The organism is Streptomyces sp. NPDC021096, from assembly GCF_040641275.1.
Lineage (GTDB): Bacteria > Actinomycetota > Actinomycetes > Streptomycetales > Streptomycetaceae > Streptomyces.
Genome location: NZ_JBFADG010000010.1, coordinates 56637 through 112229, shown reverse-complemented (window position 1 = coordinate 112229; position 55593 = coordinate 56637). Strand labels below are relative to the sequence as shown.

General features: G+C 72.6%; 52 protein-coding genes (2 of these 52 running past the window's edge). 27 read left to right on the top strand and 25 right to left on the bottom strand.

Annotated features, from left to right (window positions below):
* From AB0G59_RS16425 to AB0G59_RS16400, 6 genes are all read left to right on the top strand, one after another.
* Positions 1-573, top strand: partial view of an NCS2 family permease gene (locus tag AB0G59_RS16425; RefSeq protein ID WP_360912069.1) — the final stretch only. 903 nt of this gene lie to the left of the window's left edge; 573 of the gene's 1476 nt are visible here — the last part of the coding sequence; its start codon lies beyond the left edge, outside the window; its stop codon occupies positions 571-573.
* Positions 574-694: 121 nt separating this feature from the next.
* Complete coding sequence (locus AB0G59_RS16420; RefSeq protein WP_071965477.1) at positions 695-1141, top strand: MarR family transcriptional regulator; 447 nt, start codon at positions 695-697, stop codon at positions 1139-1141.
* Positions 1142-1261: 120 nt separating this feature from the next.
* Positions 1262-2653 carry an MFS transporter gene (locus tag AB0G59_RS16415; protein WP_360912067.1) on the top strand — a complete coding sequence of 464 codons (1392 nt, stop codon included), beginning with the start codon at positions 1262-1264 and terminating at the stop codon, positions 2651-2653.
* Between the two features lie 86 nt (positions 2654-2739).
* A complete protein-coding gene (gene thpR, locus AB0G59_RS16410; protein WP_071965472.1) occupies positions 2740-3321 on the top strand; it encodes an RNA 2',3'-cyclic phosphodiesterase in 582 nt (193 codons plus the stop codon).
* A 172-nt stretch (positions 3322-3493) separates the two neighbouring features.
* The gene (locus tag AB0G59_RS16405) at positions 3494-4483 is read left to right on the top strand and encodes an aldo/keto reductase (protein ID WP_360912064.1); all 990 of its coding nucleotides are present in this window, start codon (positions 3494-3496) and stop codon (positions 4481-4483) included.
* A gap of 63 nt (positions 4484-4546) precedes the next feature.
* Positions 4547-6814: an MMPL family transporter gene (locus AB0G59_RS16400; protein WP_360912062.1), complete on the top strand. Its 2268-nt coding sequence runs from the start codon at positions 4547-4549 to the stop codon at positions 6812-6814.
* A 24-nt stretch (positions 6815-6838) separates the two neighbouring features.
* Here the strand turns inward: AB0G59_RS16400 and AB0G59_RS16395 are convergent, their stop codons facing one another.
* Positions 6839-7519 (bottom strand): GDSL-type esterase/lipase family protein, encoded by a 681-nt coding sequence (locus tag AB0G59_RS16395; protein WP_360912060.1) that lies wholly within the window; start codon positions 7517-7519, stop codon positions 6839-6841.
* A gap of 174 nt (positions 7520-7693) precedes the next feature.
* On the opposite strand from AB0G59_RS16395, the gene AB0G59_RS16390 reads away from it, so the two are divergent.
* Together AB0G59_RS16390 and AB0G59_RS16385 are read left to right on the top strand one after the other, a co-directional pair.
* Entirely contained in the window at positions 7694-8236 is a 543-nt protein-coding gene (locus tag AB0G59_RS16390; protein ID WP_360912058.1) for a dihydrofolate reductase family protein, read from the top strand.
* Between the two features lie 326 nt (positions 8237-8562).
* On the top strand, positions 8563-9156 hold the full coding sequence (locus tag AB0G59_RS16385) for a hypothetical protein (protein ID WP_360912055.1): 594 nt from the start codon (positions 8563-8565) through the stop codon (positions 9154-9156).
* 37 nt (positions 9157-9193) lie between these two features.
* Here the strand turns inward: AB0G59_RS16385 and AB0G59_RS16380 are convergent, their stop codons facing one another.
* Complete coding sequence (locus AB0G59_RS16380) at positions 9194-10015, bottom strand: lipase family protein (protein WP_360912053.1); 822 nt, start codon at positions 10013-10015, stop codon at positions 9194-9196.
* A gap of 216 nt (positions 10016-10231) precedes the next feature.
* Between AB0G59_RS16380 and AB0G59_RS16375 the strand changes: the two genes are divergently transcribed.
* Positions 10232-10738 (top strand): carboxymuconolactone decarboxylase family protein, encoded by a 507-nt coding sequence (locus tag AB0G59_RS16375; protein ID WP_360912051.1) that lies wholly within the window; start codon positions 10232-10234, stop codon positions 10736-10738.
* Positions 10739-10761: 23 nt separating this feature from the next.
* Here AB0G59_RS16375 and AB0G59_RS16370 read toward each other — a convergent pair whose 3' ends face one another.
* Positions 10762-10977, bottom strand: coding sequence for a hypothetical protein (locus AB0G59_RS16370; RefSeq protein WP_360912049.1), 216 nt, complete (start codon positions 10975-10977; stop codon positions 10762-10764).
* A 551-nt stretch (positions 10978-11528) separates the two neighbouring features.
* On the opposite strand from AB0G59_RS16370, the gene AB0G59_RS16365 reads away from it, so the two are divergent.
* Positions 11529-11753, top strand: a complete 225-nt coding sequence (locus AB0G59_RS16365; protein WP_360912209.1) for a GntR family transcriptional regulator — start codon at positions 11529-11531, stop codon at positions 11751-11753.
* Here AB0G59_RS16365 and AB0G59_RS16360 read toward each other — a convergent pair.
* Together AB0G59_RS16360 and AB0G59_RS16355 are read right to left on the bottom strand one after the other, a co-directional pair.
* Complete coding sequence (locus AB0G59_RS16360; protein WP_360912047.1) at positions 11750-11935, bottom strand: hypothetical protein; 186 nt, start codon at positions 11933-11935, stop codon at positions 11750-11752. The genes AB0G59_RS16365 and AB0G59_RS16360 overlap by 4 nt on opposite strands.
* The gene (locus tag AB0G59_RS16355) at positions 11932-12078 is read right to left on the bottom strand and encodes a hypothetical protein (RefSeq protein WP_360912044.1); all 147 of its coding nucleotides are present in this window, start codon (positions 12076-12078) and stop codon (positions 11932-11934) included. Before AB0G59_RS16355 ends, AB0G59_RS16360 begins: the two co-directional genes overlap by 4 nt.
* Positions 12079-12275: 197 nt before the next feature.
* Between AB0G59_RS16355 and AB0G59_RS16350 the strand changes: the two genes are divergently transcribed.
* The 4 genes from AB0G59_RS16350 to AB0G59_RS16335 all read left to right on the top strand — a co-directional run bounded on the left by AB0G59_RS16350 (position 12276) and on the right by AB0G59_RS16335 (position 15967).
* Entirely contained in the window at positions 12276-12518 is a 243-nt protein-coding gene (locus AB0G59_RS16350; protein WP_360912041.1) for a hypothetical protein, read from the top strand.
* A complete protein-coding gene (locus tag AB0G59_RS16345; protein WP_360912039.1) occupies positions 12490-13017 on the top strand; it encodes a DUF6879 family protein in 528 nt (175 codons plus the stop codon). Before AB0G59_RS16350 ends, AB0G59_RS16345 begins: the two co-directional genes overlap by 29 nt.
* Positions 13018-13044: 27 nt before the next feature.
* Positions 13045-13893: a helix-turn-helix transcriptional regulator gene (locus AB0G59_RS16340; protein ID WP_360912037.1), complete on the top strand. Its 849-nt coding sequence runs from the start codon at positions 13045-13047 to the stop codon at positions 13891-13893.
* Positions 13894-14008: 115 nt separating this feature from the next.
* A complete protein-coding gene (locus AB0G59_RS16335; protein WP_360912035.1) occupies positions 14009-15967 on the top strand; it encodes a hypothetical protein in 1959 nt (652 codons plus the stop codon).
* On the opposite strand, the gene AB0G59_RS16330 is transcribed toward AB0G59_RS16335, so the two are convergent.
* Positions 15894-16685, bottom strand: a complete 792-nt coding sequence (locus tag AB0G59_RS16330; RefSeq protein WP_360912033.1) for a MerR family transcriptional regulator — start codon at positions 16683-16685, stop codon at positions 15894-15896. The two genes, AB0G59_RS16335 and AB0G59_RS16330, sit on opposite strands and share 74 nt — an antisense overlap.
* A gap of 40 nt (positions 16686-16725) precedes the next feature.
* A complete protein-coding gene (locus AB0G59_RS16325; protein WP_360912031.1) occupies positions 16726-17640 on the bottom strand; it encodes an alpha/beta hydrolase in 915 nt (304 codons plus the stop codon).
* Between the two features lie 295 nt (positions 17641-17935).
* Between AB0G59_RS16325 and abc-f the strand changes: the two genes are divergently transcribed.
* On the top strand, positions 17936-19570 hold the full coding sequence (gene abc-f, locus AB0G59_RS16320; protein WP_360912029.1) for a ribosomal protection-like ABC-F family protein: 1635 nt from the start codon (positions 17936-17938) through the stop codon (positions 19568-19570).
* Positions 19571-19650: 80 nt separating this feature from the next.
* The gene (locus AB0G59_RS16315; protein ID WP_360912027.1) at positions 19651-21204 is read left to right on the top strand and encodes an alpha/beta hydrolase; all 1554 of its coding nucleotides are present in this window, start codon (positions 19651-19653) and stop codon (positions 21202-21204) included.
* A gap of 31 nt (positions 21205-21235) precedes the next feature.
* Here AB0G59_RS16315 and AB0G59_RS16310 read toward each other — a convergent pair whose 3' ends face one another.
* Both AB0G59_RS16310 and AB0G59_RS16305 read right to left on the bottom strand, forming a co-directional pair.
* A complete protein-coding gene (locus AB0G59_RS16310; protein ID WP_360912025.1) occupies positions 21236-21820 on the bottom strand; it encodes a hypothetical protein in 585 nt (194 codons plus the stop codon).
* 113 nt (positions 21821-21933) lie between these two features.
* A complete protein-coding gene (locus tag AB0G59_RS16305) occupies positions 21934-22455 on the bottom strand; it encodes a hypothetical protein (protein WP_360912023.1) in 522 nt (173 codons plus the stop codon).
* Positions 22456-22672: 217 nt separating this feature from the next.
* Here AB0G59_RS16305 and AB0G59_RS16300 point away from each other — a divergent pair, with 217 nt between their 5' ends.
* A complete protein-coding gene (locus AB0G59_RS16300; protein WP_360912021.1) occupies positions 22673-23437 on the top strand; it encodes an alpha/beta hydrolase in 765 nt (254 codons plus the stop codon).
* A 3-nt stretch (positions 23438-23440) separates the two neighbouring features.
* On the opposite strand, the gene AB0G59_RS16295 is transcribed toward AB0G59_RS16300, so the two are convergent.
* On the bottom strand, positions 23441-23836 hold the full coding sequence (locus tag AB0G59_RS16295; RefSeq protein ID WP_360912019.1) for a VOC family protein: 396 nt from the start codon (positions 23834-23836) through the stop codon (positions 23441-23443).
* Between the two features lie 86 nt (positions 23837-23922).
* Between AB0G59_RS16295 and AB0G59_RS16290 the strand changes: the two genes are divergently transcribed.
* Positions 23923-24291, top strand: coding sequence for a VOC family protein (locus AB0G59_RS16290; protein WP_071962573.1), 369 nt, complete (start codon positions 23923-23925; stop codon positions 24289-24291).
* A gap of 104 nt (positions 24292-24395) precedes the next feature.
* Here the strand turns inward: AB0G59_RS16290 and AB0G59_RS16285 are convergent, their stop codons facing one another.
* The 8 genes from AB0G59_RS16285 to AB0G59_RS16250 form a co-directional block, all read right to left on the bottom strand.
* Positions 24396-24950 (bottom strand): hypothetical protein, encoded by a 555-nt coding sequence (locus AB0G59_RS16285; protein WP_360912017.1) that lies wholly within the window; start codon positions 24948-24950, stop codon positions 24396-24398.
* Between the two features lie 134 nt (positions 24951-25084).
* Positions 25085-25729 carry a TetR/AcrR family transcriptional regulator gene (locus tag AB0G59_RS16280; RefSeq protein ID WP_360912015.1) on the bottom strand — a complete coding sequence of 215 codons (645 nt, stop codon included), beginning with the start codon at positions 25727-25729 and terminating at the stop codon, positions 25085-25087.
* Positions 25717-26460, bottom strand: a complete 744-nt coding sequence (locus tag AB0G59_RS16275; RefSeq protein ID WP_360912012.1) for an enoyl-CoA hydratase family protein — start codon at positions 26458-26460, stop codon at positions 25717-25719. Before AB0G59_RS16275 ends, AB0G59_RS16280 begins: the two co-directional genes overlap by 13 nt.
* A gap of 17 nt (positions 26461-26477) precedes the next feature.
* Positions 26478-27650 (bottom strand): acyl-CoA dehydrogenase family protein, encoded by a 1173-nt coding sequence (locus tag AB0G59_RS16270; RefSeq protein ID WP_360912009.1) that lies wholly within the window; start codon positions 27648-27650, stop codon positions 26478-26480.
* Positions 27647-29602: a biotin carboxylase N-terminal domain-containing protein gene (locus AB0G59_RS16265; RefSeq protein ID WP_360912007.1), complete on the bottom strand. Its 1956-nt coding sequence runs from the start codon at positions 29600-29602 to the stop codon at positions 27647-27649. The genes AB0G59_RS16270 and AB0G59_RS16265 overlap by 4 nt, the downstream gene beginning before the upstream one ends.
* 7 nt (positions 29603-29609) lie before the next feature.
* Positions 29610-31208, bottom strand: coding sequence for a carboxyl transferase domain-containing protein (locus tag AB0G59_RS16260; protein ID WP_360912005.1), 1599 nt, complete (start codon positions 31206-31208; stop codon positions 29610-29612).
* The gene (locus AB0G59_RS16255; protein WP_360912003.1) at positions 31205-32896 is read right to left on the bottom strand and encodes an acyclic terpene utilization AtuA family protein; all 1692 of its coding nucleotides are present in this window, start codon (positions 32894-32896) and stop codon (positions 31205-31207) included. Before AB0G59_RS16255 ends, AB0G59_RS16260 begins: the two co-directional genes overlap by 4 nt.
* 46 nt (positions 32897-32942) lie before the next feature.
* Positions 32943-35942: an FAD-binding and (Fe-S)-binding domain-containing protein gene (locus AB0G59_RS16250; protein WP_360912001.1), complete on the bottom strand. Its 3000-nt coding sequence runs from the start codon at positions 35940-35942 to the stop codon at positions 32943-32945.
* A gap of 121 nt (positions 35943-36063) precedes the next feature.
* Here AB0G59_RS16250 and serC point away from each other — a divergent pair, with 121 nt between their 5' ends.
* Positions 36064-37182, top strand: a complete 1119-nt coding sequence (gene serC / locus AB0G59_RS16245; RefSeq protein WP_360911998.1) for a phosphoserine transaminase — start codon at positions 36064-36066, stop codon at positions 37180-37182.
* Positions 37183-37228: 46 nt separating this feature from the next.
* Here the strand turns inward: serC and AB0G59_RS16240 are convergent, their stop codons facing one another.
* Together AB0G59_RS16240 and AB0G59_RS16235 are read right to left on the bottom strand one after the other, a co-directional pair.
* Positions 37229-38248, bottom strand: a complete 1020-nt coding sequence (locus AB0G59_RS16240; RefSeq protein WP_360911997.1) for a hypothetical protein — start codon at positions 38246-38248, stop codon at positions 37229-37231.
* A 74-nt stretch (positions 38249-38322) separates the two neighbouring features.
* Positions 38323-39423 carry a citrate synthase 2 gene (locus AB0G59_RS16235; protein WP_360911995.1) on the bottom strand — a complete coding sequence of 367 codons (1101 nt, stop codon included), beginning with the start codon at positions 39421-39423 and terminating at the stop codon, positions 38323-38325.
* Positions 39424-39880: 457 nt separating this feature from the next.
* Here AB0G59_RS16235 and pdxH point away from each other — a divergent pair, with 457 nt between their 5' ends.
* Together pdxH and AB0G59_RS16225 are read left to right on the top strand one after the other, a co-directional pair.
* Positions 39881-40549 carry a pyridoxamine 5'-phosphate oxidase gene (gene pdxH, locus AB0G59_RS16230; protein ID WP_360911993.1) on the top strand — a complete coding sequence of 223 codons (669 nt, stop codon included), beginning with the start codon at positions 39881-39883 and terminating at the stop codon, positions 40547-40549.
* Positions 40550-41001: 452 nt separating this feature from the next.
* Positions 41002-42369, top strand: coding sequence for a PAS domain-containing protein (locus tag AB0G59_RS16225; protein ID WP_071962579.1), 1368 nt, complete (start codon positions 41002-41004; stop codon positions 42367-42369).
* A 24-nt stretch (positions 42370-42393) separates the two neighbouring features.
* Here AB0G59_RS16225 and AB0G59_RS16220 read toward each other — a convergent pair whose 3' ends face one another.
* The gene (locus tag AB0G59_RS16220; protein ID WP_360911991.1) at positions 42394-43149 is read right to left on the bottom strand and encodes an SIS domain-containing protein; all 756 of its coding nucleotides are present in this window, start codon (positions 43147-43149) and stop codon (positions 42394-42396) included.
* A 198-nt stretch (positions 43150-43347) separates the two neighbouring features.
* Here AB0G59_RS16220 and AB0G59_RS16215 point away from each other — a divergent pair, with 198 nt between their 5' ends.
* From AB0G59_RS16215 to AB0G59_RS16205, 3 genes are all read left to right on the top strand, one after another.
* Entirely contained in the window at positions 43348-44040 is a 693-nt protein-coding gene (locus AB0G59_RS16215; RefSeq protein ID WP_071962581.1) for a metal-dependent transcriptional regulator, read from the top strand.
* Between the two features lie 576 nt (positions 44041-44616).
* Complete coding sequence (locus AB0G59_RS16210) at positions 44617-45570, top strand: alpha/beta hydrolase (protein ID WP_360911989.1); 954 nt, start codon at positions 44617-44619, stop codon at positions 45568-45570.
* A 167-nt stretch (positions 45571-45737) separates the two neighbouring features.
* Entirely contained in the window at positions 45738-47162 is a 1425-nt protein-coding gene (locus AB0G59_RS16205; protein ID WP_360911987.1) for an FAD-dependent monooxygenase, read from the top strand.
* Here the strand turns inward: AB0G59_RS16205 and AB0G59_RS16200 are convergent.
* From AB0G59_RS16200 to AB0G59_RS16190, 3 genes are all read right to left on the bottom strand, one after another.
* Positions 47159-48772 carry a transporter gene (locus AB0G59_RS16200; protein ID WP_360911985.1) on the bottom strand — a complete coding sequence of 538 codons (1614 nt, stop codon included), beginning with the start codon at positions 48770-48772 and terminating at the stop codon, positions 47159-47161. The two genes, AB0G59_RS16205 and AB0G59_RS16200, sit on opposite strands and share 4 nt — an antisense overlap.
* A complete protein-coding gene (locus AB0G59_RS16195; protein ID WP_079273718.1) occupies positions 48769-49536 on the bottom strand; it encodes an ABC transporter ATP-binding protein in 768 nt (255 codons plus the stop codon). Before AB0G59_RS16195 ends, AB0G59_RS16200 begins: the two co-directional genes overlap by 4 nt.
* Positions 49537-49684: 148 nt before the next feature.
* Positions 49685-50353 carry a bifunctional DNA primase/polymerase gene (locus tag AB0G59_RS16190; RefSeq protein WP_071962584.1) on the bottom strand — a complete coding sequence of 223 codons (669 nt, stop codon included), beginning with the start codon at positions 50351-50353 and terminating at the stop codon, positions 49685-49687.
* 316 nt (positions 50354-50669) lie between these two features.
* Here AB0G59_RS16190 and AB0G59_RS16185 point away from each other — a divergent pair, with 316 nt between their 5' ends.
* Positions 50670-52058 (top strand): transcriptional regulator, encoded by a 1389-nt coding sequence (locus AB0G59_RS16185; RefSeq protein WP_071962585.1) that lies wholly within the window; start codon positions 50670-50672, stop codon positions 52056-52058.
* 174 nt (positions 52059-52232) lie between these two features.
* Positions 52233-54038: a hypothetical protein gene (locus AB0G59_RS16180; protein WP_360911983.1), complete on the top strand. Its 1806-nt coding sequence runs from the start codon at positions 52233-52235 to the stop codon at positions 54036-54038.
* A gap of 15 nt (positions 54039-54053) precedes the next feature.
* Here the strand turns inward: AB0G59_RS16180 and AB0G59_RS16175 are convergent, their stop codons facing one another.
* On the bottom strand, positions 54054-55340 hold the full coding sequence (locus tag AB0G59_RS16175; RefSeq protein ID WP_360911981.1) for an ABC transporter substrate-binding protein: 1287 nt from the start codon (positions 55338-55340) through the stop codon (positions 54054-54056).
* A 180-nt stretch (positions 55341-55520) separates the two neighbouring features.
* On the opposite strand from AB0G59_RS16175, the gene AB0G59_RS16170 reads away from it, so the two are divergent.
* Positions 55521-55593: the 5' end (the start) of a hypothetical protein gene (locus AB0G59_RS16170; RefSeq protein ID WP_360912207.1), read on the top strand. 371 nt of this gene lie beyond the right edge of the window; 73 of the gene's 444 nt are visible here — the first part of the coding sequence; it begins with the start codon at positions 55521-55523; the stop codon falls past the right edge of the window.

The window sequence follows — 55593 nt, the reverse complement described above, 5'->3', positions numbered from 1 at the left end:
TCCGGCTTCTTCGACGCGATGGGCACGATCATCGGCGTCGGCGAGGAGGCGGGGCTGACGGACAAGAACGGCCAGCTGCCGAACATGGGCCGGATCCTGATGATCGACGGCGTGGCCGTCGCCGCCGGCGGCGCGGGCTCCGCCTCCGCCAACACCTGCTTCGTGGAGTCCACGGCCGGCGTCGGCGAGGGCGCCCGCACGGGCCTGGCCAACCTGATGACCGGCGGGCTCTTCCTGCTCGCCCTGGTCTTCACCCCGCTGGCCACCGTCGTGCCGGCCCAGGCCGCCACCCCCGCGCTGGTCGTCGTCGGCTTCCTGATCATGGCGTCGAACGTCAAGGAGATCGACTGGAGCGACTTCACGATCGCGATCCCGGCGTTCCTGACGATCATCTCGATGCCGTTCACGTACTCGATCACCAACGGCATCGGCATCGGCGTCCTGGCCTTCATCCTGCTGCGCATCGCGGACAGGCGGGCCCGGGAGATCCCCTGGCTGCTGAACGTGGTGGGGCTGTGCTTCCTGGTGTACTTCCTGCTCGACCCGATCGAGCGGGCGCTGGGCGTGAAGTAGGCGCGAAGCAGCAATGACCGCGAAGGGCGGCCGGGCGCGTGATGCCCGGCCGCCCTCGTGTGCTTCCGTCCGCCCCACTGCCCACTTTTATTAGTTCAGGTAATGAGTTAATCTAATGAACATGCCGGATCAGTCCCGCACCTCCCACCCAGACGACGACGCCGCGGTGAACGCTCTGCGCTCGGCCGTGATGCGCCTGTCGCGCAGGCTCAAGCACCAGCGGGTCGACGAGTCGCTCAGCCCCGCCGAGATGTCGGTGCTCGGCACGCTCGCGCGCTGCGGTGAGGCCACCCCGGGCGAGCTCGCCCGCAAGGAGCATGTGCAGCCCCCGTCGATGACCCGCATCGTCGCGCTGCTGGAGGCGAAGGACCTGGTCAGGCTGGAGCCGCACCCCGAGGACCGCCGCCAGAAGGTGGTCCGGCAGACCGAGCGGGCCGAGGCGATGCTCGAGGAGAGCCGCCGCAAGCGCAACGTCTGGCTCGCCGAACTGGCCGGGCAGCTCGACGAGGACGAGTGGGCGACGCTGCGCGCCGCCGCGCCCGTTCTCGAAAAACTCGCGCATCTGTAGCGGCGCCACGCCTCCGACACGGCCGTACGCGGCCGGTGGACGGGGCGAGCGCTGCCGCGAGCGCACCTGAACGCCCCGCCGGCGCCCCGGCGGGGAGCACCAGAAGGAGGCGAACGCACCTTGAGTACGGGACACGGAGCAGACTCCGCACCCGCACCGAACCGCCACGACGACGACACCCGCACCACCTCCCTGCCGCGCGTGAAGCGCACCTCCAAGGGGGGCACCTTCAGCTCGCTCCGGGTCCGCAACTACCGGCTCTTCGCCACCGGACAGGTGGTCTCCAACACCGGCACCTGGATGCAGCGCATCGCCCAGGACTGGCTGGTCCTCGGTCTCACCGGCTCCTCGGCCGCCGTGGGCATCACCACGGCACTGCAGTTCCTGCCCATGCTGCTGCTCGGCCTGTACGGCGGCGTCATCGCCGACCGCTGCCCCAAGCGGCCGCTGCTGCTGATCACCCAGGGCGCGATGGGCGTCACCGGCCTCGCGCTCGGTGTGCTCACCCTCACCGGACACGTCCAGGTCTGGCACGTCTATCTGACCGCGCTCGCGCTCGGCCTCGTCACCGTCGTCGACAACCCCGCCCGGCAGGCGTTCGTGGTGGAGATGGTCGGCCCGGACGACCTGCGCAACGCCGTCAGCCTCAACTCCGCCAACTTCCAGTCCGCCCGCCTCGTCGGCCCGGCCGTCGCCGGCGCGCTGATCACCGCGGTCGGCAGCGGCTGGGCGTTCCTCCTCAACGGGCTGTCCTTCCTCGCGCCCATTGCCGCGCTGCTGCTGATGCGCACCGCCGAGCTGCACAAGGTCGACCGCGCCCCGCGCGGCAAGGGCCAGCTGCGGGAGGGCCTGCGCCATGTGGGCGAGCGCCCCGAGCTGATCTGGCCGATCGTCCTGGTCGGCTTCATCGGCACCTTCGGGTTCAACTTCCCCATCTGGCTCACGGCATTCGTGGGCGACGTCTTCCACGGCGGCGCCAGCACCTACGGCCTGCTCAACACCCTGATGGCGGCCGGCTCGCTGGTGGGCGCGCTGCTCGCGGCGCGCCGGGGCACCTCACGGCTGCGGATGCTGGTCGGCGCGGCCGCCGCCTTCGGGGCGCTGGAGATCGCGGCGGCGCTGGCCCCGTCCTTCTGGGTCTTCGCGGCGCTGCTGGTGCCCATCGGCATGTGCGGCCTGACGATCAACGTCACCGCCAACTCCGGCATCCAGCTGGCCTCGGACCCCGCCCTGCGGGGACGGGTGATGAGCCTGTTCATGATGGTCTTCATGGGCGGTACGCCGCTGGGCGCACCGCTGGTCGGCTGGATCACCGACGTCTACGGGCCCCGGGTCGGCTTCCTCGCCGGCGGCGTCGTCTCGCTCCTCGCCGCGACCGCGATAGGCCTCGTGCTGGCCCGCGCGGGCGGGCTGCGCCTGAAGATAGACCTGCGGCGCGGGCGCCGGCACGTGGCGTTCGTACCGCGCGAGCCGGCGGCCGCCGAAGCCGAGCGGCTGACGGCCGCGGCATGAGGACCGGCCGTAGGGGACGACGGTCCGCGGCGGACCACGGGCCCGGGGTGAGGGAGGAAACCCCGGGCCCGCGCCACACTGGTCCCATGCGACTGTTCGCCGCAGTGATCCCGCCGCAGGAAGCCGTCGACGAACTGGCGGCCGAAGTGGCGCAATTGCGCTCCGCCCTCCCGGAGCGGCACGGCCGGCTGCGCTGGACCGAGCCCGCCATGTGGCACTTCACGCTCGCCTTCCTCGGCGAGGTCGACGAGGCCCTCCTGCCGGAGCTGGGCGAGCGCCTGTCCCGCGCCGCCCACCGGCATCCGGCGCACCAGATCCGGTTCGCCGGGGGCGGCCGGTTCGGCGACCGGATCCTGTGGGTCGGGGCGACCGGCTCGGTGGAGACCCTGCGCGGCCTCGCCCGCTCCGCCGCGGCCGGCGCCGGGCGGGCCGGGGTGCGCATGGACGACGCCAAGCCCTTCCGCGCCCACCTCACCCTCGCCCGGGCCGCCGGGCACGTGAACCTGCGGCCGTACGCGGAGGAGCTGGCGGAGTTCCGGGGCCGCCGCTGGCAGGTCGAGCGCCTGGAGCTCGTACGCAGCCGGCTGCCCGTCTCCGGGGTCGCCGGGGAGCGCCCCCGCTACGAGACCGTGGCCGCCTGGCCCCTGGGCACCCGGCGGGCCGAATGAGCGGGGCGGTTACGCTCAAGGGGTGGACCCGAAGACCAGGAACCGGATCATGTCCGGTGCACTCGCCGTGATTCTCGTCGTCGTCGCCGTGGTGGCCGCGATGAAGTAGCGGGCCGGCCGCCCGCGGGGCGCCCTTGCCTCGAGCGCGCTCGAAGGCGTTGGCTAGGTCGGCATGGAGTACACGCAGCTCGGACGCACGGGCCTCAAGGTCAGCCGACTCGTCCTCGGCACCATGAACTTCGGCCCGCAGACCGAAGAAGCCGACAGCCACGCCATCATGGACGCCGCGCTGGACGCGGGCCTGAACTTCTTCGACACCGCCAACGTCTACGGCTGGGGCGAGAACAAGGGCCGTACCGAGGAGATCATCGGCAACTGGTTCGCCAAGGGCGGCGACCGCCGTGACAAGGTCGTCATCGCCACCAAGGTGTTCGGCGGCATGGACGGCGACCGGGAGCCGTGGCCGAACCACGACCGGCTCTCCGCCGTCAACATCCGACGGGCCGTCGAGGCCAGCCTCAAGCGGCTGCGGACGGACCACATCGACCTCTACCAGTTCCACCACATCGACCGCCTGACCCCCTTCGAGGAGATCTGGCAGGCCATCGACGTCCTCGTCCAGCAGGGCAAGATCCTCTACGCCGGTTCCTCGAACTTCCCCGGCTACAAGATCGCCCAGGCGAACGAGCTCGCCGCCCGGCGCGGCACCGTCGGGCTCGTCAGCGAGCAGTGCCTGTACAACCTCGCCGAGCGGCGCGCCGAGATGGAGGTCATCCCGGCCGCGCAGGAGTACGGCCTCGGCGTCATCCCCTGGTCGCCGCTGCACGGCGGCCTGCTCGGCGGCGTGATCAAGAAGGAGACCGAGGGCGGCCGCCGCGCCTCCGGCCGCTCGGCGGAGGCCCTCGCCAACACCGCCGTCCGCGCGCAGGTCCAGGCGTACGAGGACCTGCTCGACAAGCACGGCATCGAACCCGGCGAGGCGGCGCTGGCCTGGCTGCTCGCCCAGCCCGGCGTCACCGGCCCCATCGTCGGCCCGCGCACGCCGGCGCAGCTGGAGAGCGCGCTGCGGGCGGTGAAGCTGGAGCTGAGCGAGGACGTGCTGACCGGGCTCGACGAGATCTTCCCCGGCCCGGGGCCGTCGCCGGAGGCGTTCGCCTGGTGACGGCGTTCACCCGTTCCCCCGCGGGGGCGTGCCGAGGCGGGGCGTCCGGCATCCAATGACGGTGTGACACCCCAGCGCCCTGTCCCGCCGGACGCCGGACCGCGCCGCTCACCGGCGCCCCCGGCGGGACTGCTGGGGCGGACGGGGCACTGGTGTGCCCGGCACTTCGTCGTCGTCATCGTGCTGTGGCTCGTCGCCCTGGGCGGCGCGCAGGCTCTCGAGCGGGCGTTCGGCGGAAAGTACTCCGACAACTTCGCGCTGCCTTCCACCCCGTCGCAGGAAGGCGCCGACGTCCTCAAGGCCCACGATCCGGCGGCCGGCGGCTACAGCGGGCAAGTGGTCCTCCACGACGCCTCCAAGCCGCTGACTGGCTTCGGCGGCCAGGTCGGCCAGACGGTCACCGACCTGCGGAAGCTGCCGCACGTACTGTCCGCCCAGAACCCCCTGCCGCCGCCCGGCACGCCCGTGAAGCCCACGGGCGGCCCGAACACCGGACCGCTGTCCGACGACGGGAAGACCGCCTACATCACCGTGCGGTTCGACACCCCGCCCTCGACGCTCGGGGCCTCGTACCTCGACGGCGTCGACCGCGCCGTACAGCCGCTGCGTACGGCGGGGGTGCAGGTGGAGTACGGCGGGCCGCTGGGCGAGCTCGCCCGGCCCAAGCCGGACGACCGCCTCAGCGAGCTCATCGGCTTCGGGGTGGCGATCCTGGTCCTGCTGATCGGTTTCGGCAGCGTCATCGCCGCCGCCCTGCCGCTGGTGACCGCGCTCGCCGGCGTCGCCATCGGCCTGAGCGTCCTGGCCCTCCTCGCCGCGGCCTTCACCTTCGCCACCGTCTCGCCGACGCTGGCCACGATGATCGGGCTGGGCGTGGGCATCGACTACGCCCTGTTCCTGCTGACCCGGCACCGCCAGCACGTCATGGACGGCATGGACCCGGCGCAGAGCGCGGGCCGCGCCATGGCCACCAGCGGCCGTGCCGTCCTGGTCTCCGGATGCACCGTCATCGTCGCCCTGATGGGGCTGTGGGTCTCCGGCGTCTCGTTCATCGGCAAGCTGGGCGTGGCGGCCGCCACGACGGTCGTCTCCGCCGTTCTGGCCGCGCTCACGCTCGTACCCGCCCTGCTCGGCCTCGTCGGCTCACGCATCGACGCGCTGCGCGTCCGCACCCCCGTCGCGGAAGGCGACGGCGGCTCCGCGGAAGGCGGGGGCGGCTCCGCGCAGGGCACCTGGCACCGCTACGCGCGCCGGGTCGAGCGCCGGCCCTGGTGGTTCCTGGCCGCCGGCGTCGTCACGATCGCCGTTCTCACCGTCCCGCTGCTGTCCATCCGGCTCGGCCACATCGGGGACGGCGCCGACCCCGAGAGCTTCACCGACCGCCGTGCGTACGACCTGGTCTCGCAGGCCTTCGGCCCGGGCGCCAACGGACCGCTGACCGTCGTCGTCGACCAGAGCCGGGTGCCTGCCGCCGACCGGCCCGCGCTGGCCGACAAGGTCACCAAGGCCCTGACGAACGTGCCCGGGGCCGCCACCGTCACCCCGCCCAAGCCGACGCCGGACGGCGACGTGCTCGTCGCCACCGCGTTCTCCGCGGCCGCGCCGCAGGACGCGTCGACGACCGACCTGGTGAACCGCCTGAAGGACGACACGCTGCCCCAGGCCGTGTCCGGCACCGCCGCCCACGGCTACGTGACCGGCACGACCGCCACCCAGGTCGACTTCGTCGACATCCTCGCCGCGCGCCTCCCCCTGATCATCGCCGCCGTCGTCGCCCTGGCCTTCCTCATCGTCCTCGTCGTCTTCCACGGCATCCTGGTGGCCCTCAAGGCGGCGGCCCTCAACGTGCTGTCCATCGGCGCCTCCTACGGCGTGGTCGTCGCCGTCTTCCAGTGGGGCTGGGGCGGCCCGGCCCTGGGCGTGGCGGGCACCGTCCCGATCGAGAGCTATGTGCCGATGATGATGTTCGCCATCGTCTTCGGGCTGAGCATGGACTACGAGATCTTCCTGCTCTCCCGCATCCACGAGGCGTGGCTGCGCACGGGGAACGCGAAGGACAGCGTCGCGCACGCCCTGGAGATCACGGCCCGGGTCATCACCTGCGCGGCCCTCATCATGGTCAGCGTCTTCGCCGCCTTCATCGTCAGCGACAACATCGTGGTGAAGATGCTCGCCGTGGGCCTGGCCGTGAGCGTGCTCGTCGACGCCACGGTCGTACGGCTGCTGCTGGTGCCGGCGGTGATGACGCTGCTCGGCCGGTCCGCCTGGTGGACGCCGGCCTGGCTGGAACGGCTGCTGCCGAACGTGGACGCCGAGGGGACGCGGGAGTGAGGGGCGGGGGCGGCGGGGGCGGGCTCAGGGGGTGTACGGGGCGCCCACGTCCCACGCCTGATGCATCGCGTCGGCGAAGGCGGCGGCGATGCGGTGCTCGCCCTCCGGGCTGGGGTGCGTGCCGTCGTAGGTGTCGCGGTCGATGTCCCAGTCCTCCGGGTGGGAGGCGAGCAGCAGCGGCGAGGCGGGTTCGTCGAGGTCGGCCACGGCCTTGCCCAGCAGCTCGTTGAAGCGCTCGCACTCGGCGGCGAAGGAGGGCTCGGTGAAGGCGCGGATGTTGGGGATCACCGGCATCAGCACGGCCCGCAGCCGGGGATTGGCCTCGCGGGCCTCCGCGAAGAAGAGCCGGACGTTGGCGGCCGTCTGCTCCGCGTCGGTGTAGAAGCCGAGGTCTATGAGGCCGAGGGAGATCAGCAGCGTGTCCGCCTTGCCCTGGCGCACGGCGTCCCCGATGAGCGGCGCCATGTGCAGCCACCCCTCGCCCCAGCCGGCCAGGTGCCCGCGGGAGCGCTCGGGGAAGCCCGGGTCGCCGTAGTCGAGCGACCCGGCGGCGCCGGCGGCGGGGTCGTAGAGCTCCCGGCGCGGCCCGACGATCTTGTAGGGCCCGCCGTAGGAGGCGTTGAGGTGCTGCCACATGCGGTAGCGCCATGTGTAGTCGCCTGCGCTACCGACAGTCATCGAGTCGCCGACGAACATGATCCGCATACCCCCATCTTCCCAGGTCGTGTCGGCGTCGGGGTACGTGACGGTGGCCACGTGGAGTGAGGGGCGGGGGCGTTGTCAGTGGGGTGCCCTAGGTTGATCAACAGGTCGCGGGAACGCCGCTCATGGGGCGTCTGCCGTTGTGCCGTCATGTCCTTGTGCCTTGGGGGGTTCGTAATGAGCAAGATCGTCGCACTGGTCTATCTGTCGCTGGACGGGGTCATGGAGAACCCGGCCTGGACCGGCCCGTATTTCACGGAGGAGCACGGCGCGTACCAGCACGAGCGGCTGTTCGCCTCCGACGCGCTGCTGCTGGGCCGCGAGACGTACGAGGGCTTCGTCCAGGCGTGGCCGGGCATGACGGACGAGGACGGCTTCGCCGACCGGATGAACTCGATGCCCAAGCACGTCGTCAGCACCACGCTGGAGACGACGGAGTGGAACGCGACCCTGGTCAAGGGGGACCTGGCCGAGGAGGTCGCGGCCCTCAAGGAGCGGTACGAGCGCGACATCCTCGTCTACGGCAGCGGCGCCCTGATCCGCTCGCTCGTGACCGAGGGCCTCGTGGACGAGCTGAAGCTGTGGATCCACCCGGTCGTGGTCGGCGAGGGCAAGCGGCTCTTCCCGGAGGGCACGCAGATGTCGCGGTGGACGCTGGCGGGGACGAAGACGTTCGACTCCGGCGCGCTGATACTCGACTACCGCCCGAGCGGCGAGTAGTCGGGGCCCGAGGGGGGCCGGCCGAGGGGGAACGGCCGGGGGCCGAGGGGGGCTGGGGGCGGCTGGGGGGCCGCCCCCAGGGGACCGAGGGGGGAGAGCGGGGGAGCCGGGCCGGGGGGACCGGCACTCCCGCGGGAGGGGGCGGTGCCTGGGACTGGGGCCGGTACCCGCGCGGGGGAGGCGGGGTACGACCGGAGGGGGGCAGGGCGGGCCGTCGGAACCGGCCGGACGGCGGGCGGTTTTCGTGCGGGCGGGGGACGCCCGGGGGCCGGTCCGGTGGCCATGATCGTGGAGCAGACCACGCCGCTTCCGATCGGAGAACAGCCGTGCAGAAGAAGTCGCTTCGCGTCGCCGCCGTCATAGCCGTCGCGACCGCGCTGACGATCCCGGCGGGTGTCGCGGTGGCGGACACCACCACGCCGCCGCCCCCTCCCGCCGCGGAGAGGACGACCCAGTCATCCATCCAGGGCAAGGCCAGAATGGACTACCCCAGGGCCGACGAGGACGTCAGGGTCTCGGTCGATGCCCACAGCACCTTCGCCCGGGGCAACAAGCCCCTCAAGTCCTGGGGAACGTTCCGCATCTCCCACAAGCAGGCCGGCCCGGACGGCAAAGTCCGCGACTACTGGGGCGACTTCAAGGTCGACTGCCTCACCACCGGCGGCCCCACGGCAACGGTGACCGGCACCCTGGAGCGGACCAGTCCCGGCCACCCCTGGGTGACCATGCTCGACGAGCACGTCCGCATGGGCGTCAGCTTCTACGTCCCGGAGCCGGGCAAGGGCGGCGGGCCGGCACGCATCGGGCTGTCGGGGGCCGCCCTGAAGGAGGAGAAGAAGCCGCCGCTCACCCCGTGCATGGCACCGGCTGCCGACTCGGCGGTCATCGCGGGCGGTTACACCCTCAAGGACAGGCGCTGAGGCCTGTCCTTGAGTCACCCTCGGCGTGGCGGGCCGGTCAGGCGAGGTTCTTCTCCAGCGCGGCGATGTATTTGCGGATGAAGTGGTCCTTCATGCCATCGCTGGCAGGGGCGAACGCGTCGGCCGTGAGGCCCTTCGCCCGGTCCACCAGGCCGGCGGAGAACGACATCGACTCGCGGATCTTGCCGGCGGAGTCGATGTACCGCAGGGCCTCGACGTGGGTGAAGGCCGGCTCCGGTGGCATCTGGGGCACGATGTCGTTGTTGTTCACGAAGCGGACCATCCGCTGTTTGAAGCCCTTGTCGTAGGCGGCGGCGAGCAGCCGGTCGCAGGTGCGGGGCTGGCCGAAAGTGTAGATACCATCCGCGAGTTGGCGCGGGTCCTCCAGATAGAGGCGGGCCCCGGCGAGCATGGCCAGCGCGCCGCCCAGGCTGTGACCGGTGAACCACAGGCTCTGCCCGTTCGTCCGGAATTCCTCCAGCGTGTCCTTCACCGTCGGGAAGATCGACTCCAGGGCCTGCGCGAAGCCGTAGTGGACGTAGCCCGTCTTCGCCGGGCCCGGCCAGGGCGGGGTGGTGGCGTCCGAGAGCCAGTCCCGGATCTGGGCCGGCTCGGTGCCGCGGAAGGCCGTGATGACCATCCGGTCGCTGGCCATCGTGTACGCCTGGGTGTCTTCCAGGGGGAACGGCGGGGTGAACCGCGTCCGGTGGTGCCGTACCCGGTCGAACCCCCAGTCGTGGGCCTGCTTCTCGATGGTGGCCTCGTCCTTGTAGGCCAGGTCGGAGGCCCGGGCCAGCCAGTAGGCGTGGGCCAGGCTGTAGGTGCGGACGCTGTGGTCGATCGTGGCGGGTACGGGCACGGCAGGACTCCCTCTCGCTGGCGGGTGACACGGGTACGCACCACAGACTTAGCCGGAAGACGCCCGGCCCAAAGAACTCATTAACCCGCGCGGGTGACCGGGCCGCCAGTACACCCGGGCCGTCCCCGCGAAACTCGCGTCGCCCATCGGTCACATTCCTTCGACGCCATCCGTCAGGGCAGTGAAAGCAACGTGAGAGCCCGATGGGAGACGACGATGGAAGCACGTTCGATCACTGCAGAGGTTGCGATGGGTCCGCGGATGGTGGAGGACCCCGCGCAGCTCGTCCCCGAGGTGGCGGAGGTGTCGGCGGCGCTGTTCAAGGCGACCGGCAACCACTCGGTGCCGCGGACCACGATCAGCCTGCTGCAGCTGCGCGCCGGCCAGATCGTGGGCAACACCTACCTGACCGTTCTGCACACCGGTTTCCTGCGCAAGGCTGGGGAGTCGGAGGAGCGGATCACGGCGGTGTCGTCCTGGCAGGACGCGCCGTACTTCACCGGCGCCGAGCGCGCCGCGCTGGCTCTGGTGGAGGCCGTGCTCCAGCCGTCCGCCCACGGCGAGAGGGTCTCCGATGCGCTCTACGCCGAGGTGGCCGAGCACTACGACCCCAAGGCGCTCGCCACGCTGATGATCGCGATCGGGCAGGTCAACTTCTTCATCCCGATCGCCCTCATCGCCAAGCCCGTCCCCGGGCGGTCGTTCACCGAGCCGTGGAACTGACACCGCCCGGGTAAGGCTCGACGTCAGGGGGTCAGGGGCCCGTAGGTACGTTCAGCGGTGGCGAACCGGCGCCGTTCCACCGGCTCGGGCGGCCGGAGGTTGGTGGCATACGCCTGCCAGCTGAAGCCGTTGGGGTGCTGGAGCCGGACCAGGCCGTCGACCGATTCGGTCACGGTGCCGACGCCACCGCTGAACGTATCCACGGCGACGGTCCCGGGCTCGACGTGCGGCACGCTCATTTGCCCCACCTGCCACGCGCGTTGACCGCCCGCACCTTGGCGCTGAGCCGCTCCGCATCGGTGGCGACCCGCACGGTGTCGGCTTCGGCCGCCCATGGCGGGCCGCCGGCGGGCGGCCGGAGCTCAAGCTTTGGGCCTCCGTGGCCGACGACTTGGCCGAGTCGGTCGAGTCGCATGTCGACGACGTAGGTGCCGGGTGGGGCGGGGCAGGTGCATTGCGGTGGGGGGAGTTGGGAGGACGACGCCCAAATGGCCCCGCTGTGCGGCAGGGAGATGACGGCGGGTTGGGGTGGACGCAGTGGCGTGGGCCGGGGAGGGGGCGCGGTCTTCACGAACCGCGCTCTCGTCCACGCGAGGAGTCGGGCGATACGCTCGTTCACGTCATCAGCTCCTTGGCTGGGCTGGTGGCCATGCCCCCGGACCGGTCGGACGGTCGCGGGGGTCTTGTGGTGAGCGCCACAATAGAGCCGTTCAGATACAGATGTCTATAGGTGAATGGTGAGGTCAGCTACTATGTTCGAGTAGCTATCGATACTTACAGTCACCATGTGATGGATTTCGACCCGACGCGCCCCAAGTGGACACAGATTGCCGACGTCATCAGGCAACGCATCGCCACGGGTGAGTACCCGCCGAACCACCTGATCTCCGAGACGCGCTTGGAGCAGGAGTTCGGTGTCGCACGCGTAACCGTGCGCAAGGTGACCGCAGCCCTGCGCGAAGAGGGCCTGATCGTCACCACGCATGGCATGGGCTCGTTCGTCGCCCGGCGCTAGACGAGGCGGATTCCGGCCTGAGCCTTGATGACGTCCACTGCTTCGTCGTTGAGCCACCGGAGGGGGACGACCGTCCACTTGTCCTGCTTGCGCATGACCACCGCCTTACCGTCCGGCGTGGTCTCGCAACGCATGAAGCCCTTCTCCTTGAGATCCTGGATCAGGTCCTCGCCACGCTTCATTTGCCTTCGCGGTCCTTGTCGTCAGCCTCGGAGCTGTACATGTCACCGTTCTGGGAGACGCGAGTGTCGGGGTCGGTCGCCTGTTCCTGGTTGGCGTTCGGATCCCAGGGCTCCCCGGCGTTCTCGAAGTCCTTCTTACCCATTTTCGCTCCGGTGTGTGCTCGACGTGCTCGATGGTTGTCGATCGAGTTCCATGACGGTCCCAGCTCCCGAAGGCGGGGGTCCAGCCGATTGCAATGGATTGCAGACCAATTCCCCTGTAGGTACACGGCCTTGACGTCGGGGCCCGACCAGGGAAGCCTGTGCAACCAGCCGCAATCCGCTGACATGGGAGATCGCCATGGCGCTACGGTTCATCGGCATCGACCCGAACACCGGCCACAACGAGTGCCCCACCGTCTGGTACGACGATGATCGCGAAGAGTTCGTGTTCCAGGGACGGAAGGCTGGGGAGGAGCTCCTCGAGAAGTGCCTGGAGACAGGGTCGATTCCTGACACGGAGGCAGTCGTCCGGCTGCCCGCACGCATGGCGCAAATGATCAAGGAGGCCGTGGATGCCGCAGAACGCGCCCCGCTTCGCTGAGCTACTCGCAGCGGCGCAGGAGTCCGCTTTCCACCTGGAAATGAGGGACTCGTACGGCGTGACGAGCGAGGCATCGGACTTCGAACGTTGGCGGGCGACAGGTGAGCGGGACGTCGACCCTGCGTCGGACTACTGGGCGCCATGGGTCGATCTGATCAAGCAGACCGTTGCCCGCGGCGTCATCGTACGCAGGGCACGCGTCGTCTCCGAGCCGGTCTCCGAGTACATCCGGTATGAGCATGCGGGTACCGCTGTGAACGTCCTCGCAGGCGAACAAGTCCGGTGGCTTCCTCGTCGCAACGCCTCCGAGCTGGCCTTGCCCGGGAACGATTACTGGATCTTCGACGGACGCGTGGTGCAGTTCAACCACTTCACCGGAGACGGTGCCTCCGCCGGCGCCTGGACGACCTACGCCCCAGCCGTTGCGCGGATGTGCGCAGACGCCTTCGAGGCGGTCTGGGACCGCGCCGTACCCCACGAAAAGTACACGGCGGCCTAAGACCAGCCGCACAGAGCCACCGAAGTCATGCCCTCGCCGTCCTCAAGCGCCCAGGCCGCCCGTGAAGCTCTCGCTGCGCGGCTCAGGGACCTTCGACTGGACGCCGGCCTGCACGGGCGCGACCTGGCGGCGCTGTGTGGCTGGCACCCGGCCAAGACATCCCGTATCGAGAACTCGAAAACCGCCCCCTCGGACGCGGACATCCGGGCCTGGTGTGCGGCCTGCAAGGCTGACGACCAGGCGCCCGATCTCATCGCAGCCAGTCGAGCAGCCGGGTCCTTGTACATCCAGTGGAAACGACTGCACCGCACCGGCCTTCGGCGGCTGCAAGAGAGCTATGTGCCGCTGTACGAGCGCACCCGGTCATTCCAGGTCTACTGCAACACCGTCGTGCCTGGCTTTCTCCAGACCGAGGGCTATGCGACAGCCCTCCTCAAGACTGTCGCGACATTCCGTGAGACACCCGACGATGTATCCGAAGCCGTGGCTGCCCGACTGGCCAGGTCGCACGTAATAAGAGGCGGCGATCGGCGCTTCTCCATGCTGGTCGAGGAGTCAGTGCTGCGGTTCCGGATCGGCAACGCCGAAGTCATGGCCGGCCAACTCGGGCATCTCCTCGCGGTCATGTCCTTGCCCTCCGTATCCCTGGGCGTCATCCCATTCGCTGCCCCGCGCACGCTGTGGCCGTTGGAGACGTTCAACATCTTCGATGCCGAGGAGGCCGCAGTGGAGACCCTGAGTGCGCAGGTCACGGTAACGGCGCCAGGAGAGGTGGCTCTCTACGTGAAAGCTTTCTCAGAGCTGCAGAAGATGGCCGTGCACGGGGCCCGAGCGAGGGGGCTCATGACTGGGGCCATCGACGCACTCAACTGCTGAGGGCACCCGTTTGACATGCGGCACCGGGGGACTCAGTGTCGAAAGGGGGCGACGTGGTCGCGACGATCCACCCGGCTGGCACTGGCAGGCGGTCCCTATGCGACGTGCGCGAAATGTGCGCTACGGAAATCTTGAGATCGAGCTGCCCGGCGATACCGGCGGTCGGATCAGCAGGGTGCCGCCCACGACGCCTGCCCCGGAATTCGTTCCGCGCAGCGGCCTCGCAGTGCGCCCGCCGCCCTTGCTTCTGGGGCGTGAGGAACAGTTTCAGGACGCGCGCAGCGCGGTGGTGGCCCGGCGTCCCATTGAGTTCCACGCGCCTTGCGGATTCGGCAAAACGACCTTCCTGCAGGGCGTAGCCGCTGATCCTGGCGGGCCGGGTCTCCCGGCTGTCTTCCTGCGTGCCGGTGATGACGATGCGAGGGACCTGCTCCGACGCGTTTTCGCCGTGTTCTACGCATGCGACCGTCCCGTGGTGCCCACCCCGGAGCAGTGGGCCGGGGCGCTCGCCGGGGTGAAGGCCGTGGTGTTGCTCGACGACGCGACAGGTGGCTTCGAGCAAGTGGGGCCGCTGATCGACGATCTTCCCGGCTGTGCGTTCGTGCTCGGTACCCCCCACCCGGTTCTCGGGCGCCACGGGGGGTCGCGGAGCCTGCCCGGCCTGTCCGACGCTGCGGCCTGGGACCTGGTGGCGCGCGAACTGGGCAAGCCCTTGGCCGAACTCACCGGGCCCGAACAGTGGGCCGTGTCCCGGTTCGTGGAGGCTGTGGAAGGGCGGCCCCTGCGGCTCAGACAGGGCGCTGCCCTCGTCCGCGAGGGTGAATGCACGTTCGCTGAGCTCACCGAGTACGTCCGGCGTGACCCGCGAACCCTGGACCGGCTCGCCCTCGACGCGCTCGCCGAACACGAACGCCGCGTGCTGGCTGTTCTGGCACTTACGGCAGGCGCGTTGGTTCCCGGTGATCTCCTGACGGTGATGAGCGATGTCGACGGTGCCGTCGAGGCTCTGCGGAAGATGCGCCGACGTGGTCTCGCCGAGCAGCGCGACGACCGGTTCGGATTGCCGGTGTGCCGGGCTGACAGCTACCGGCCGACCCTGTTCGCGTACCTCGACCTGTCTCATGCCGTCCGCGAACTCGGCAGTTGGCTGGTCGCCTGCGACCCGGACAGCGAGGAGGCCGAGGACGTCGTCACGGCGACCCTGTCCGTGATCGCCTTCGTGGCCGAGCGCCGCGAGTGGAGGGGTGTGATCAGCCTGGTGCGTGCAATCCAGCCGATTCTGGCCCTGAAGGGCCGTTGGGAAGCCTGGAACCACGTTCTCACCGAGGGGTTCGAGGCGGCCAGGGAGGTCGGCGACCAGGCGTCCGAAGCGCTCTTCACCAATCAGCAAGGGCTGTTCGCCTTCTGCGACGACCGACTCGACGCCGCGCGGGACTGCTTCGAAAGGGCCCGCGACCTGTGGGACAGCATCGGCGACGAGGCCGGATCGGCGGTCGCCCGGCACAACCTCGCACAACTGTGGCCTGCGGCCGCCCAACCCCCGCCCCCGCCCACACAGCGACGTGTGCCACCACGCCGTACGCGGGCGTGGGTCGTTGCCGCGGCATGTGCCGCTGCCGCTCTCGCCGCGGCTATCGGTATCGGCACTCTCCTCTCGGGCGGAGACGGCTCATCCGGTGGTACGTCCGGAGGTGGAGATACGTCCTCCTCTCCTCCTGCGTCGGTCGCCGGTACCTATGCCCAAGGCGAGGGCCGCGTACAAAGGCGTCTGCTCCTGGAACCCGCCGGTTCGGATGAGTACCGGGCGACCGGGACGCAGGAGGGAAGCCACGGCATCGACGCCGGGACATGCGAGCAGGAGCTTGGGAACGAGCCGAAGACGGATCCTACGGAAGCCGTCATCAGGGGCAACGGATCCACTTACACGGGCCTGCTCGTCCAGGTGGTCCCGGGGACGGGTGGCACATGCCGCTACCTGGTGTACAACGTGACCCTCGAGGTCATCGATCAGGACACGGTGCAGATGTGTTCTGAGAGATTCGATCGGTGCCTGACCTACCAGCGCTTGGACTAGGTTTGCGCTGCCTGGCCCGGTGGTCGAGCGCGTCGACGATGCGTTGCCAGGCCGGAGAGGCCTCGGCGATCCGGGAAGAGACCAGTTTCAGGTATCCCGGCCGGTCGCCGTCCCGTTCGTGTTCGATCTCCCACGCGTCCAGGTCGGCGATGAGCCGGTCCAGGCGTGGATCGTCCGGGTCCCAGTCGACTGATTGATCGCAGGCGAGATAAAGGCGCGTCGTCTCCGGGTCGTCGAGGCCGGCGTTCTTGTCCCGTATCCGCTGCGGCATGACCTGCGGGTCCAGTGCCTGCATCAGGATCCACGCGTCGCGCTCGAGTCGTACCCTCCGCTCGCTGACCCCGAGACCGCGCATCCGGTTCAGGATGGCGACCACCTCGGGAGGCAGGAAAAGACCTTCACCGCCCGCCAGTTCGGCAACCCTCCTGCGGTATTCGGCGAGCTGGTCGATCTTGCGCTGCAACTCGGCGTCGATGTCGGTGATGGCCGCGGCGAATTCCGTCGGCTGTGCGTGCAGCAGCGCGTCGATACGGGCCAGTGGCACCCCGGCGTCGGCGAGGGTCCGGATCCGGATGAGGTCCACCGCCGCCTGCGCACCGTAGCGGCGGTAGCCGGAGGCGTCGCGCTCCGGCTCGGGCAGCAGGCCGACGTGGTGGTAGTGGCGGACGGTGCGCACGGTCACGCCGGCGGTTGCCGCCAGCTGGCCGATCGTGAGCACCGTGCTCCTCGGGTCTTCGGGCAACGTGGTCGTGCCGAGTCTAGGGGCGGGCCGCACGGTCGATGACGTCGCGGATCGCCCGGACCACGGCGTCGGGGCGGTCGAAGCAGAGACGGTGATGGGCGGTGTCGGAGAGGATGCGTTGTTCCCCGTGCGAGACCGCGCCCACCAGGGCCGCGTCCAGTCTCGTCCTGCCGTCGTGCATCTCCTGCAACGTCCGCTCCGACGTCAACGCCTTCTGGCCGGGGTCGGTGCCCACCACGGTGAGGGCGACCACCGGGACATCGGGAATGGCAGGCCCGGCCCGCAGTTCGGTGGCGAGCTCGGCCAATCCGGTGCGCTCGGCGATGCCGACGTCGGTCCATTCGTCGCTCACCTTGGCGTCTGTCAACGCCTGCCGCACGTGCTCGGGGTAGTCCGCCAGCAACTCGGCGAACATCTCGCGCAGGGCCTGGCGCATCTGCTCCAACTGCTCCCGGCCAGGCGCCATCCGCTCGACCGCGGCCAGGTGCGCCTCGGGCGGCATGAAGTCGTCCCAGTCGCGGTGGAAGGCGTCCAACCAGACCAGCCCCGCCACGTCCTGCGGGTACAGCTGCGCGAACCGGTGCGCGTAGAAGCCGCCGAGCGAGTGCGGCACCAGAACGTACGGGCCGGGGATGCCCTGGGCGCGCAGCAGCTCGCGCAGTTCCGTGGCGACCGCGGTGGCGGTGCGCGGCAGCGGGAGGGGATCGCTGTAGCCCGTGCCGCCTCGGTCGTACACGACGGCGGTGGTGAACCGCGAAACCTCCTGCTGGACACCGAAATAGTCCAGGCCCACCGCGCTCGCGCCCGGCAGGAACACGACGGCCGGTCCGCCGCTGCCCGCCCGGTGCACGAAAACGCGGCGGCCGTCGATCTCCTGGAACCCTCCGACCGGAGGAATGCGCCTTGCCGTGGAAGTGTCGTTCTTCGTCATGCGACGAGGCTCCAACCCTGACGTAGGGTCAAGGTCAACCCCTACCAGCCTCTTCCGACCCCTTCCGCCCCCCTGTGCGCGTTGTTAAAATGCTGCGGATATTGATCATGTGTTGAGGAGACGCCAGACATGGCGATGGACGACGACATCTCCGGGTGATTGCCCAGCCCCGACAGGCCGCCGGCCGGTGCGCGGAAGCACCGCCGTCGTGGCCTCGTTGTCGTTCCTCTTTTCCCCTTGTCTGCCGCCGAGGCAGAGGTCTCTTTCCTGCCTCCCTCCTCACGAGGTCACCTCCATGTCCGACGTTTCCGTCGTCTGCTCGAACCTGTCCTTCGCCTGGCCCGACGACACGCCCGTCTTCCAGGGCCTGTCCTTCACCCTCGGCTCCGGCCGCACCGGTCTCGTCGCACCCAACGGCACCGGCAAGAGCACCCTGCTCAAGCTCATCGCCGGTGAGCTGAGCCCCCGCAGCGGGGCGGTCACAGTGCTCGGCGCCCTCGGCTACCTCCCGCAGAGCCTGCCCCTGACCGGCGATCTCACCGTGGCCGAGGTGCTGGGCGTCGCCGCGATCATCCGGGCCATCGACGCCGTGGAGTCCGGGGACGTCGAGGAGAAGCACTTCACCACCATCGGCGACGACTGGGACATCGAGGACCGCACCCGCGCCCAGCTGGACCGCCTCGGCCTGGCCGACCTCACGCTGGACCGCACTCTGCACACCCTCAGCGGCGGCCAGGTCGTCTCCCTCGGTCTTGCCGCCCAACTGCTGAAGCGGCCCGACGTGCTGCTGCTCGACGAGCCCACCAACAACCTCGACCTCGGCGCCCGGCACAAGCTCTACGACGCGCTGGAGGACTTCAACGGCTGCCTGCTCCTGGTCAGCCACGACCGCGCCCTCCTCGACCGCATGGAACGCATTGTCGAACTCGACCGCGGCGAACTCCGCGTCTTCGGCGGCAACTTCACCGCGTACGAGGAGTCCGTCCGGGCCGAGCAGGAGGTCGCCGAGAAGAACGTCCGCAACGCCGAACAGGAGCTGAAGCGGGAGAAGCGGGAGATGCAGCAGGCCCGCGAACGCGCCGAGCGCCGACAGAGCAACGCCGCCCGCAACCTGAAGAACGCCGGACTGCCGCGCATCTTCGCCGGCAACATGAAGCGCGGCGCCCAGGAGTCCGCCGGCCGGGCCGGCCAGATGCACGCCGGCCGGGTCGACGAGGCGAAGGCCCGGCTGGACGAGGCCGGACGCGCACTGCGCGAGGACCAACGCATCACGCTGGACCTGCCCGCCACCAACGTGCCGGCCGGACGCACCCTGTTCTCCGGCGAACAGCTCCACGTCCGACTCGGCGAGAAGGACGTCTTCGCAGGCCAGGGCGTCGATCTGACGATCCGGGGCCCGGAACGCATCGCGCTGACCGGCCCCAACGGCGCCGGCAAGAGCACCCTGCTGCGTCTGCTCAACGGCGACCTGGCCGCCGACAGCGGCGAGATCAAGCGGGCCGACGGGCGCATCGCCTACCTCTCGCAGCGCCTCGACCTGCTGGACCCGGACCGTACGGTCGCCGAGAACTTCGCCGACTACGCCCCGGACCGGCCGGAGGCGGAGCGGATGAACCTGCTCGCCCGCTTCCTCTTCCGCGGCGGCCGCGCCCATCTGCCCGTAGCGGTGCTCTCCGGCGGCGAGCGGCTGCGCGCCACCCTGGCCTGCGTCCTGTGCGCCGAACCGGCCCCGCACCTGCTGCTCCTGGACGAGCCGACGAACAACCTCGACCTGGTCAGCACGGGCCAGTTGGAGAGCGCCCTGAACTCCTATCAGGGGGCCTTCGTGGTGGTCAGCCACGACGAGCGGTTCCTCCACGAGATCGGAGTGAACCGGTGGCTGCGGCTGGCCGACGGCCGGCTGACGGAGACCGGAGCCCCTGAGATGTGAGCCGTACGGGGGCTGGCCCCCCTGCCAACAGGGGGGAATGGCCCATGGGCCGGGGCGATGGGGACTTCTAGCGTCAAGGCATGAGAAAACGCACGGTACTCACCGCCCTCACCCTCTCCCTCAGCACCGTCGCCACGGGGACCGGCCTCGCCGCGAGCTCGGCGAGCTCCGCGAGCGCCGCATCCGAGCAGCGCGACGGGCTGGAGCGGTTCAGACAGCAGAAGGTCGCCTGGGGCGAGTGCCGGGACACGAAGCTGGCGGCGAGCGGGACCGAGTGCGCCCGGGTCACCGTGCCGCTGGACTACGGCGACCCGGACGGGCGGACGTTAGAGGTCGCGATCTCGCGGATCAAGGCCAAGGCCGGCAAGGACGGCAAGGCCGGGACGCGGCGCGGCATCCTGCAGACGAACCCGGGCGGCCCCGGCGGGTCCGGTCTGTCCATGCCCTCCGAACTGCGGGAACGGCTGAGCCCCGAGGTGGCGGCGGCCTACGACATCATCGGCATGGACCACCGCGGGGTCGGCGAGAGCACCCCGTTGGACTGCGGGCTGACCCGGGCGTCCTGGCTACGCTCGTCCGGAAGCGACCGGGCCGGGTTCGACGAGAACGTACGGCTGGCGCGGCAGGACGCCCGCAAGTGCACCGAGAAGTACTCCGGCACTCTGGCGCACTACTCGACCCGCAACGTCGCCCGCGACGTCGACATCGTCCGCGCCGTGCTGGGCGAGCGCCGGACGTCCTGGTTCGGCCAGTCGTACGGCACGGTCCTCGGAGCCACCTACGCGCAGATGTTCCCCGAGCGGGTCGACCGCCTGGTCCTGGACAGCGCGCCCGACCCGGCCGGGTACGGCGGCATGGGCCTGGTCCAGGACATGGGGCCCGTCAACGAGAAGGCCCTCGACGACTTCGCCGCATGGGCCGCGAAGCGCCACGACACCTACCGCCTCGGTGCCACGGCTGCCGCCGTCCGCGGCACCGTCGAGGGGCTCGTACGACGGGCCATGGACGAGCCGATCAAGGTCGGCCCGCACCGGCTGGACGGGCACGACCTGCCGTTCATCTTCTTCACCCTGGGCGTGGACTCCGCGAACGACCAGCAGTACGCCGAGGTCGTGCGGTATCTGCTCGACGCCGCCGACGGTAAGGCGGGCACACCGCACCAGTACGTGCTCGACCTGCTCAAGTCGCTGTCCGACCCGGCGGGGAGCGGGATGAGCGCCATGACCTCCGCGCAGCTCGCGGTGCTCTGCGCCGACACCACCATGCCCCGGGACCCCGAGTGGTACTGGCGGGCCACGGAGCGCTCCCGTGCCGGGCAGCCGGTCTTCGGCCCGGTCGTCAACGGGCCGATGCCGTGCGCCTTCTGGAAGGAGCACCCCCGCGAGAAGCTCACGGAGATCAACAACAAGGTGCCGGCGCTGCAGCTCCAGGCGACCGTGGACACCCGCACCCCCTACGAGCAGGGGCTCGGCATGCACCGGGCCATGCGCGGCTCGGTCCTGGTGACCGTCCCGACCCGTACCCACGCCGTCGTGGTCTCCCGCACCGGCACGTGCGCGAACAAGGCCGTCGACGACTACCTGCTGCGGGGCACCCTGCCCGCACGGGACGTCACCTGCCGGCCCGCGGCCTGAGCCGGTCCGACGCCGCCGACGCCGCCGCCGCTCAGGATCCCGCGCTGGGCGGCGCGGCGGGCGGGAGCTGGGGGACGGGCGGGGCGTGCAGCGCGGGGGGCTGCAGTTCGGCCAGGACCAGGGCGCTGGAGGGGATGGCGGCGCGCATCTCCAGGAGTCCGACGAGAGCGGTGTAGAGCCGGTCGACTCCCTCGTACGTCTCGTGGGCCAGGACCAGGCGGGCGCGGGTCTCCAGGTTCTGCCAGGCGTAGCGCCTGCGCAGGTTGGCCATCTGCCGGGCGTCGGCCCGCAGGAACCCCGACCCGGCCGAGAAGCCCGCTGCCAGCAGCGCCAGGATGGCCGCCGGCACGCGGGCCCCGGCCGAGGCCAGTCCGGCGGCGCCGGCGATCCCGGCCAGGACGGCCGCGGGAAATCCCAGACAGAGGAAGGCCGCGTTCCATAACTTGCTGCGCCGCTGGGCGCGCCTGGCTCCGATGTGTGCCTCGTCGACGATCTTCTCGACCTCGGCCCGGAGGTGGCGCAGGCGCTCGGCGGTGGGATCAGGTGCGGGTGCGGGTATGGGCGCGGGTGTGGCGGCAGCTGCGGGTGCGTTCGGCGCGTCTGGGGTGTCCGGCACGGCTTCCCTTGCGGTCGGTAAGAGATGCGATGCCGCCGGAGTTTAGGGGAGCCGTACCGGTCGCGGGAGGCGATACCGGCGCCCGCACGCCCGGGCGCCGGTTCGCGCCGGCTTCAGCGGGTGGCTTCGGCCGTGAGGTGGTACGTGGTGTCGACCCAGAAGCCGCCGGTGGTGCGCGCCTTGATCTCCAGGACGTACTGGCCCGGGGCCAGGGGCGCGAGGCCGGCCCACAGGCCCCAGGCGACCCGGCGGCGGCCGTTGGCTCGGAAGGGCGGGGAGGTGAACTGCTCGAGGGGGAGCTCGGTGCCGTTGAGGTAGGCCTTCGCCTCGGCCACGCCCATCAGCATGGGCTTCCGCGAGTACCACGGGACCGGGTGCTGGGTGTTGAAGACCGGGAAGAAGACGGGGCGGTCCGCGGGTATCGGGCACCGGCGGACGACCTTGCCGCCGTAGGTGCCGGCGAGGAACCAGAGGTCGTCCGGCTGGTCCCAGTCGGCGAACTCCCCGCTCTGGTCCCGCACGGGGTCGTAGTCGTCGGGCGACGAGAGGGCCCACTGCCACCAGCGCGCGGCCAGGGCCCCGCCTTCCTTCGCCCCGAGTCTCCAGGAGCTGCCGCTCGACACCGTCTCGCTCACGCCCTCCGCCCTTTCCGTGCACGGCCCTGACCAGGGCCTTCGGCTGAATGAGCGGACTTTACGCCATGAGGGCGATTTTCGGCCGATCGCAGGTTCGATACGCGGTCCGCCCGCCCGTGCGGGGCGTTGACCCGGCCTCCCGGGGGTCGCCAGACTTGTCGCCCGCGGCCCCGGGCGTCGGTGCCCGGGCGGCCACCTCATGACCGGGGAGCGCACCGTGACAGGACAGGTCATTCCGTACGAGGTGCAGGGCAGCGGCTCCAGGCGCGCGATCCTGCTGCACAACTGGTTCGGGGACCGGACGAGCTTCGCCCCGATGCGCGAGCATCTGGACGGGGACCGGTTCAGCTACGCGTTCGTGGACTGCCGGGGCTACGGAGAGGCGATCGACGTCGACGGCGCCTTCACGATGGAGGAGGTCGCCGAGGACGCCCTCGCCGTGGCCGACCGTCTGGGGTGGGAGACCTTCTCGGTCGTCGGCCACTCCATGGGTGCCAAGGCCGCCCAGCTCATGCTGCTGGAGGCGCCGTCGAGGGTCCGGTCGGTCGTCGGTATCGCGCCGGTGGCCGCGTCCGGCTTCCCGCTCGAAGGGGAGGCCTGGGAGCTGTTCGCCGGAGCGGAGAAGGACCCGGGAAGCCGCAGGGCGATCATCGACAACACCACCGGCGGGCGCCGCGACGACGCCTGGCTGGACGCCATGGTGAGCCGCTCGATGCGCAATTCCGCGCCCGCCGCCTTCCGTTCGTATCTCGACTCGTGGTCGGGCTCCGACTTCCACGAGCGGGTGCGGGGCAACCGGACCCCGGTCCTCCTGGTCGTCGGCGCGCACGACCCGGCGCTGGGGGCCGAGGCCATGCGGGCGACCTGGCTCCAGTGGTACCCGAACGCCGAACTCGAGGTGCTGCCGGACGCGGGGCACTATGCGCCGGAGGAGTCCCCCGAGGCCCTGGCCGCAGCCGTCGAGGGGTTCCTGGGCCGCTGACGCTCAGCCCTGTGTGGCGGCCCGTTCCGCCGCGCTGCGCTCGACGCAGAACTCGTTGCCGGCCGGGTCGGCGAGGACCACCCAGCCCGTGCCGTCCGGCCGGCGCCGGTCGTCGACGACGGTCGCGCCGAGCGCCACCACCCGCTCCACCTCCGCCTCCCGCGGCCCGTCGGGCTGCAGATCGAGGTGCACCCGGTTCTTGAGCGTCTTCGCCTCGGGCACCCGTAGGAACAGCAGGTCCGGCTGCCCTTCCGGGGTCACCAGGCCCACTTCGTCGCCACCCGGCGCGCCCTCGGGGTCGACCGGATGGCCGAGCACCTCGCTCCAGAACCGGGCCAGTGCGTACGGCTCGTGCGGCGGGGCGCAGTCGAAGCTGATGTTGCGGACGAGGGACGTCACTTGTTCTCCTGGCGTCTGAAGGAATGCGGCGGGCAATTCTCATCAAGATCCGGACAGCATCGCAACCACTGTGGAACGCTGGCGACATGCTTGATCACATAGCGATCCAGGTACGGAACGTCGCGGCGAGCGCGGGCTTCTACGATGCCGTCCTCGCGCCGCTCGGAGGCAAGCGGACCAAGGAGTTCGGCGAATTCGTCAGCTTCGGCACCACCGGGCACACGCTCTGGCTGGTCCCCGCCGGCGAGGACGCGCCGGGTGCCCGCGAGGTGCACCTCGCCTTCGCCGCGGCCGACCGTGCGGCCGTCGACGCGTTCCACGCCGCCGCGGTGGCGGCCGGTGCCGAGTCCTTGCACGCACCGCGGGTGTGGCCGGAGTACCACGCGTCGTACTACGGGGCCTTCGTCCGCGACCCCGACGGCAACAACGTCGAAGCCGTCTGTCACACGCCGTAGACCGCTCCTTGAGCAGGGTCCGGGCATGGCAGGTACGGACGGGAACGGACGAGCCGGGACCGCGTCATCCGCGCGGCCCCGGCGGTCAGCTGCGCGGGGGTACGTCAGCAGGGCCGGACGTACCAGATCGGCTCCCAGTAGTAGGACGCGTTGATCGAGGGAGCCCCCACCGTGGTGGTGACGACATTGCGGTTGCGGTCCTTGAGCCTGGCCTGGGTGCCCGGGGTCTGGTTGTTCGCCCAGGATCCGTAGCCGCGCCAGTTCGACAGGGCGTGGTCCTTGCAGTAGTAGAGGTCGAGTTGGTCACCGGTGAAGGACTCGCCCCGGAACATGCAGAACCGTTCGTAGCGGCACTCGGCGAACTTCGCGTTCGCGGAGCTCAGATCGCGGGTCTTGCGCTCGCCGGGCAGGGTGAGCGTGAGGGTGGCGCCGTCCAGTTCGATCCTGTTGGCGGCCACCTGTTTACCGCCCGTCCGGGCGAGGTAGTCATTGACTCTGGTCTGCAGTTCCTTCGCCTGCGAGCCGCTCAGGCCCGCCTTCCTCGCCTGGTCCGCGAAGCCGGCGGTCCCGGCGGCCGAGGCCGTGCCGGACGCGCCGACCAGTGAGCCCGCCAGTGCTGTCGCCGCGAAGGCCATCGCGGCGGATTTACGCAGTGCCATTCGAGATTCCCCCTCATGGATCCCGAGCCGGCACCCACCGCCCTTGCGGTGGGCATGCCAGCAGTAGCCCACAGGGCGGGGGCGGTGTCCACACCGTTCGGTGGTGTTCGAAACGCGCTGGTGGCGCCCGTTCGTCAGCCGTCCAGCGCGTCGTCCAGGATCCGCACCCACTGCTCCACCACGCGCCGGCGCCGCGCCCGGTCGTCCGTCAGGAGCGTCGCCAGCCCCAGGCCGCGCGCCATGTCCAGCAGGCCCTGCACGGTCTCCCGCACGCCGGGCACCTTCTCGTCCGCGCCCAGCAGCTCCACCGCCATGCGGTGGGTCTCCCGGCCGACGCGCGCCTCCAGGTCCGTCACGCGCGAGCGCAGCTGCGAACGGTCGTGGGAGGCGGCCACCCACAGCTGCAGCGCGGCCCGGAACAGTGGACCGGTGTACAGCTCGACCAGCTCGGTCACGACGATGTACCGGCGCGCCGGGCCCAGGATGGGCGACGCCGAGGCCACCAGCTCCCGCAGCGCGGCCGAGCGCTCCTCCGCCACGTACTCGACCGCCGCCGTGAAGAGGTCCTCGCGGGTGGGGAAGTGGTGCTGGGCCGCGCCCCGGGACACCCCCGCCCGCTCGGCGACCACGGCCACCGTCGAGCCCGCCCACCCGTGGTCCGCCAGGCAGGCGATGGCCGCCTCCAGCAGGCGCCGCCGCGTCGCCCGGCTCCGGTCCTGCTTGGGACCGGGGCGAGGGGCGGAGCCGGAGTCCGGGCGGGGATCGGTCAGCGCACCCACGACGGGTCCCTCTTCCCCAGGAACGCCGCCATGCCTTCCCGTGCCTCCTCCGACGCGAAGAGCCGTGCCGACCGCTCGACCAGTTCCTCCGCATCGCGGTCGAAGGCCCGCAGCACCTCCGCCGTGACCAGCCGTTTCGACGCGGCCAGCCCTTGCGGCGAACCACGGCGCAGACCCTCCAGGACCGGCTCGAGGGCCTTGTCCGGGCCCTCGTCGCCGGCCGCGAGCGTGATCAGGCCGATCCTCGCCGCCTCCTGCGCGCCGAAGCGCTCGCCCGTGAGGTAGTAGCGCGCCGCCGCCCGGGCGTCGAGGCGCGGCAGCAGCGGCAGGGAGATGACGGCCGGGGCCAGCCCCAGCCGCGCCTCCGTGAACGCGAACGACGACGCCCCGCTCGCCACCGCGATGTCGCACGCCCCCAACAGCCCCAGGCCCCCGGCCCGTACATGGCCGTCCACCCGTGCCACCACCGGTCCCGGCAGCTCCACGATGGTCCGCAGCAGCCGGGCCAGCGCCTCCGGGCCCGTCGGCGTCGGCTCGCTCAGGTCCGCGCCCGCGCAGAACGTGGTGCCGGAGTGGGTGAGGACCACGGCGCGGGTGTCCGCGTCGTCGGCGGCCCGCCGCAGCCCGTCGTGCAACTCGGCCACGAGGCGGGACGAGAGGGCGTTGCGGTTGTGCGGGGAGTCCAGCGTCAGCGTGGTGACGCCGTGCTCGTGCGAGCTGCGGACCAGCATCGCGAAACCTCCTGGTGTCAGTAGGACTTGGGCAGGCCCAGCGTCTGGTGCGAGACGTAGTTGAGGATCATCTCCCGGCTCACCGGCGCCACCCTCGTCACCCGCGCCGCGGTGATCAGCGAGGCCAGCCCGTACTCCGTGCTCAGACCGTTGCCGCCGAGGGTGTGGACCGCCTGGTCGACGGCGCGGACCGCGGCCTCGGCGGCCGCGTACTTCGCCATGTTGGCCGCCTCGCCGGCGCCCGCGTCGTCCCCGGCGTCGTAGAGGTGCGCGGCCTTGTACATCATCAGCCGCGCCAGCTCGATCTCGATGTGAGACCGCGCGAGGGGGTGGGCGATGGCCTGGTGCGCGCCGATCGGCTCGTCCCACACCTGGCGGGTACGGGCGTAGTCGACGGCCCGCGCGACGGCGTGCCGGCCCATCCCGATCGCGAACGCCGCCGTCATGATGCGCTCGGGGTTGAGCCCGGCGAACAGCTGCAGCAGCCCGGCGTCCTCGTCGCCCACCAGGGCGTCCGCCGGCAGCCGCACCTCGTCGAGGACGAGCTCGAACTGCTTCTCCGGCGACGCGACGTCCATGGGGATGAGGTTGCGGGTGAAGCCGGGCGCGTCGCGGTCGACGATGAACAGGCAGGGCCTCAGCCTGCCGGTCCGGGCGTCCTCCGCGCGGCCGACGATCAGCGTCGCGTCGGCGACGTCCACGCCGGAGATGAAGACCTTGCGGCCGGTGAGGATCCAGTCGTCGCCGTCGCGCCGGGCCGTCGTGGTCAGGCGGTGGGAGTTGGAGCCGGCGTCGGGCTCGGTGATGCCGAACGCCATCCGGGTCGTGCCGGCGGCGAGGCCGGGCAGCCAGGCGCGCTTCTGCGCGTCCGTGCCGAAGCGGGCGATGACCGTGCCGCAGATGGCGGGTGAGACGACCAGGAGCAGCAGCGGGCAGCCGGCCGTCCCCAGCTCCTCCAGGACGACGGCCAGTTCGGTGATCCCGCCGCCCCCGCCGCCGTACTCCTGGGGGAGGTTCACTCCGAGGTAGCCGAGCTTGCCGGCCTCCGCCCACAGCTCGTCGGCGTGTTTGCCCTCGCGTATCGCGTCGGCGAAGTACGCGCGGCCGTAGCGGCCCGCGAGGGCGGCGACGGCCGCGCGCAGGGCGGACTGCTCGGGGGATTCGATCAGCGTGCTGCCGGTGGTGCTCATGGCGTCTTCTCCTCGGTCTCGGTGACCACGGCGAGCAGTTCCCCCACCTCGACCTGGCGGCCGGGCACGGCGTGCAGCGCCGCGAGGGTCCCCGAGGCGGGGGCCACGACGCGGTGCTCCATCTTCATGGCCTCCAGCCACAGCAGCGGCTGCCCGGCCCGTACGGCCCGGCCCGCGGCGATGCCGTCCGCGAGCCGGACGACCGTGCCGGGCATGGGGGCGAGGAGGGAGCCGGGTTCGGTGCGCGGGGCGGGGTCGGGGTGGCGGGGGAGGGGCGTGAGGGTGTACGAGCCCGCGTGCGGGGTGTCGACGTGGACGTCGCCCGTGGCGTACGCGGCCACGTCGAGGGTGCGTCGGACGCCGTCGACCTCCAGGACCACCCGGTCACGAGCGGCGTGCAGCAGCCGGACGCCGGGGAAGCCGTCGGCCGTGAGCCCGTCGCGGCCGAGGCGGTAGCGGATCGTGTGGAGCGCGCCGGCGGCGCAGCGGTAGGTCTTGACCTGCGGCATGGAGGGGACGTTGCGCCAGCCGCCGAAGCGGCTGCGGCCCTGTGCGTCGGCGACGGCCGCGGCCAGGGCCGCCAGGCAGACGGCCGGGGGCGGTGCGGTCAGGGCGGGCAGGTGGCGTTCGTAGAAGCCGGTGTCCGGCGCGCCCCGGGCGAACTCGGGGTGGCGCAGGGAGCGGACGAGCAGGTCGCGGTTGGTGACCGGGCCGTGGAGGCGGGCGCGCTCCAGGGCGTGGGCCAGTGTGCGGACGGCTTCGCGGCGGGTGGGGGCCCGGGCGACGACCTTGGCCAGGAGGGGGTCGTAGTGGACGGTCACGGTGTCGCCGTCCTCCATGCCGGAGTCGACGCGTACGCCCGCGGCGGCGGGGATCCGCAGGCGGTGCATCGCGCCCGTCTGCGGCCGCCAGTCGTGGGCGGGGTCCTCCGCGTACAGGCGGGCCTCCACCGCGTGCCCCGACGGCCGCGGGGGCTCGCCCAGTGCCGCGCCCTCGGCGACGCGCAGCTGCAGCGCCACCAGGTCGACGCCGTACACGGCCTCGGTCACCGGGTGTTCGACCTGCAGGCGGGTGTTCATCTCCAGGAAGTACGGGCGGCCGTCCGCCGAGACCAGGAACTCGGCCGTGCCCGCGTTGACGTAGCCGATCGCGCGGGCCGCGGACGCGGCGGCGTCGCACAGGGTGCGCTCCAGGTGCCCGGGCAGGTCCGGGGCCGGGGCCTCCTCGATCACCTTCTGGTGTCGCCGCTGCAGGGAGCAGTCCCGGGTCCCCAGCGTCCACACCGTGCCGTGGGCGTCCGCGAGGAGCTGCACCTCGACGTGGCGCGCGCCCTGGACGTACGGCTCGACGAAGACCTCGCCGTCACCGAAGGCGGCCGTCGCCTCCGCCCGCGCCGAGGCCAGCGCGCCCTTAAGGCCGGGCAGGTCGCGCACCACCCGCATCCCGCGCCCGCCGCCGCCCGCCGCGGCCTTGACCAGCACGGGAAGGTCGCCGGCGGTGACGGCGGCCGGGTCGAGGGGAGCGAGCAGCGGCACCCCGGCCCGCGTCATGACGCGCTTGGCGCGGGTCTTCGACGCCATCGCCTCGATCGCCTCGGGCGGCGGCCCGATCCACACCAGGTGCGCGTCCCGCACCGCCCGCGCGAAGTCGGCGTTCTCGGAGAGGAATCCGTACCCCGGGTGCACGGCGTCCGCGCCGGCCGCGAGGGCCGCCGCGATCAGCAGGTCGCCGCGCAGGTAGGTGTCCGCGGCCGCCGCCCCCGGCAGCCGTACCGCCGCGTCGGCCTCCCGGACATGCCGGGCGTCCGCGTCGGGGTCCGAGTGCACCGCGACCGTCGCGATGCCCAGCTCCCGGCAGGTGCGGAAGACGCGGCAGGCGATCTCGCCCCGGTTGGCCACGAGCACCGAGGAGATCGCGGGCTCCTTCGCCGAAGAGAAGGCCGAAGAGAACATGGAAGCCTCACATCCGGAAGACACCGAAACCACCCCGAGCCCCCTGCACGGGCGCGCCGTGCACCGCCGACAGGCACAGTCCCAGCACCGTCCGCGTGTCCCGCGGGTCGATGACCCCGTCGTCGTACAGCCGCCCGGACAGGAACACCGGCAGCGACTCCGACTCGATCTGCCGCTCCACCATCGTGCGCAGCGCGGCGTCGGCCTCCTCGTCGTACGGCTGTCCCTTCGCCGCGGCCGAGGCGCGGGCGACGATGGACAGGACGCCGGCGAGCTGCTGGGGGCCCATGACGGCGGACTTGGCGCTGGGCCAGGAGAACAGGAAGCGCGGGTCGTAGGCCCGTCCGCACATGCCGTAGTGCCCGGCGCCGTAGGAGGCGCCCATGAGCACCGACAGGTGCGGGACCTTCGAGTTCGACACGGCGTTGATCATCATGGCGCCGTGCTTGATGATGCCGCCCTGTTCGTAGGCGCGGCCGACCATGTAGCCGGTGGTGTTGTGCAGGAAGACCAGCGGGATGTCGCGCTGGTTGGCCAACTGGATGAACTGCGCGGCCTTTTGCGACTCCTCGCTGAAGAGGACGCCCTGCGCGTTGGCGAGCACGCCCACGGGGTAGCCATGCAGCCGCGCCCACCCGGTCACCAGGCTCGTGCCGTAGCGCTGTTTGAACTCGTCGAAGTCGGAGCCGTCCACGATCCGGGCGATGACCTCGCGGGGGTCGAAGGGCTCCTTCAGATCGCCCGGGACGATGCCGAGGAGCTCGTCCCCGTCGTACAGGGGTGGTGCGGCGGGGTCCGGATCGGGGTGGGCCTTGCGCCAGTTCAGGCGGGCGACCACGCGCCGGGCCCGGCGCAGCGCGTCGAGTTCGTCGACGGCGAAGTGGTCCGCGAGGCCGGAGACGCGCGCGTGCATCTCCGCCCCGCCGAGCGACTCGTCGTCGCTCTCCTCGCCGGTGGCCATCTTCACCAGCGGCGGGCCGCCGAGGAAGACCTTCGCCCGTTCCTTGACCATGATGACGTGGTCGGACATGCCGGGGACGTACGCGCCGCCGGCCGTGGAATTGCCGAAGACCACCGCGAGGGTGGGGATGCCCGCGGCGGAGAGCCGGGTCAGGTCGCGGAACAGGCCGCCGCCGGGGATGAAGATCTCCTTCTGGCTGGGCAGGTCCGCGCCGCCCGACTCCACCAGCGAGATCACCGGCAGCCGGTTGGCGTACGCGATCTCGTTCGCGCGCAGGGCCTTCTTCAGCGTCCAGGGATTGCTGGCGCCGCCGCGCACGGTCGGGTCGTTGGCGGTGATCAGGCACTCGACGCCCTCGACGACGCCGATGCCGGTGACGAGCGAGGCGCCGACGGTGTAGTCGCTGCCCCAGGCGGCCAGCGGCGACAGTTCGAGGAAGGGGGTGTCGGGGTCGATCAGGGACTCGACGCGTTCCCGGGCGGTCATGCGGCCCCGGGCCCGGTGGCGGGCGGTGTACTTCTCGCCGCCGCCCGCGACCGCCTTGGCGTGCTCGGCCTCGACGTCGGCGAGCCTGGCCAGCATCGCGGCCCGGTTGGCCGCGTACCCGGGGGCGGCGGTGTCGAGCCCGGACGGCAGCACGGTCACAGCAGGACCTCCGGTATCCGCAGGTGCCGGGCGCGCAGCCATTCGCCGACGGCCTTGGCCTGCGGGTCGAAGCGGGCCTGGGAGGCGACGCCCTCGCCGAGGATGCCGTCGACGACGAAGTTCAGGGCGCGCAGGTGGGGCAGGACGTGCCGGGTGACGGCGAAGCCGGCGGTCTCCGGAAGCAGTTCACGGAACCGCTCGACGGTCAGCTCGTGCGCCAGCCACCGCCACGCGTCGTCCCCGCGCACCCACACCCCGACGTTGGCGCTGCCGCCCTTGTCCCCGCTGCGCGCGCCCGCGACGAGCCCGAGCGGGGCCCGCCGCGTGGGCCCGGCGGGCAGCGGCGGCGGCAGGACGGGCCCGTCCAGCGCTTCCGGTTCCGCGGCCCGTACGGGGGCCGGCAGCACCGGCACCCGGGTGCCGTCCGGGAGCACCGCCACGTGCCGCACGGTGTCCGCGTCGACGTAGGCCGCCTCGAACACCCCGTAGGGCGTCGGCTTCGCCGGCGGCGTCGCCACGTGGAAGCCGGGGTAGCTGGCCAGCGCCAGCTCGACGCAGGCGGCGTTCACGGCCCGGCCCACCTCCGGGTCGGCGTCGCGCACGACCAGCCGCAGCAGCGCGCTCGCCTCCTCCTGCACGGGCGCGTCCGCCCGGTCGGTGCGGGCCAGGCTCCAGCGGGCCTCGGCCGGGCGGCGGGCGGTGAGGACGCCGTCGAGCTGGGCGCGCACGAGGCGGGCCTTGGCGTCGATGTCGAGGCCGGTCAGGACGAAGACGACCTCGGTGCGGTGGCCGCCCAGCCGGGTGAGCCCCACCTTGAGCGCGGTCGGCGGGGACTCGCCGCGCACCCCGCTGATCCGCACCCGGTCCGGGCCGTCGGGCGCGAGGCGCACCGTGTCCAGCCGGGCCGTGACGTCCGGCCCCGGGTAGCGGGCGCCGGCCGTCTCGTACAGCAGCTGTGCCGTGACCGTCGAGACCGTGACCGCGCCGCCGGTGCCGGGGTGCTTGGTGATGACGGCCGAGCCGTCCGCGTGGATCTCGGCGAGCGGGAAGCCGGGCCGGCGCACGTCGTGCTCGCCGAAGAACGCGTAGTTGCCGCCCGTGGCCTGCGCCCCGCACTCCAGGACGTGCCCGGCGACGACCGCGCCGGCGAGCGGGTCCAGGTCCTCGGCGGTCCATCCGAAGTGCGCGGCGGCCGGGCCGGTGACGAGCGCGGCGTCGGTGACCCGGCCCGTGACGACCACGTCCGCGCCGGCCCGCAGGCACTCGGCGATGCCCGCACCGCCCAGGTAGGCGTTGGCGGTGAGCACGCCGTGGCCCCACCGGTCCTCGTCGAGGAGGTCGTCGCCGGTGACGTGGGCGACGCGCACGGGCACCCCGACCCGGTCGGCCAGCTCGGTGATGCGCTCGGCGAGAGCGGCGGGGTTGAGTCCGCCCGCGTTGGTGACGAGCCTGACCCCGCGGTCGGCGGCCAGGCCCAGCCCCTCCTCCAACTGGGCCAGGAACGTGCGGGCGTAGCCCCGGCCGGGGTCCTTGAGGCGGTCGCGGCCGAGGATCAGCATGGTCAGTTCGGCGAGGTAGTCACCGGTCAGTACGTCCAGGGGGCCGCCGGTGAGCATCTCGCGCAGGGCGTCGAACCGGTCGCCGTAGAAGCCGGAGGCGTTGCCGATTCGGAGAACGGGCACGGGCATGGCCGGAGCGTGGCACCGGCCGGGAAAACAAGCAAGCGTGCTTGCATTATTTTCGGCCGCCGGTGGCGGCCTCCCGCAGTGCTTCGGCGAGGATCTCGGCCGTGTGTCGCGCCCGCCTGTCGGAGAGTTGGCCGATCTGCGTACGGCAGGAGAAGCCGTCCGCGATGACCTCCGTGCCCTCGGGCGCCGCGCGCAGCGCCGGCAGCAACTGTTCTTCGGCGCAAGCCGCCGAAACCTCGTAATGGCCGGTTTCGAAGCCGAAGTTGCCCGCCAGGCCGCAGCAGCCGCCGCTCAACGGGCCGGTCATGCCCGCGCGTTCGCGCAGGCGCCGCTCGGCGGCGTCGCCCAGGACGGCGTGCTGGTGGCAGTGCGTCTGGCCGGCGACGGGCCGGTCGACGCGCGGCGGCCGCCAGTGCGGGGCGCGCTCTTCGAGGACCTGGGCGAAGGTGCGCACGGACGAGGCGAGGCGCCGGGCGCGCGGATCGCCGGGCAGCAGCTCGGGCACGTCGGTACGCAGGGCCGCGCTGCAGCTGGGCTCGAGGCCGACGACGGGCAGGCCGGCGGCGAGGGCGGGCGCCAGGACGTCGAGCGTGCGGCGCGCGACGGCCCGGGCGAGGCCGAGCTGGCCGGTGGAGACCCAGGTCAGGCCGCAGCAGACCGGCCGGGGCGGGACGGCCACGCGCAGCCCGGCGTCCTCGAGCACGGCGACGGCGGCACGGCCGGCGGAGGGGGAGAAGTAGGTGGTGAAGGTGTCGGGAAACAGCACGACCGCCGTGCCCGCGGCCCGGGCCTCGGCCCAGCCGGCGGCCGGCCGGCCGGCACGGGGGCGGCCGGTTTCGCCGGGGGCGAGCCGTGCCCCGGGGGTGTCGCCGGCCGGGCCGCGGCCGGTGGGGTGCCCGTCGGCGGCGTACGGCTGCCCCGCCGCCTGCGCCGTACGCCTGCGCCACCACCGGGTGAACGGCTCCGGTGCGAGCCGCGGGAGGTCCCGCTCGGGTGCGATCCCCGCCAGGCGCTTCACCGCCGCGGCCGACGGTTCGTGCGCGGCCAGGCGGTCGAGCAGCGGCGCGGCCGGCGCCGCCAGGCGCAGCCACAGTGGCAGCCACCCCATCGTGTAGTGCTCGGCGGGCCGGATCCGGCCCGCGTAGTGGTGGTGCAGGAACTCCGCCTTGTACGTGGCCATGTCCACGCCCACCGGGCAGTCGCTGCGGCAGCCCTTGCAGGACAGGCACAGATCCAGCGCCTCCCGTACCTCCTGTGAGCGCCAGCCGTCCGTCACCACCTCTCCGGCCAGCATCTCGTGCAGCAGCCGGGCCCGGCCCCGCGTGGAGTGCCGCTCGTCGCGGGTCACGCGGTAGGAGGGGCACATGACGCCGCCCGGAGGGGGCTGCGTGTCACGGCACTTGGCGACGCCCACGCACCGGCGGACCGCCGCCGTGAAGTCGCCGCCGTCACCCGGATAGCCGAACTCCACGTCGACGGGCCGCCGGGGCAGCACGTCGAACCGCAGGTTCTCGTCGAGGCGGTACGGGCGCACGACCATGCCCGGGTTCAGGCCGCCCGCCGGGTCCCAGAGGTCCTTGAAGCGCTCGAACAGCCGCACGACGTCGGCGCCGTACATCCGGGGCAGCAGCTCGGCGCGCGCCTGGCCGTCGCCGTGCTCGCCCGACAGCGAGCCGCCGTGCGCGACCACCAGCTCCGCCACCTCCCCGGAGAACGCGCGGTACCGGCGGATCCCCTCGGCGCTCAGCAGGTCGACGTCCAGCCGTACGTGCACACAGCCGTCGCCGAAGTGCCCGAAGGGGGCGCCGCGCAGCCCGTAGCGCCCCAGCAGGGCCCGGAACTCGCGCAGATACGCGCCCAGCCGCTCCGGCGGCACCGCACAGTCCTCCCAGCCGGGCCAGGCCTCGCCCCCGTCGGGCAGCCGGGTCGCGGTACCGGCGGCGTCCTCGCGCACCCGCCACAGCGCGCGCTGCGCCGCCGCGTCCTCCACGACGGCACGGCCCGTGACCGGCCCGTCGGCGGCCGCCGCGCGGCACAGCTTCCGCGCCCGGGACACCGCCTCGGCCGGCGTGGCGCCGCCCGTTTCGACGAACAGCCAGGCCGCCCCCGCGGGCAGGTCGCCGGCGCCCGCGCCCACCAGGTCGGCGGCCATGCCCTCGACCGTCAACGGCCCCAGCGGCAGCAGCGGATGGGCCGCGTCGGCCGCCGCGCTCTCGTCCGCGTAGCCGAGCACCGCCAGCGCCCGCGCGGCGGGCGGCTCGACGAGGCGGACCGTCGCCTGTGTCACCACCCCCAGCGTGCCCTCGCTCCCGGTGAACGCCCGGGCGAAGTCGGTGCGCCGCTCGGGCAGCAGGGCATCCAGGGCGTACCCGGAGATGCGCCGGGGCAGAACGGGGAAGCCGGTGCGCAGCAGCGCGAGGTCGCCCTGGACGAGGGCCCGTACGCCCTCCGCGAGCAGCTCGGGCACGCCGTCGTAGCCCCGGCCCAGGTGGGCCCGTTCGCCCTCGTAGGTCAGGACGTCCAGGGCGTGGACGTTGTCGGCCGTCGTGCCCCAGGCCACCGAGTGCGCGCCGCACGCGTTGTTGCCGATCATCCCGCCGAGCGTGCACCGCCCGTGCGTCGAGGGATCGGGCCCGAACGTCAGCCCGAACGCGCCCGCCGCCGCCCGCAGGTCGTCCAGGACCACGCCGGGCTGGACGACGGCGGTGCGGGCCGCGGCGTCGACGGCCACGATCGCGTTCATGTGCCGGGTGAAGTCCAGGACCACGCCCTCGCCCGTTGCCTGGCCCGCGATCGAGGTGCCGCCCCCGCGCGGCACCACCGGCACGCCGTGCTCGCGGCACACGGCCAGGACGGCGGCGACGTCGTCGGCGTCGCGCGGGGCGACCACCCCGGCCGGCACGCGCCGGTAGTTCGACGCGTCCATGGTCGTCAGGGCGCGGGCGGAGGACGTGAAGTCGACGTCGCCGCGCACGTGGGCCCGCAGTTGCGCCGCCAGGCCCGGAAACGGAGTGTCCGCGTCCCGGCGGCCGATGTGATCACCCATGGGCCCAGCCTGCCCACAGAACCGTCGGATACCGGCACAGTCGGCACATCCATCCTGTCGATTCCGTCTCATCGAGTGGACGTACAGCCACCACGCGTGGGGCGGCGATTAGGCTGCGGACGTGGCTGATATCCAGATTCCCGCTGACATCAAGCCCGCCGACGGTCGCTTCGGCGCGGGCCCCTCCAAGGTGCGTACGGAGGCGCTCGGCGCCCTGGCCGCCACCGGAACCTCCCTGCTCGGCACCTCCCACCGCCAGGCCCCGGTCAAGAACCTGGTCGGCCGCGTGCGCGACGGCCTCCGCGAGCTGTTCTCGCTGCCCGAGGGCTACGAGATCGTCCTCGGCAACGGCGGGTCGACCGCGTTCTGGGACATCGCCACGCACGGCCTCATCGAGTCCAAGTCGCAGCACCTGAGCTTCGGCGAGTTCTCCTCGAAGTTCGCCAAGGCGGCGAAGCTGGCGCCGTGGCTGCAGGAGCCGACGGTCATCTCCTCCGAGCCCGGCACGCACCCCGAGCCGCGCGCCGAGGCGGGGGCCGACGTCTACGCCTTCACCCACAACGAGACCTCCACCGGTGTCGCCGCGCCCATCAAGCGCGTCGCGGGCGCCGACGAGGGCGCGCTGGTCCTGGTGGACGCCACGTCCGGCGCGGGCGGGCTGCCCGTGGACATCACCGAGACGGACGTCTACTACTTCGCCCCGCAGAAGTCCTTCGCCGCCGACGGCGGGCTGTGGCTGGCGGCGTTCTCCCCGGCCGCCCTGGAGCGCGCCGCCCGCATCCACGCCTCGGGCCGGCACGTCCCCGAGTTCTTCTCGCTGCCGACGGCCATCGACAACTCCCTGAAGAACCAGACGTACAACACCCCCGCCCTCGCCACGCTGTTCCTGCTGGAGCAGCAGGTCGAGTGGCTCAACGGCCAGGGCGGCCTGGACTGGGCGGTGCGCCGCACCGCGACGTCCGCGCGGACGCTGTACGGCTGGGCGGAGGCGTCCAAGTACGCGACGCCGTTCGTGACGGACCCGGCCAAGCGTTCGGCCGTCATCGGCACGATCGACTTCTCCGAGGACGTGGACGCGGCGGCCGTCGCCAAGGTCCTGCGCGCCAACGGCATCGTGGACACCGAGCCGTACCGCAAGCTGGGCCGCAACCAGCTGCGGGTCGCGATGTTCCCGGCGATCGAGTCGTCGGACGTCGAGGCGCTGACGGTCTGCATCGACCATGTGATCGAGCGGCTCTAGGCTCTAGCCGTAGACCGGCCCCGGGAGGCGCTCCCGGGGCCCCGGCTCAGCCCGTCGGCCGGCGCAGCAGCTTCCGCAGGACGAGGACCAGCAGGGCCGCGACCACGACGGTCCCCGCCCCTATGGCGAGGGTGCGGTCGTGGTCGTCGCCCGTGGTGGAGGCCTTCTCGTCCGCCGCGTCACCGCCCTTGCCCGAGTCGCCGGGCTTCCCCGTGCTGTCGGGCAGCAGATCGTCGTCGAGCTCGACCGGGGTGACGCGGCTGTTGGCGCCCTCCGTCCCGTACATCAGCGTCCGCCCGTCGGGGGTGAACGTGACGGACTCGCCCTGCCGCTGCAGCGGGACCGTGGGTCGGCCGATCTCCTTGGGCCGCCCGTCCAGCCAGCGGTACACACGGGCCTCGAAGTAGCCGCGCACGACCAGCCGGGTGCCGTCCGGGGAGAACGCGCCGTCCGTGGCCCAGACGTTGATGTCGGCGACGCGCCGGAAGGTGTTCACGCCGGACGCCGACAGCTGCTCCGGCGCCTCGTACAGGGCGCCCTTGCCCGAGCGCTTCTTGCTGACGATGTAGACCCGGCCCGTCGTGGGGTGCACCATCAGCGACTCGGCGTCGCGCGGGCCGTCCTCGTAGCGGACGGTGAAGCGGGTCGGGGTGACGGTCGCGTCCTGCAGCGTCTTCGGCTCGGGGAAGCGGTAGATCCACACCTCCGGCCAGGTGCCGTCGAGGTTGTCCCCGGTGTCGCCGACGTAGATGTTTCCGTCGGGGCCGATCGAGATGGCCTCGACGTCCCGGGCGTCGATGCCGCCGAGCCGCACCGTCGCGACCGTACGGCCCGTACGGCTGTCCACCGCGAAGACGTTCGCGGCGTCGCCGCTGTCGTTGTGGGTCCAGTAGATGCCCGGGTGGAGGCGGCTGGCGGCCAGCCCGCTGGACTCCTTGATCCTCGGGTCCTGGATGGTGAAGGCGGAGGGCGCATCGCCGTCCGCCGCCGGGGCCGCCACCGCGGGCGGGGCGGCGGGCAGCGCTACCAGCGCGGCGATTCCGAGGGCGGGGAGGAATGGACGCATGGGCCAAGCCTGCCATCAGGGCGCGGCGGAGGGGCGCTTGCCACCCTTCGCCACGCCCTGACGTGTCCGCCGGCTCAGCCGGTGATGTCCGCGTACCCCTCCACCTCGCGCGGGTCGCGCGGTCCCGGGCCGACGTAGCGGGCCGAGGGGCGCACGAGGCGGCCGGTGCGCTTCTGCTCCAGGATGTGCGCGCTCCAGCCCGCCGTGCGGGCGCAGGTGAACATCGAGGTGAACATGTGCGCGGGCACCTCGGCGAAGTCCAGGACGATGGCCGCCCAGAACTCGACGTTCGTGGCCAGCACCCGGTCCGGGCGGCGGTTGTGCAGCTCCTCCAGCGCCGCCTTCTCCAGCGCCTCCGCGACCTCGAAGCGCGGCGCGGCCAGCTCCTTGGCCGTGCGGCGCAGCACGCGGGCGCGGGGGTCCTCGGCGCGGTAGACGCGGTGGCCGAAGCCCATGAGGCGCTCGCCGCGGTCCAGGGCGCCCTTGACGTAGGCGACGGCGTCGCCGGTGCGCTCGATCTCCTCGATCATGCCCAGGACGCGCGAGGGCGCGCCGCCGTGCAGCGGGCCCGACATGGCGCCGACCGCGCCCGACAGGGCGGCCGCCACGTCGGCGCCCGTCGAGGCGATGACGCGGGCGGTGAACGTGGAGGCGTTCATGCCGTGCTCGGCGGCCGAGGTCCAGTAGGCGTCGACGGCCTTGACGTGCTTGGGGTCGGGCTCGCCGCGCCAGCGCTTCATGAAGCGCTCGACGACGGTCTCCGCCTTGTCGATCTCCTTCTGCGGCACCATCGGCAGTCCCTGGCCGCGGGCCGACTGGGCGACGTAGGACAGGGCCATGACGGCGGCGCGCGCGAGATTGTCGCGGGCGGTGGCCTCGTCGATGTCCAGGAGCGGCTTGAGGCCCCACACGGGGGCGAGCATCGCCAGCGCGGACTGCACGTCGACGCGGATGTCACCGGAATGGACGGGGATGGGGAACGGCTCGGCCGGCGGCAGCCCGGGGTTGAACGAGCCGTCGACCAGCAGCCCCCAGACGTTCCCGAACGAGACGTCGCCCACCAAGTCCTCGATGTCGACGCCTCGGTAGCGGAGCGAACCGCCTTCCTTGTCGGGTTCGGCGATCTCCGTTTCGAACGCGACGACTCCTTCGAGTCCGGGTACGAAGTCGGACATCAGGCGGCTCCTCATGATGTGTTCGACAAGCGGCTGCCAGCCGCGCGGGCGGGGTCCGGGGTCTCCGGTTCCGGCCGGGCGGCCAGAGGGATTCCTGCTGCGGGTGTGCGTCGGGGGGTGTGCGTCCGGGTCGGCGCCGGATCGGTTACGCGGCAGCGTGCGCGGCTCGCGGTCCGTTCCGGTCAACCCGGTCATGCCCCGTGCGGCAGTACTTCACCCGGTACTTCACCCGGCCTCCGCAGAGGCCGTTCCGGGGCCGGACACGATAGCCGGTGGGGTACGGGTGCCACAGCCATCCACTCGTGATTTTGGGGGGTTCGGCACAGGTGGGGGAAGGTGATGTCCGGCACACCGCGCTTTTCCCCGGCGGCAGGATTACCGGCCGCCGATACGGGGCACATGAAGGGATCCGCTGTGCTGCTTTTCCTCGGACCCGCCGCTCCTGCAAGATGTGGCCGTGGCCCACTCCGACAAGTACGCGTTCGAGCACGACCTCGCCGCCATGCGCCGTCACTACCAGTTCGAGGGCCTCGCCGAGCGGGCCCTGGCCGCCGGCCCGTACGAACAGTTCGCGCGCTGGTTCGGCGAGGCGGCAGCCGGCGAGCTGTACGAGCCCAACGCCATGGTCCTGTCCACCGCGGACGCCGCCGGACGGCCCAGCTCCAGGACCGTCCTGCTCAAGGGCTACGACCCGCGCGGCTTCGTCTTCTACACCAACTACCGCTCCCGCAAGGCCAGGGAGATCGCCGTCAACCCGCGCGTGTCGCTGCTCTTCCCCTGGTACCCCCTCGCCCGGCAGGTCGTCGTCACCGGTACCGCCGAGCGGGTGGACCGCGAGGAGACCGCCGCGTACTTCCGCACCCGCCCCTACGGCTCGCAGATCGGCGCCTGGGCGAGCGAGCAGTCGACCGTGGCGGCCGGACGCGCCGATCTGGACGCGGCCTACGAGAAGATGACGGCCCGCTATCCGCAGGGCGAACACGTGCCGGTGCCGCCGCACTGGGGCGGCTTCCGGGTGACCGCGGAGACGGTGGAGTTCTGGCAGGGGCGGGAGAACCGCCTGCACGACCGGCTGCGGTACGTGCGCACGGGCGACGACTGGCGGGTGGAGCGCCTGTGCCCATGAAATCCAGCCCGTCTGGGGGCACCTCCCAGCGGTAGCTGGGGGAGATTGAGGACCGGGGTCCGGGGCGGAGCCCCGGGAATAGACGCAGACGATCCGTGGGCCCGCTACCCCGCGCCGCACAAGCGGCGCAGGGTGCCGAGCGGACGACTCGGCGGCCCACGGATCGGGTGACTGCATGGGATTGGCCGGCGGAGCCGGCATTGCGCTGTGCGCGACGACGGGCGCTAGCCCGCAGTCACCTCACGCGTCCGGAAAGAAATCATGTCCCGAACCACCTCCCTTCTCGTGTACGCCCCAGCCTAGGAAGAGGCTCCGGCGACGACAACGGAATTTCCGTGGGCACCGATTTCGCCGAAGACGGTGTGGTGCCAGCCGGTGTCGAGTTGAATGCCGCTCGTGCAGGACATGCAGGGCATGCTCCACCCGCAGACGCGTTCAGCAGGGGGTACCCGGTGACCGCTCCACACCAGTCCGGCCCCGCCCGTCACGAGGCGGCCGCGGACAGCGACGACCACGTCCTCCTCGCCGCTCTCCTCGACGGCATGGACGCCGCGCTGTGCGCCTTCGACGCGGACGGCACGGTCACCCACTGGAACCGCGAGGCCGAGCGGATACTCGGCTGGTCCGCGAAGGAGGCCGTCGGCCGGCACGGCCTCGCCGGCTGGGCGCTGCGCGAGGCGGACGCGGAGGAGGTCACCGGGCGGCTGCTGGGCGCGATGAAGAACCCGGGCCGGCAGGTCGACGAGTTCGCGTTGCTCACCAAGGGCGGCGGACGGGTGCTCGTGCGCGTCCAGTCCTGCGCCGTGCCCGGCGAGGACGGCAGCCCGGCGGGCGTCTACTGCGCCTTCAGCGAGGTGCACACGCAGATCGACCTGGAGCGCTCGGTCGCGCTGAGCGAGGCGCTGTTCGGCGAGGCCTCCTGGGGCGTGGTGCTCGTCGACGCCGACCTGCGCCCGGCCCTCGCCAACGCCCACGCCGCCCGCGCCCTGCGCACCAGCCGCACGGCCCTGCTGGGACGGCCGCTGGGGGAGCTGCTGGACCAGGGCGTGGAGGAACTCGAGGGCGCCCTGCAGCACGTCCTCGCGGCCGGCGCGCCGCCCGCGCCCACCGAACTGTGGGTGACCGTCCGGGACCAGGGCACCGGCGTCGCCCTGCCGGAGCGGCGCTGCTGGCGCAGCGGCTTCCTGCGGCTGGCCACGCCCCTGGTGGAGGAGCCCGTGCCGCTGGGCGTGGCCTGGCTCTTCCTCGACGTGACGAAGACGCGGCTGGCGGAGCAGGAGAGCGCGCGGCTGCGGTTCCGCGGCAGCCAGCTGCACCGGGCGGGGCGGGCGGTCGCGGAGTGCGAGGACCCGATGGAGGCGGCGGCGCTCTACATGGACTTCGCCCTCGCGGGCTTCGCCGACCACGCCCTCATCGACCTGCTGCCCGACCCGGAGCCCGCACCGGAGGCGCCGATCCGGCTCGTCCGCGCCGCCACGACGCCCGCCGGCGCCCCCGGACAGGCCGCGGTGCCCGGCGGAGGCGGCCTTCCGGTGCCGTACATGGCCGGGCACCCGGCGCTGCAGGCGGTCGAGCGCTGCGGCTCGGTGCGGGCGGCCACCGACCGCAGCGAGGGCTGGGCGGCGGCCCGCAAATGGCCGGACGGCACGCGGCACGGCCTGTCGACGGCGCTGCGCAGCCGGGGGCGGACGGTCGGGGTGGTGACGTTCCTGCGGGGGCCTTCGCGGCGGCCCTTCGACCGGGCGGACGCGATCTACGCGGAGGACATCGCCTCGCGGGTGGCGGCGTCGGTCGATCTGGCGGTGGCGGTCGCACGGTAGGTGCGCGGCCGCCGGCCGGTGCGCCTAGTGCCGGAAGAAGATCCGGTCGCCGTACTCGTCGAGCAGACGGCCGTTCCACTCGTGGCCGCCGTCGATGTTGCCCGAGCGCAGCATCGGCGGGTCGATGCCGCGGGCGGCCAGCTCGGTGGCCGCCGAGGCGACGACGGCCTGCATCAGGGCGCTGGTGACGACGGTGGACGCCGGGCCGAAGGGCGCCGCGATGCCGTCGGCGGACAGCTCCGCGTCACCGGTCGCGATCTTGTTGTCGAGGACGAGGTCGCAGTGGTCCTTCAGGAAGGTGCCGGACGCGTGCCGTGACCTGGTCTCCCGGGCGTAGGCGAGCGAGGTGACGCCGATGACCTTCAGGCCCAGGGCGCGGGCGTTCAGGGCCATCTCGACGGGCAGGGAGTTGCGCCCGGAGAGGGAGATGACGATCAGGACGTCGCCGGCCCGGGCGGGGCTGGTGTCCAGGACCGCCCCGGCGAGGCCGTCCACGCGCTCCAGGGCGCTGCCGAGCGTGGCGGGCATGATGTCGATGCCGACCGTCCCCGGCACGGCGAGCAGGTTCATCAGGGCCAGGCCGCCCGCGCGGTAGACGACGTCCTGGGCGGGGAGCGAGGAGTGGCCGGCGCCGAAGACGAAGATCCGGCCGCCGTCGGCGACGGCGTCGGCGAGCAGGGCCCCGGCGGCGGCGATGCGGTCGGCCTCCTCGTCGCGGACCCGCCGCAGCAGGGCGATCGCGGCGTCGAAGAACTGCCCGGCAGGCTTGCTCTCGCTCATCGCTGCGGGACTCCTTGGGCTCGATGGGGGCTCGGCGCATTCTCCCGTGGCGCCGCCCGTGGCGCGGATCACGTTGCGGTGTGGACGGCCGGGCTGTCAATACGGCGGGGGCGGCCAGCACCGTACGCGGTCCTGTTGTCGGTGGTATGCGTCAGAATTGAGTCCAGGGCCAGCGCACGACTTATCGAGGGGCACGGCATGTCCGGACTGATCGACACCACGGAGATGTATCTCCGCACCATCCTTGAGCTGGAAGAGGAAGGTGTGGTTCCCATGCGCGCCCGCATCGCCGAGCGGCTCGATCAGAGCGGCCCGACGGTGAGCCAGACGGTGGCCCGCATGGAGCGGGACGGGCTGGTGTCCGTCGCCGGGGACCGGCACCTGGAGCTGACGGAGGAGGGCCGCCGGCTGGCGACCCGCGTGATGCGCAAGCACCGCCTCGCGGAGTGCCTGCTGGTCGACGTGATCGGCCTGGAGTGGGAGCAGGTGCACGCCGAGGCCTGCCGCTGGGAGCACGTGATGAGCGAGGCCGTCGAGCGGCGGGTGCTGGAGCTGCTGCGCCACCCGACCGAGTCGCCGTACGGCAACCCCATCCCGGGCCTGGAGGAGCTGGGCGAGAAGGCCGAGGCGGACCCGTTCCTGAACGACGGCATGGTCAGCCTGATGGACCTGGAGCCCGGCACCGACGGCAAGACCGTCGTCGTACGCCGCATCGGGGAGCCGATCCAGACGGACGCCCAGCTCATGTACACGCTGCGGCGCGCCGGGGTGCAGCCGGGCGCCGTGGTCAGCGTGACGGAGTCGCCCGGTGGGGTGATGGTGGGCAGCAGTGGCGAGGCCGCCGAGCTGGCGTCGGAGATCGCCTCCCACGTCTTCGTCGCCAAGCGCTGACCGGCCTCGACGCCGGGCGCGCGCCGCCCGCGCCGGGTACGTATGCCGCGTTACGTAAAGCTGCCGAGCCGCTGCGGAAACGGCGCGGCCGGGCCCGAGCCGTGCGACGCTGGCGCTGAGTGCTGAACGCATATGCGCGCGCCGCCGACCGGGGAGGGGTTCGGATGAGGCCAGCGGGCCGCACGGCCGCCCCCCGCCCGGGTGCCGGGGGCCCCATGAGCACAGCCCCCGGCGGCGGTGGCGGCCGTGCGCGTGCGGGCCGCTGCCGCCCGGGGGACGTCCGGGCCGTGCACGGCGTGAACGTGATGAAGGGGCCCCGGCGCCCTCACGGGCAGCCGGGGCCCCACCTCCCCGTTTTCCCCCGTGGCGCCCCGGAGCCCCGAGCTCCCAGGGTGCGCCTCGCGGACCTTCTTCCCCGAGCGGTCCGCGCCCAGGTCGATTTCTCCCCTGGGCGCAGACGGTCAATCCTTCCGCCCGGTCACTCGAACGAGGGGTGTTGCGCGCGACAACGGTTCATTCGAATGGAAGTTCCATAAGGTGGAGCTGCTCGGGGGAGACGAGGGGGTGCCAGGGCTCATGGTGCGGCGTATCGAAGTGACCGGAAGCGGCGGAGTACGGCTTGCCGCCTGGGAGTTCGCCGAATCGCCGAAGGCGGCCGGCGGCCGGTACGGCGGCGCGGTCGGCGGCCGCGCGGCGGTCCGGGGTACGGGCTGCGGTGCCGGTCACGGCCGGGCCCGCGGTGGGGGCGGCGGACAGGCTTCCGGCGGCGGGGTGCTGCTCCTGCACGGCCTGCTGGGCCGCGCCGCGCACTGGGCGGAGACCGCCCGCTGGCTCTCCGCCCGCTATCGCACGGTCGCCCTCGACCAGCGCGGCCACGGCCGCAGCGGAAAGCCCGTCAGCGGCCCCTACGCCCGCGAGGCCTATGTCGCCGACGCCGAGGCCGCCGTCGAACAGCTCGGCCTGGCCCCCGTCACCCTCATCGGTCACGCCATGGGCGCCCTCACCGCCTGGCAGCTCGCCGCCCGCCGGCCCGACCTCGTCCGGGCCCTGGTCATCTGCGACATGCGCGCCTCCGCCCTCGGCGCGGCCACGCAGCGCGAGTGGAGCGAGTGGCTGGGCTCCTGGCCGGTGCCGTTCGCGACGCTCGCGGACGTCCGCAAGTGGTTCGGTGAGGACGACCCGACGCTGGAGCGCCCCGCGCCGGCCCGCGGCGACTTCTACGCCGAGGTGATGTCCGAGCGCGCCGACGGCTGGCGCCCGCTGTTCTTCCGCCGCCAGATGCTCCAGGCCCGCGAGGGCTACGCCCACGACGCGCACTGGGAGGAGCTGGCGCAGGTGGAGTGCCCGGCGCTGGTCGTGCGGGGCCTGGACGGCGCGCTGGGCCGGGCCGAGGCGCAGGAGATGGTCCGCGTCCTGCCCCGCGGCCGCTACGCCGAGATCCCGGACGCCGGCCACCTCGCGCACTACGACCAGCCGGACGGCTGGCGGCGGGTCGCCGAGCCCTTCCTGGAGGCGGCCGTGCCGGCCTGAGAGAGGGCTGCGGGCGGGGGTGCGGACGGCCGGGGAGGCCCGTCGGCCGATTTAATTCAACGACCGTTGACATAACCGGGGCGCCGGGTGTGCACTGGCAGGGAGAGCGCAGTCCACGCAAGGCCGGCAGGGCACCGCCACGCCGCAGCCAACCACCCGGAGCTGTCATGTCCCCTCACCCCGAATTCACCGCGGACGTCCTGGTCGTCGGAGCCGGCCCCACCGGCCTGCTGCTGGCCGGTGACCTCGCCGCGGTCGGCGTGCGCGTCGTCGTGCTGGAGAAGCGGACCGAGGAGTCCAACCTCACCCGCGCCTTCGCCGTCCACGCCCGCACCCTGGAGGCCCTCGACGCCCGGGGGCTCGCCGAGCAGCTGATCGCGACCGGCAACTTCATCGGCCGCCTGCGGCTCTTCGGCCGCACCACCATCGACCTGAGCGACCTCGACACCCGCTTCCCGGGCGTGCTGATGACCCCGCAGTACCACACCGAGCGGCTGCTGGAGGAGCGCGCCCTCAAGCACGGCGCCGAGATCCGGCGCGGCGCCCGGGTCACCGGGCTGAGCCAGGACGCCGCCGGCGTCGACGTGCACGTACAGCCCGCCGGGGAGGACGGCGCCCCCGCGGCCCCCACCACCGTGCGGGCCCGCTACGTCGTCGGTACGGACGGGGTGCGCAGCGCCGTCCGCGAGGCGATCGGCATGCCGTTCCCCGGACGGTCCGTCCTGCGGTCGGTCATGCTCGCCGACGTCCGCCTCGACAGCAGGCCCGGCCAGCTGCCGGCCTTCAACGGCGTCGCCGAGGGCTTCGCCTTCATCGCCGACTTCGGCGACGGCTGGTACCGCGTCATCGCCTGGGAGCGGGGCAGCGACCTGCCCACGGGCGCCCCCGTCGACTTCGACTCCCTACGGGCCGTCACCCGCGCCGCCTTCGGCACGGACTTCGGGATGCGCGAACCCCGCTGGACCTCGCGCTTCCACAGCGACGAACGCCAGGTGCCCCGCTACCGCGACGGCCGCGTCTTCCTCGCCGGCGACGCCGCGCACGTCCACTCGCCCGCCGGCGGCCTCGGCATGAACGCCGGCATCCAGGACGCCGCGAACCTCGGCTGGAAGCTCGCCGCCGTCCTGCAGGGGCGGGGCGACGACCGGCTCCTCGACAGCTACCACGACGAGCGCCACCCCGTCGGCACGGCAGTGCTGCGGGTCAGCGGGACCATCGTGCGCGCCGTCCTGGCCACCTCGCCCCTCACCCGGAGCCTGCGCAACGCGGCCGCCGGAGCCGCCTTCCTCGCCCCCTTCGCCCTGCGCCGGGGCGCCCTGTTCATCTCGGGCATCGGCATCCACTACCCCGCCCCGCCCGGCGCCCACCCCCTCGTCGGCCACCGCGCCCCCGACCTGCCGCTGGCCGAGACCGACGACGGCCCGATCCGGCTGTACGAGGCCCTGCGCGCCGGCACCTACGTACGCGTCCTGCCGCGCGGCGCCGAGGTGAAGCACGAAGCCGGCGTCACCACGGTCACCCGCGCCGACGCCGGCACCGCCACCGTGCTCGTACGGCCCGACGGATATGTGGAAAGGGTCTCGGGGCCCTAGCCCTTGCTCACCGCCGTCAGGATCTCCGGCAGCCGGCCGGCCGCCCGCGGGGCCGCAAAGCGCAGCCCCGCCCAGGCGATCAGCAGCCCATAGGCGGCACCGGCCGGCACCAGCACCCACAGCAGCCCCGGCGAGCCCGCCGAGTGCAGCCATATCGCCAACCCCACCAGGGGTGCGCACAGGACCGCGCTCGCCAGCCCCCCGAGCACCAGGCTCAGCCAGGCGATGCCGGCCTGACCGGGCGCGACGCTCTTGAACGCCCCCTCCTGGGGGATGGAGTACGGGTACTTCACGGAGACCAGGCCGCTCGTCGCGAACAGCGCACCCACCAGGGCCAGGCACAGCCCCCACACCATGGGCATGTCCCGCCAGTTGTGCGAGAGCGCGGCCGAACCGAGCACCACCAGCGTCACATAGGGAACGGCGATCACCGACAGGGCCAGCGCGCGGGCGCGCATCTCGGCATAGGCGTCCCGCGGCGAGGAGATCGTCTGCAGCACCATCCAGAACGCCGAACCGTCCTGCCCGAACTGGTTGTACATCTGCATGCCGAGCATCGTGGCCGCGAAGAAGGCGTAGTAGATGCTGCCGTTGTGCTGCGCGGCGTTGACGACGGGCAGCACGATGCCGATCAGGAGCGCGGACGCCCACGCCATCCGGGTCTTCGGGTCGCGGCCTATGTAGCGCAGGGAGCGGAGCATGACCGCGCCCGTCCGGCCGGCGGGCAGCAGCCGGGCCAGGCCGGAGCCCTGCGCCGCCCCGCGGCCGTCGGCCCGCTTCGGCTCGGTGGCCGCCACGGTGGAGGCGTCCGCCGTGACCATCACCTTCGTCAGGGTCCGCTGCCACCACCACAGCACGGCCGCGAGCGCGGCGACGCTCAGGGCCAGTTCGCCCGCCGCCAGGCCGTAGGAGCCCTCGCCGACCGCCCGGACGGCGTCCAGCGCCGAACCCGGCGGCACCCAGCGCAGGACGTCCGCCGCCGGCTCCAGCCGAGCGAGGCCGCCGATGGCGTTCAGCTTGCTCATGCCGAGGTTGACGAACTGCAGTCCGACGGCGATGAGCAGACCGCTCAGCAGGGCCATCTCGCGGCCCTTGCGGCTGGTCAGCAGCCGGACGTTCGCGGTTGCGACGGCCCGCACCAGCGCCAGGCAGAGCAGCAGCGCGAGGACCGAGGCGAACACCCCGACGACCGCCGCCGCGAGGCCATGGGCCGTCGCGATCACCGAACCGATGAAGATGATCAGGGTGAAGGCCGGGCCTATGCCGATCAGCGACGCCGTCAGCAGGGCCACCACCAGCGACCTGGGCCGCAGCGGCAGCATCGCCAGCTTCGTCGGGTCCAGGGTCTCGTCCCCGCCGGGGAAGAACAGCGGTACGACCGCCCAGCCGAAGGCCATCAGCGCCGCCAGCGGCACCGTCAGCGCGGCGGCGTGCTCATTGCCGCGCAGCGCGATCAGACCGAGGAGCTGGAGCGCCGCGAAGAGCGCGGTGAGGACGAGCGAGGTGATGTAGACGGCCTTGCGTCCGGAGGACTGGCGCAGGCCGTTGCGCAGGAGGGACAGCTTCAGCCGGGCGAAGGTGACGGGGAGGGAGGAGGTCGTGGCGCTCATCGGGCCCCGCCGCCCAGCCAGTCCAGGCTCTCGCCGGCCGTCGCCGTGCGGCCGCCGACCAGTTCGAGGAAGGCGTCCTGCAGGGTGGGCGCCGCGCCCCGTACGTCCGCGAGCGGGCCGTGGGCCCGGATGCGGCCGCCGGCGAGCACCGCGACCCAGGAGCACAGCGACTCCACCAGCTCCATGACGTGGCTGGAGAAGACGACCGTGGCGCCCGAGGAGGTGTAGTGCCCCAGGACCTTGCGGATCGTCTGGGCGGAGACCGGGTCGACGCCCTCGAACGGCTCGTCGAGGAAGAGGACTTCGGGGTTGTGGAGCAGCGCGGCGGCCAGGCCGATCTTCTTGCGCATGCCGGTGGAGTAGTCGATGACCAGCTTGTTCTGCGAACCCGCGAGGTCGAGGACGTCCAGGAGCTGGGTGGCGCGCTTGTCGACCTCGTCGCCGGGCAGGCCGCGCAGTCGCCCGGTGTAGGCGAGGAGTTCACGCCCGGACAGGCGCTCGAACATCCGCAGGCCCTCGGGCAGCACTCCGATGCGCGTCTTGACGGCGGCCGGGTCCTGCCAGACGTCGTGCCCGCCGATCTCGACGCGGCCGGCGTCGGGTCGCAGGAGTCCGGTGACCATGGACAGGGTGGTGGTCTTGCCGGCGCCGTTCGGCCCGACGAGGCCTATGAACTGTCCGGCCGGGATTTCCAGATCGATGCCGGCGACCGCCGCCTGCTCACCGAACCGCTTCCACAGCCCCTCGATGCGGACTGCGGGCATGGTGTGCTGTGTCACTGCGCTCTTCCTCTTCCCCGTGACGTGGTGCTCGAGGGGGATGCGGAAGAACGACCGCGCGAACGACTCCGCCCCCTCGACACCACCGTAGGGGGGATGTGAGGGGGCGGGCAGTGAGGTTTGTCAGGAGTTCTCAGCGGCCGCGGGACAGCGCCGCCTCCCGCCCGCAGGCGTAGGCCAGGGCGCTGACCAGTTCCTCCGCGTCCGGCAGCCAGCGGTTGGCGGCCGTGGGCTGGCGGGCCCACTGGACGGGGCCGCGGTTGCCGATGCGGGTGGGGGGCGCGATGACGTAGTCGCCCTCCCCGCGGGCGACGAGGTCGAGGGTGGAGGGCGACCAGCCCAGCTTGCGGGCGTGGTCGGCGACCTTCAGCGCACCGCCCGGCAGGACGAAGAACTGCATCCGGCGGAACGGCGTGCACGTGATCGGCCCCAGCTGGATCTCCATGCGCTCCATGCGGGCCAGCGCCAGGAAGCCGGCGGACTCCGAGACGTCGAGGGCGTCGAAGGTGCGACCGGTCGGCAGCAGGATCGAGGCGCGCGGCTGCTTGGTCCACATGCGCCGCGCCGTGGACGCGCTCCCCGTGGCCTGGGTGGCCCAGTCGGGCCGGGCCGGGTGGGCGCCCGGCGCGGGGCAGTCGAGATCGCCGCACGAGCAGCGCTCCCGCCCGTCCACGGCCTCAAGCCAGGTGCCGGCGAATACGTCCCAATGCCGATCCTCCGCGTACCTCGCCGCGGCGTCGAGCACGCGCTCGCCGCGTTGTTGGGGGATATGCGGGGCTCCTACTCCGATGGTCTCTTCCACGTTCAACTCAACTCCCCTTGTCACCAGGGGTTACGGCTCTGGCGCAGGCTTGTGGCAACTGCCGGTCACAGCACGCGGGGCGCACGGATGCATGTACGGGGGCGCAGGCGAGGGTTCGCCGCCGCGAAGGGGTAGCCACCTGGGCGCGGCAGGCCGACCCAGGTCATTGCCGCGATTGATGCCAATACCGGCAAGTCCTGCATTCTCCGGATATCCAGGGGGCAAAGATCACGGGAGAAGGCGTTCACAGCTGTATCGGCACATCCGCGGTGCGCGGAGCTCATCGCGAACGCATAGCAGTCTCAGGGGGTAAAGCATGGCCGCACGGCCACTCGTGGCGCGGCAGCCGAACGAACGGCTGCAAGCGCTGATTCAGGAAGCAGGCTGTTCCAACGCCGGGCTGGCGCGCAGGGTCAACATGTGCGGCGCCGAGCACGGTCTCGACCTGCGGTACGACAAGACGTCCGTGGCCCGCTGGCTGCGCGGCCAGCAGCCCCGGGGCCGGGCCCCGGCCGTCATCGCCGAGGCCCTCGGCCGCAAGCTGGGCCGTTCGGTCACGATCGACGAGATCGGCATGGCCAACGGCAAGAACCTCGCCTCGGGCGTCGGTCTGCAGTTCTCCCCGACGGTCCTCGGCGCCATCGAGCAGGTCTGCGAGCTGTGGCGCAGCGACGTCGGCCGCCGGGACTTCCTCAGCGGTACGTCGGTGGCGTCCTCGGCGCTCGTCGAGCCCAGCCGCGACTGGCTGATCACCGCCGCCGACGCCCAGGTCGCGCGGAGCGCGGGCGCGCGCGTGGGGCCGTCCGACGTCGAGGCCGTGCGCGCCACGACCGAGGCGCTGGTCGAGCTCGACCACCGGTACGGCAGCGGCCATGTGCGGCCGGTCGTCGTCCACTACCTCAACAGCGTCGTCTCCGGGCTGCTGGCCGGCTCGTACCGGGAGGCGGTCGGGCGCGAGCTGTTCGCGGCGGTCGCCCGGCTGACCGAGCTGGCGGGCTACATGGCCGTCGACACCGGGCAGCCCGGCCTCGCCCAGCGCTACTACATCCAGGCCCTGCGGCTGGCGCAGGCCGCCGGGGACCGTGGCTACGGCGGCTACGTCCTGGCCGCCAGCATGAGCCACCTCGCCGCGTCCCTGGGCAACCCCAGGGAGATCGCCCAGCTCGCCAAGGCCGCGCAGGAGGGGGCACGGGGGCATGTGACGCCCCGGGCGGAGGCGATGTTCTACGCCGCCGAGGCGCGCGGTCACGCGCTGCTGGGCGACGCGCGGTCCTGCCAGACGGTCGCGTCCCGGGCGATCTCCCGGCTCGAGGCCGCCGAGAACGGGCCGGACTCCGGTGACGACCCGCCGTGGATCCGCCACTTCGACCGGGCGTACCTCTCGGACGAACTGGCGCACTGCCACCGCGACCTCGGCCAGGCCGAGCCCGCACGCCGGCACGCGGAGGACGCGCTGACCACGCATCCGACGGGTCGGGTGCGCCGCCGCGCCATCGACCTGCTGCTGCTGGCCACGGCCCACGTCCAGCAGCGCGAGGTGGAGGAGGCCTGCGTCACGGGCACCCGGGCCCTGGAACTCCTGGGCACCCTGCGCTCGAACCGGGGTGCGGAGTACCTGGACGACTTCCGGCAGCGCCTGGAGCCGTACCGGGAGGAGCCGGTGGTGCGGGAATTCGGCGCCCGCCTGGAGCTGCAGGCGGCGTGACGGAGCGGTTCCGGGGCCCGGACCGGCGGCGGCGTGCCGCCGGTCCGGCGCCGGGCGGGCAGGGGACGAAGGGTACGGACGGGGCGAAGCAGCCGCGCATGGCCGACCGCCGGGGCGACCCGGTAGCGTGAGCCGCCGGTTACGTAAGTCCCGTTACAGCCTGAGGAGTCCCCGGTGACGCAGAGCGGACAAGGAAACGAGCCGCAGCCTCCTGCGGCGCCGCCCGCGCCGCCCGTACGGCCCGCGTCCGACGCGAGCGGGTCCTGGGGGCCGGGCGCCCATCGCGCGCCCCTCCCGCCGGAGAACCCGCCGGGCGACTCCGACGCCACCCAGTACCTCCCGCCGCTGCCCGCCGCCCCCATGCCGGGCGCCCCGCTGCCGCCCCCGCCGTACGCCGCGCCCTCCGGATTCGACGCGTCCACGCAGTACTTGCCGCCGGTGAGCGGGGACGGTCCCCTGCCCGGCAGGGACGCGACCGGAATGCGGGAGATACGCGAGATACATGAGATACGGGAGATACGGGAGATACGGGAGATAAGTGAGGTAAGCGACCAGCCCGGCCCGTACGGGCGTGGCGGCCCAGAATCCGCTGCAGAGGCCACGCAGTTGCTGCCCTCGCAGAGCGTCCCGCCCCTCCCGGGTGACGCCGAGGCGACGGCGTTCCTGCCGCCCCTCGCCGCTCCCGGTGGCCCGGCCCGTACGCCCGACGCCGACGCCACCGCGCTGATCCCGCCGGTCACCGGTGGGGCCGGCGCCCCGCCCGCGTACCTTCCGCCCGCCGCGCCCGCCCGCCCGGGTGACGCCGAGGCGACGGCGTTCCTGCCGCCCCTCGCCGGTCCTGGTGCCGCTCCCGGTGGCCCGGCCCGTACGCCCGACGCCGACGCCACCGCGCTGATGCCCCCGGTCGCCGGGGGCGCGGGCGCTCCGCCCTCGTACCTTCCGTCGGCCGCGCCCGCCGCGCCCGCCGCACCGGCCCGTCCGGCCGACGGCGGGGCCGCCGCGTTCCCGCCGCCCGCCACCGGTGGGCAGGCCGCCGGGCCCGCGACGCCCTTCTCGGTGATGGCGCCCGCCGGGGACCGGCCGCCGCCCGCCGAGTTCGACACGCTCTTCCGGGCCGCCGCGCCCACGCAGCACCTGCCGCCCGTACCGGCGGTCGACCCCGTCGGCCCGCCCACCGGGGCCCGGCGGCGTGCCAAGCCGCCGCAGGCCGGCCCGGTGCCGCCCCCGCCCGTCGCCTCCTCCGGGGCGCACGGCTTCAACGGGGGCACGGGACAGCCGCCGGTCGCGGGCGGTGGGGCGCAGGGCCCGCGCGGGCGCAAGAAGTCGCCCGCCGTGCTGATCGCGGCCGTCGTCGCGGGCTGTGCCGTCGCCGGGCTCGGCGCCGGTGCGCTGCTCAGCGGCGGGGGAGACGAGAAGAGCGACCCGCAGAAGGCGGCCGTGGCGAGCCCGGCCCCCTCCGCCGAGCCCAAGGGCGAGGCCACCCCCAGCGCGGCCCCCTCCTCGGCCCCGCCGAAGTCGGCCGACCCGGCGGAGGCGCAGGCCAAGGCGCTGGACGCGCTGCTGAAGGACAGCAACAACAGCCGGGACTCCGTCATCAAGGCGGTGGACTCCACCCGCCAGTGCAAGGACCTCGGCAAGTCCGCCTCCGACCTCACCGCCGCCGCGGGCCAGCGCAACTCCCTGGTGACCCGCCTCGGGCAGACGCCGACGGACAAGCTGCCCAACAGCTCCGAGCTGACCGCGCAGCTGACGAAGGCCTGGCAGTCGTCGGCGTCGGCGGACAGCCACTACGCGGCGTGGGCGCGCCAGGTGGACTCCAAGAAGGGCTGCGTGAAGGGGCACGCCCGCCCGTCGTCCGACAGCGTCGCCGGCGACCGCGCCAGCAACGAGGCGACGGCCGCCAAGAAGAAGGCGGCCGAGCTGTGGAACCCGATCGCGAAGAAGTACGGGCTGACGCAGCACGAGTGGACGCAGCTGTAGGGCGGCGCCCTAGCCCTAGCCCTTGCTCTGCTCCTCCAGGGTCCTGGCCACGTTGATGAAGCCGCCCTTCGCGGCGACGAGCCGGCCGTCCCGTACGACCTGATACGTCACATTGGCGTTGACGACGCGGGGGTAGTTGCGGACGGCCAGCAGGTCCTGGTGCTGCCACCGCAGGGGCGGCGTCAGGCCGCCGGTGTCGACGCGGTGCCCGCCGTCGAGGGCCTGCCGGACGGAGGCGGGAGTGATGTCGTCCGCGTCGAGGGACAGCAGCACCGACCGCAGCACGGTGTAGGCGAGCCAGGTGGTCTGGACGCCGGGGTCGGCGGGATCGACGCGGTTGTCCCCGAAGGCGTGCTGCGCGATGACCTTGCGCATCGGTTCCCACCGGGCGTCGTCCGCCGCCGGGTACCAGCCGGTGGCGTACGCGCCCTCCAGCGGGCTGCCCGCGCCGCCCGTGCGGTCGACGAGCGACTGCTGGACGCTGCCGAGCACGGCCGCGATCCGCACCCGGGTGCCCGCGCCGTCCCCGCGCAGGCGCCGGAAGGAGTCGAAGAAGGTGCTCGTGCGCTCCCCGAGGGCGGCCGTCACACAGGCGCCGTCGTCCTTGCCGGCGCTCTCCAGGGCGGCGGTGCCGTGCCGCGTGTAGTCGGTCGCGTCCTCGGGCGCCCGGACGTCGGCGGCGGAGGGCCGGCCGCCCGCGGCGAGGCCCGCGTCGAGCAGCGCGGGCAGCTGATCGCCGGCGATGGTGTCCGGCCGCACGAGCGCCACCCGCTTGCACACGCCGGCCAGCTGGCGGCCGTTCCCGGCGAGGAGGGTGGCCTGGCCGCCGTTGACGGGGTACGACAGGGGGCTGCTGAACTCCTCGTTGGTGATGCCGTAGCCGCCGATGAACGGTGTTCCCGACGCCTCGAGCGGCGACAGCATCGAGCGGCCGTGCTGGCTGTAGGAGCCGACGACCGCGACAGCCCCCTCCCGTACCGCGCGCTGGGCGCAGTCCGCGGCCGTCACCGTGTCGTTGCGCTCGTTGCAGGTGAGGACCTTCAGCTCGCGGCCGTGGATGCCGCCGCCCGCGTTGACCCAGCGGGCGAAGGCGGTGGCCATGGCCGGCATGCCGGCCATGTTGGTGGCCCGGGTTCCCTCGGGGGCCCAGGTCATCACCGTGATGGGTCCCCGGGAGTCCCCCCGGGCCCCCGGTAACCCGTCACAGCCGGCGAAGGCCGCCGCTCCGATCGCTGTCGCGCACACCGCGGCCAGGGCGGTGGGCAGGAGCGGGCGGGAGGTCAGGCGGAGCCGTCCGGTCATGGCCCGCAGCCTGCCGCCCGGCAGGGAACAGCCGAGTGATCATGGCGCAACGGCCGGTGACGCGGGGGTGAACAGCGGCCCGTCCCGGGCCGGGCGACGGGGCGGCGGGAGGGGAACGTACGATCGATCCCTGTGCAGGGTTCAGAGAAGTCTTCCCGTCGCGGCCGCCGCTCGACCACCATGGACGGCATGCCGCTCAATGACATGCCGTGGTGGCGCTGGCGTACGAACGTACGCTCCGCGCTGCACATGC

What these genes read in the sequence shown, in the direction of transcription:
- AB0G59_RS16420 (WP_071965477.1), top strand. Translation starts at nt 695, where the DNA reads ATGCCGGATCAGTCCCGCACCTCCCACCCAGACGACGACGCCGCGGTG.
- thpR (WP_071965472.1), top strand. Translation starts at nt 2,740, where the DNA reads ATGCGACTGTTCGCCGCAGTGATCCCGCCGCAGGAAGCCGTCGACGAA.
- AB0G59_RS16405 (WP_360912064.1), top strand. Translation starts at nt 3,494, where the DNA reads ATGGAGTACACGCAGCTCGGACGCACGGGCCTCAAGGTCAGCCGACTC.
- AB0G59_RS16395 (WP_360912060.1), bottom strand. Translation starts at nt 7,519, where the DNA reads ATGCGGATCATGTTCGTCGGCGACTCGATGACTGTCGGTAGCGCAGGC.
- AB0G59_RS16390 (WP_360912058.1), top strand. Translation starts at nt 7,694, where the DNA reads ATGAGCAAGATCGTCGCACTGGTCTATCTGTCGCTGGACGGGGTCATG.
- AB0G59_RS16375 (WP_360912051.1), top strand. Translation starts at nt 10,232, where the DNA reads ATGGAAGCACGTTCGATCACTGCAGAGGTTGCGATGGGTCCGCGGATG.
- AB0G59_RS16370 (WP_360912049.1), bottom strand. Translation starts at nt 10,977, where the DNA reads ATGAGCGTGCCGCACGTCGAGCCCGGGACCGTCGCCGTGGATACGTTC.
- AB0G59_RS16365 (WP_360912209.1), top strand. Translation starts at nt 11,529, where the DNA reads ATGGATTTCGACCCGACGCGCCCCAAGTGGACACAGATTGCCGACGTC.
- AB0G59_RS16360 (WP_360912047.1), bottom strand. Translation starts at nt 11,935, where the DNA reads ATGAAGCGTGGCGAGGACCTGATCCAGGATCTCAAGGAGAAGGGCTTC.
- AB0G59_RS16355 (WP_360912044.1), bottom strand. Translation starts at nt 12,078, where the DNA reads ATGGGTAAGAAGGACTTCGAGAACGCCGGGGAGCCCTGGGATCCGAAC.
- AB0G59_RS16350 (WP_360912041.1), top strand. Translation starts at nt 12,276, where the DNA reads ATGGCGCTACGGTTCATCGGCATCGACCCGAACACCGGCCACAACGAG.
- AB0G59_RS16345 (WP_360912039.1), top strand. Translation starts at nt 12,490, where the DNA reads ATGCCGCAGAACGCGCCCCGCTTCGCTGAGCTACTCGCAGCGGCGCAG.
- AB0G59_RS16340 (WP_360912037.1), top strand. Translation starts at nt 13,045, where the DNA reads ATGCCCTCGCCGTCCTCAAGCGCCCAGGCCGCCCGTGAAGCTCTCGCT.
- AB0G59_RS16325 (WP_360912031.1), bottom strand. Translation starts at nt 17,640, where the DNA reads ATGACGAAGAACGACACTTCCACGGCAAGGCGCATTCCTCCGGTCGGA.
- abc-f (WP_360912029.1), top strand. Translation starts at nt 17,936, where the DNA reads ATGTCCGACGTTTCCGTCGTCTGCTCGAACCTGTCCTTCGCCTGGCCC.
- AB0G59_RS16315 (WP_360912027.1), top strand. Translation starts at nt 19,651, where the DNA reads ATGAGAAAACGCACGGTACTCACCGCCCTCACCCTCTCCCTCAGCACC.
- AB0G59_RS16290 (WP_071962573.1), top strand. Translation starts at nt 23,923, where the DNA reads ATGCTTGATCACATAGCGATCCAGGTACGGAACGTCGCGGCGAGCGCG.
- AB0G59_RS16285 (WP_360912017.1), bottom strand. Translation starts at nt 24,950, where the DNA reads ATGGCACTGCGTAAATCCGCCGCGATGGCCTTCGCGGCGACAGCACTG.
- AB0G59_RS16275 (WP_360912012.1), bottom strand. Translation starts at nt 26,460, where the DNA reads ATGCTGGTCCGCAGCTCGCACGAGCACGGCGTCACCACGCTGACGCTG.
- AB0G59_RS16270 (WP_360912009.1), bottom strand. Translation starts at nt 27,650, where the DNA reads ATGAGCACCACCGGCAGCACGCTGATCGAATCCCCCGAGCAGTCCGCC.
- AB0G59_RS16265 (WP_360912007.1), bottom strand. Translation starts at nt 29,602, where the DNA reads ATGTTCTCTTCGGCCTTCTCTTCGGCGAAGGAGCCCGCGATCTCCTCG.
- AB0G59_RS16255 (WP_360912003.1), bottom strand. Translation starts at nt 32,896, where the DNA reads ATGCCCGTGCCCGTTCTCCGAATCGGCAACGCCTCCGGCTTCTACGGC.
- AB0G59_RS16250 (WP_360912001.1), bottom strand. Translation starts at nt 35,942, where the DNA reads ATGGGTGATCACATCGGCCGCCGGGACGCGGACACTCCGTTTCCGGGC.
- AB0G59_RS16240 (WP_360911997.1), bottom strand. Translation starts at nt 38,248, where the DNA reads ATGCGTCCATTCCTCCCCGCCCTCGGAATCGCCGCGCTGGTAGCGCTG.
- AB0G59_RS16235 (WP_360911995.1), bottom strand. Translation starts at nt 39,423, where the DNA reads ATGTCCGACTTCGTACCCGGACTCGAAGGAGTCGTCGCGTTCGAAACG.
- AB0G59_RS16220 (WP_360911991.1), bottom strand. Translation starts at nt 43,149, where the DNA reads ATGAGCGAGAGCAAGCCTGCCGGGCAGTTCTTCGACGCCGCGATCGCC.
- AB0G59_RS16215 (WP_071962581.1), top strand. Translation starts at nt 43,348, where the DNA reads ATGTCCGGACTGATCGACACCACGGAGATGTATCTCCGCACCATCCTT.
- AB0G59_RS16210 (WP_360911989.1), top strand. Translation starts at nt 44,617, where the DNA reads ATGGTGCGGCGTATCGAAGTGACCGGAAGCGGCGGAGTACGGCTTGCC.
- AB0G59_RS16205 (WP_360911987.1), top strand. Translation starts at nt 45,738, where the DNA reads ATGTCCCCTCACCCCGAATTCACCGCGGACGTCCTGGTCGTCGGAGCC.
- AB0G59_RS16200 (WP_360911985.1), bottom strand. Translation starts at nt 48,772, where the DNA reads ATGAGCGCCACGACCTCCTCCCTCCCCGTCACCTTCGCCCGGCTGAAG.
- AB0G59_RS16195 (WP_079273718.1), bottom strand. Translation starts at nt 49,536, where the DNA reads ATGCCCGCAGTCCGCATCGAGGGGCTGTGGAAGCGGTTCGGTGAGCAG.
- AB0G59_RS16185 (WP_071962585.1), top strand. Translation starts at nt 50,670, where the DNA reads ATGGCCGCACGGCCACTCGTGGCGCGGCAGCCGAACGAACGGCTGCAA.
- AB0G59_RS16175 (WP_360911981.1), bottom strand. Translation starts at nt 55,340, where the DNA reads ATGACCGGACGGCTCCGCCTGACCTCCCGCCCGCTCCTGCCCACCGCC.